Origin of the sequence: Ruegeria hyattellae (assembly GCF_041537925.1) — a bacterium.
GTDB lineage: Bacteria > Pseudomonadota > Alphaproteobacteria > Rhodobacterales > Rhodobacteraceae > Ruegeria_C.
Window position 1 is genome coordinate 57672 of record NZ_JBGOSH010000013.1, and the last position, 57223, is coordinate 114894.

General features: G+C 55.8%; 48 protein-coding genes and 9 pseudogenes (2 of these 57 only partly in view). 29 read left to right on the forward strand and 28 right to left on the reverse strand.

Features of this window, described 5'->3' with window-relative positions; all coding sequences use genetic code 11:
- A protein-coding gene (locus AB1E33_RS23255) for an ABC transporter permease (protein WP_372579627.1) crosses the window boundary here: on the forward strand, window positions 1-1508 show its 3' portion. 34 nt of this gene lie to the left of the window's left edge; 1508 of the gene's 1542 nt are visible here — the last part of the coding sequence; its start codon lies beyond the left edge, outside the window; its stop codon occupies window positions 1506-1508.
- Window positions 1505-2218, forward strand: coding sequence for an alpha/beta fold hydrolase (locus tag AB1E33_RS23260; RefSeq protein WP_372579628.1), 714 nt, complete (start codon window positions 1505-1507; stop codon window positions 2216-2218). The genes AB1E33_RS23255 and AB1E33_RS23260 overlap by 4 nt, the downstream gene beginning before the upstream one ends.
- Window positions 2219-2571: 353 nt before the next feature.
- Here the strand turns inward: AB1E33_RS23260 and AB1E33_RS23265 are convergent, their stop codons facing one another.
- The 3 genes from AB1E33_RS23265 to AB1E33_RS23275 form a co-directional block, all read right to left on the reverse strand.
- On the reverse strand, window positions 2572-3369 hold the full coding sequence (locus tag AB1E33_RS23265) for an IS5 family transposase (RefSeq protein ID WP_372579629.1): 798 nt from the start codon (window positions 3367-3369) through the stop codon (window positions 2572-2574).
- Window positions 3370-3497: 128 nt separating this feature from the next.
- Window positions 3498-3815 (reverse strand): bactofilin family protein, encoded by a 318-nt coding sequence (locus tag AB1E33_RS23270; protein ID WP_372579630.1) that lies wholly within the window; start codon window positions 3813-3815, stop codon window positions 3498-3500.
- Between the two features lie 326 nt (window positions 3816-4141).
- Window positions 4142-4318, reverse strand: a complete 177-nt coding sequence (locus AB1E33_RS23275) for a hypothetical protein (protein WP_372579631.1) — start codon at window positions 4316-4318, stop codon at window positions 4142-4144.
- A gap of 292 nt (window positions 4319-4610) precedes the next feature.
- Here AB1E33_RS23275 and AB1E33_RS23280 point away from each other — a divergent pair, with 292 nt between their 5' ends.
- The 3 genes from AB1E33_RS23280 to AB1E33_RS23290 are packed head-to-tail and all read left to right on the forward strand — an operon-like array spanning window position 4611 to window position 7718.
- Entirely contained in the window at window positions 4611-5435 is an 825-nt protein-coding gene (locus AB1E33_RS23280; protein ID WP_372579632.1) for an OsmC family protein, read from the forward strand.
- Between the two features lie 27 nt (window positions 5436-5462).
- A complete protein-coding gene (locus tag AB1E33_RS23285) occupies window positions 5463-6698 on the forward strand; it encodes an NAD(P)-binding domain-containing protein (RefSeq protein WP_372579633.1) in 1236 nt (411 codons plus the stop codon).
- A gap of 12 nt (window positions 6699-6710) precedes the next feature.
- The gene (locus tag AB1E33_RS23290) at window positions 6711-7718 is read left to right on the forward strand and encodes an NAD(P)H-dependent flavin oxidoreductase (protein WP_372579634.1); all 1008 of its coding nucleotides are present in this window, start codon (window positions 6711-6713) and stop codon (window positions 7716-7718) included.
- Here the strand turns inward: AB1E33_RS23290 and AB1E33_RS23295 are convergent.
- Window positions 7715-8416, reverse strand: a complete 702-nt coding sequence (locus tag AB1E33_RS23295) for a winged helix-turn-helix transcriptional regulator (RefSeq protein WP_074739126.1) — start codon at window positions 8414-8416, stop codon at window positions 7715-7717. The genes AB1E33_RS23290 and AB1E33_RS23295 overlap by 4 nt on opposite strands.
- A gap of 145 nt (window positions 8417-8561) precedes the next feature.
- Here AB1E33_RS23295 and AB1E33_RS23300 point away from each other — a divergent pair, with 145 nt between their 5' ends.
- The 5 genes from AB1E33_RS23300 to AB1E33_RS23320 all read left to right on the forward strand — a co-directional run bounded on the left by AB1E33_RS23300 (window position 8562) and on the right by AB1E33_RS23320 (window position 11567).
- Window positions 8562-9122 carry a carboxymuconolactone decarboxylase family protein gene (locus tag AB1E33_RS23300; RefSeq protein WP_372579635.1) on the forward strand — a complete coding sequence of 187 codons (561 nt, stop codon included), beginning with the start codon at window positions 8562-8564 and terminating at the stop codon, window positions 9120-9122.
- A 35-nt stretch (window positions 9123-9157) separates the two neighbouring features.
- Window positions 9158-9526: a DUF6632 domain-containing protein gene (locus tag AB1E33_RS23305; RefSeq protein ID WP_372579636.1), complete on the forward strand. Its 369-nt coding sequence runs from the start codon at window positions 9158-9160 to the stop codon at window positions 9524-9526.
- Window positions 9523-9759, forward strand: coding sequence for a hypothetical protein (locus AB1E33_RS23310; RefSeq protein ID WP_372579637.1), 237 nt, complete (start codon window positions 9523-9525; stop codon window positions 9757-9759). The genes AB1E33_RS23305 and AB1E33_RS23310 overlap by 4 nt, the downstream gene beginning before the upstream one ends.
- Window positions 9760-9774: 15 nt before the next feature.
- Window positions 9775-10251: a GNAT family N-acetyltransferase gene (locus tag AB1E33_RS23315; RefSeq protein ID WP_372579638.1), complete on the forward strand. Its 477-nt coding sequence runs from the start codon at window positions 9775-9777 to the stop codon at window positions 10249-10251.
- Window positions 10252-10607: 356 nt separating this feature from the next.
- Window positions 10608-11567, forward strand: coding sequence for an IS5 family transposase (locus tag AB1E33_RS23320; RefSeq protein ID WP_372579639.1), 960 nt, complete (start codon window positions 10608-10610; stop codon window positions 11565-11567).
- A 229-nt stretch (window positions 11568-11796) separates the two neighbouring features.
- On the opposite strand, the gene AB1E33_RS23325 is transcribed toward AB1E33_RS23320, so the two are convergent.
- From AB1E33_RS23325 to AB1E33_RS23350, 6 genes are all read right to left on the reverse strand, one after another.
- The gene (locus tag AB1E33_RS23325; RefSeq protein ID WP_372579640.1) at window positions 11797-13002 is read right to left on the reverse strand and encodes an alpha/beta hydrolase; all 1206 of its coding nucleotides are present in this window, start codon (window positions 13000-13002) and stop codon (window positions 11797-11799) included.
- 447 nt (window positions 13003-13449) lie between these two features.
- Window positions 13450-13974, reverse strand: a complete 525-nt coding sequence (locus AB1E33_RS23330) for a MaoC family dehydratase (RefSeq protein ID WP_372579641.1) — start codon at window positions 13972-13974, stop codon at window positions 13450-13452.
- A complete protein-coding gene (locus AB1E33_RS23335; protein WP_372579642.1) occupies window positions 13952-15118 on the reverse strand; it encodes an NAD(P)/FAD-dependent oxidoreductase in 1167 nt (388 codons plus the stop codon). Before AB1E33_RS23335 ends, AB1E33_RS23330 begins: the two co-directional genes overlap by 23 nt.
- Window positions 15119-15132: 14 nt before the next feature.
- Window positions 15133-16365 carry an NAD(P)-binding domain-containing protein gene (locus AB1E33_RS23340; RefSeq protein WP_372579643.1) on the reverse strand — a complete coding sequence of 411 codons (1233 nt, stop codon included), beginning with the start codon at window positions 16363-16365 and terminating at the stop codon, window positions 15133-15135.
- 27 nt (window positions 16366-16392) lie between these two features.
- Window positions 16393-16959: an OsmC family protein gene (locus AB1E33_RS23345; RefSeq protein ID WP_372579644.1), complete on the reverse strand. Its 567-nt coding sequence runs from the start codon at window positions 16957-16959 to the stop codon at window positions 16393-16395.
- Between the two features lie 325 nt (window positions 16960-17284).
- Window positions 17285-18838, reverse strand: coding sequence for a winged helix-turn-helix domain-containing tetratricopeptide repeat protein (locus tag AB1E33_RS23350; RefSeq protein ID WP_372579645.1), 1554 nt, complete (start codon window positions 18836-18838; stop codon window positions 17285-17287).
- 198 nt (window positions 18839-19036) lie between these two features.
- Between AB1E33_RS23350 and AB1E33_RS23355 the strand changes: the two genes are divergently transcribed.
- Window positions 19037-19378 carry a transposase gene (locus tag AB1E33_RS23355; protein WP_372579646.1) on the forward strand — a complete coding sequence of 114 codons (342 nt, stop codon included), beginning with the start codon at window positions 19037-19039 and terminating at the stop codon, window positions 19376-19378.
- Between the two features lie 47 nt (window positions 19379-19425).
- Entirely contained in the window at window positions 19426-19995 is a 570-nt protein-coding gene (locus AB1E33_RS23360; protein WP_372579647.1) for an IS5 family transposase, read from the forward strand.
- Window positions 19996-20175: 180 nt separating this feature from the next.
- Here the strand turns inward: AB1E33_RS23360 and AB1E33_RS23365 are convergent, their stop codons facing one another.
- From AB1E33_RS23365 to AB1E33_RS23380, 4 genes are read right to left on the reverse strand one after another with little or no spacing between them, the layout of a single operon-like run.
- The gene (locus AB1E33_RS23365) at window positions 20176-20820 is read right to left on the reverse strand and encodes a CDP-alcohol phosphatidyltransferase family protein (RefSeq protein WP_372579648.1); all 645 of its coding nucleotides are present in this window, start codon (window positions 20818-20820) and stop codon (window positions 20176-20178) included.
- A complete protein-coding gene (locus tag AB1E33_RS23370; protein ID WP_372579649.1) occupies window positions 20813-21181 on the reverse strand; it encodes a hypothetical protein in 369 nt (122 codons plus the stop codon). Before AB1E33_RS23370 ends, AB1E33_RS23365 begins: the two co-directional genes overlap by 8 nt.
- Complete coding sequence (locus AB1E33_RS23375) at window positions 21178-22125, reverse strand: phosphatidate cytidylyltransferase (protein ID WP_372579650.1); 948 nt, start codon at window positions 22123-22125, stop codon at window positions 21178-21180. The genes AB1E33_RS23370 and AB1E33_RS23375 overlap by 4 nt, the downstream gene beginning before the upstream one ends.
- Window positions 22122-22766 (reverse strand): lysophospholipid acyltransferase family protein, encoded by a 645-nt coding sequence (locus AB1E33_RS23380; RefSeq protein ID WP_372579651.1) that lies wholly within the window; start codon window positions 22764-22766, stop codon window positions 22122-22124. The genes AB1E33_RS23375 and AB1E33_RS23380 overlap by 4 nt, the downstream gene beginning before the upstream one ends.
- A gap of 480 nt (window positions 22767-23246) precedes the next feature.
- Between AB1E33_RS23380 and AB1E33_RS23385 the strand changes: the two genes are divergently transcribed.
- The 3 genes from AB1E33_RS23385 to pbpC are packed head-to-tail and all read left to right on the forward strand — an operon-like array spanning window position 23247 to window position 31241.
- Entirely contained in the window at window positions 23247-28652 is a 5406-nt protein-coding gene (locus tag AB1E33_RS23385; RefSeq protein ID WP_372579652.1) for an alpha-2-macroglobulin family protein, read from the forward strand.
- Window positions 28649-29212 carry a putative glycolipid-binding domain-containing protein gene (locus AB1E33_RS23390; protein ID WP_372579653.1) on the forward strand — a complete coding sequence of 188 codons (564 nt, stop codon included), beginning with the start codon at window positions 28649-28651 and terminating at the stop codon, window positions 29210-29212. Before AB1E33_RS23385 ends, AB1E33_RS23390 begins: the two co-directional genes overlap by 4 nt.
- Window positions 29205-31241 (forward strand): penicillin-binding protein 1C, encoded by a 2037-nt coding sequence (gene pbpC / locus AB1E33_RS23395; RefSeq protein WP_372579654.1) that lies wholly within the window; start codon window positions 29205-29207, stop codon window positions 31239-31241. Before AB1E33_RS23390 ends, pbpC begins: the two co-directional genes overlap by 8 nt.
- A 48-nt stretch (window positions 31242-31289) precedes the next feature.
- On the opposite strand, the pseudogene AB1E33_RS23400 reads toward pbpC, so the two are convergent.
- The 3 genes and pseudogenes from AB1E33_RS23400 to htpX all read right to left on the reverse strand — a co-directional run.
- A pseudogene (locus tag AB1E33_RS23400) lies at window positions 31290-31448 on the reverse strand (transposase); the annotation flags it as partial.
- Between the two features lie 264 nt (window positions 31449-31712).
- Window positions 31713-33575, reverse strand: coding sequence for a molecular chaperone HtpG (gene htpG, locus AB1E33_RS23405; RefSeq protein WP_372579655.1), 1863 nt, complete (start codon window positions 33573-33575; stop codon window positions 31713-31715).
- A gap of 60 nt (window positions 33576-33635) precedes the next feature.
- Complete coding sequence (htpX, locus tag AB1E33_RS23410) at window positions 33636-34547, reverse strand: zinc metalloprotease HtpX (RefSeq protein ID WP_372579724.1); 912 nt, start codon at window positions 34545-34547, stop codon at window positions 33636-33638.
- A 373-nt stretch (window positions 34548-34920) separates the two neighbouring features.
- Here htpX and AB1E33_RS23415 point away from each other — a divergent pair.
- From AB1E33_RS23415 to AB1E33_RS23430, 4 genes and pseudogenes are all read left to right on the forward strand, one after another.
- Window positions 34921-35890 (forward strand): annotated as a pseudogene (locus AB1E33_RS23415) (IS5 family transposase).
- A gap of 56 nt (window positions 35891-35946) precedes the next feature.
- Window positions 35947-36135 (forward strand): annotated as a pseudogene (locus AB1E33_RS23420) (DDE-type integrase/transposase/recombinase); the annotation flags it as partial.
- 224 nt (window positions 36136-36359) lie between these two features.
- Complete coding sequence (locus tag AB1E33_RS23425; protein ID WP_372579656.1) at window positions 36360-37733, forward strand: DUF3300 domain-containing protein; 1374 nt, start codon at window positions 36360-36362, stop codon at window positions 37731-37733.
- Window positions 37734-37737: 4 nt separating this feature from the next.
- Complete coding sequence (locus AB1E33_RS23430; RefSeq protein ID WP_372579657.1) at window positions 37738-38643, forward strand: DUF2950 family protein; 906 nt, start codon at window positions 37738-37740, stop codon at window positions 38641-38643.
- A gap of 447 nt (window positions 38644-39090) precedes the next feature.
- Here the strand turns inward: AB1E33_RS23430 and AB1E33_RS23435 are convergent, their stop codons facing one another.
- The 3 genes and pseudogenes from AB1E33_RS23435 to AB1E33_RS23445 form a co-directional block, all read right to left on the reverse strand.
- Window positions 39091-39468: a hypothetical protein gene (locus AB1E33_RS23435; protein WP_372579658.1), complete on the reverse strand. Its 378-nt coding sequence runs from the start codon at window positions 39466-39468 to the stop codon at window positions 39091-39093.
- Between the two features lie 20 nt (window positions 39469-39488).
- Window positions 39489-40349: a peptidoglycan-binding domain-containing protein gene (locus tag AB1E33_RS23440; protein ID WP_372579659.1), complete on the reverse strand. Its 861-nt coding sequence runs from the start codon at window positions 40347-40349 to the stop codon at window positions 39489-39491.
- Window positions 40350-40666: 317 nt separating this feature from the next.
- Window positions 40667-41377 (reverse strand): annotated as a pseudogene (locus AB1E33_RS23445) (IS6 family transposase).
- Here AB1E33_RS23445 and AB1E33_RS23450 point away from each other — a divergent pair.
- Window positions 41369-41611, forward strand: a pseudogene (locus tag AB1E33_RS23450) (integrase core domain-containing protein); the annotation flags it as partial. The pseudogenes AB1E33_RS23445 and AB1E33_RS23450 overlap by 9 nt on opposite strands.
- Before the next feature lie 25 nt (window positions 41612-41636).
- Here AB1E33_RS23450 and AB1E33_RS23455 read toward each other — a convergent pair.
- Entirely contained in the window at window positions 41637-41906 is a 270-nt protein-coding gene (locus AB1E33_RS23455; protein WP_372579660.1) for a helix-turn-helix transcriptional regulator, read from the reverse strand.
- A gap of 383 nt (window positions 41907-42289) precedes the next feature.
- Complete coding sequence (locus AB1E33_RS23460) at window positions 42290-42775, reverse strand: hypothetical protein (protein WP_372579661.1); 486 nt, start codon at window positions 42773-42775, stop codon at window positions 42290-42292.
- A gap of 196 nt (window positions 42776-42971) precedes the next feature.
- Here AB1E33_RS23460 and AB1E33_RS23465 point away from each other — a divergent pair, with 196 nt between their 5' ends.
- The 3 genes and pseudogenes from AB1E33_RS23465 to AB1E33_RS29615 all read left to right on the forward strand — a co-directional run.
- Window positions 42972-43220, forward strand: coding sequence for a hypothetical protein (locus tag AB1E33_RS23465; RefSeq protein ID WP_372579662.1), 249 nt, complete (start codon window positions 42972-42974; stop codon window positions 43218-43220).
- A gap of 94 nt (window positions 43221-43314) precedes the next feature.
- Window positions 43315-43527 carry a hypothetical protein gene (locus AB1E33_RS23470; protein ID WP_372579663.1) on the forward strand — a complete coding sequence of 71 codons (213 nt, stop codon included), beginning with the start codon at window positions 43315-43317 and terminating at the stop codon, window positions 43525-43527.
- A 236-nt stretch (window positions 43528-43763) separates the two neighbouring features.
- Window positions 43764-43859: pseudogene (locus tag AB1E33_RS29615) on the forward strand (IS6 family transposase); the annotation flags it as partial.
- Between the two features lie 196 nt (window positions 43860-44055).
- On the opposite strand, the gene AB1E33_RS23475 reads toward AB1E33_RS29615, so the two are convergent.
- The 3 genes from AB1E33_RS23475 to AB1E33_RS23485 form a co-directional block, all read right to left on the reverse strand.
- Entirely contained in the window at window positions 44056-44820 is a 765-nt protein-coding gene (locus AB1E33_RS23475) for a sulfotransferase-like domain-containing protein (protein ID WP_372579664.1), read from the reverse strand.
- A gap of 566 nt (window positions 44821-45386) precedes the next feature.
- Window positions 45387-46130 (reverse strand): nucleoside 2-deoxyribosyltransferase, encoded by a 744-nt coding sequence (locus tag AB1E33_RS23480; RefSeq protein WP_372579665.1) that lies wholly within the window; start codon window positions 46128-46130, stop codon window positions 45387-45389.
- Window positions 46131-46154: 24 nt separating this feature from the next.
- A complete protein-coding gene (locus AB1E33_RS23485; RefSeq protein WP_372579666.1) occupies window positions 46155-49244 on the reverse strand; it encodes an ATP-binding protein in 3090 nt (1029 codons plus the stop codon).
- A 180-nt stretch (window positions 49245-49424) separates the two neighbouring features.
- Here AB1E33_RS23485 and AB1E33_RS23490 point away from each other — a divergent pair, with 180 nt between their 5' ends.
- Complete coding sequence (locus AB1E33_RS23490; RefSeq protein WP_372579667.1) at window positions 49425-50858, forward strand: metallophosphoesterase family protein; 1434 nt, start codon at window positions 49425-49427, stop codon at window positions 50856-50858.
- 117 nt (window positions 50859-50975) lie between these two features.
- Here the strand turns inward: AB1E33_RS23490 and AB1E33_RS23495 are convergent.
- From AB1E33_RS23495 to AB1E33_RS23505, 3 genes and pseudogenes are all read right to left on the reverse strand, one after another.
- Window positions 50976-51286 (reverse strand): annotated as a pseudogene (locus AB1E33_RS23495) (DDE-type integrase/transposase/recombinase); the annotation flags it as partial.
- A 405-nt stretch (window positions 51287-51691) separates the two neighbouring features.
- A complete protein-coding gene (locus tag AB1E33_RS23500) occupies window positions 51692-51898 on the reverse strand; it encodes a hypothetical protein (protein WP_372579669.1) in 207 nt (68 codons plus the stop codon).
- Between the two features lie 382 nt (window positions 51899-52280).
- Complete coding sequence (locus AB1E33_RS23505; RefSeq protein ID WP_372579670.1) at window positions 52281-53207, reverse strand: LysR family transcriptional regulator; 927 nt, start codon at window positions 53205-53207, stop codon at window positions 52281-52283.
- A 127-nt stretch (window positions 53208-53334) separates the two neighbouring features.
- Between AB1E33_RS23505 and AB1E33_RS23510 the strand changes: the two genes are divergently transcribed.
- The 5 genes and pseudogenes from AB1E33_RS23510 to AB1E33_RS23530 all read left to right on the forward strand — a co-directional run.
- On the forward strand, window positions 53335-53979 hold the full coding sequence (locus tag AB1E33_RS23510) for a glutathione S-transferase family protein (RefSeq protein ID WP_372579671.1): 645 nt from the start codon (window positions 53335-53337) through the stop codon (window positions 53977-53979).
- Between the two features lie 36 nt (window positions 53980-54015).
- Window positions 54016-54825, forward strand: coding sequence for a CmcJ/NvfI family oxidoreductase (locus AB1E33_RS23515; RefSeq protein WP_372579672.1), 810 nt, complete (start codon window positions 54016-54018; stop codon window positions 54823-54825).
- A 101-nt stretch (window positions 54826-54926) separates the two neighbouring features.
- Window positions 54927-55697, forward strand: coding sequence for an SDR family NAD(P)-dependent oxidoreductase (locus tag AB1E33_RS23520; RefSeq protein WP_372579673.1), 771 nt, complete (start codon window positions 54927-54929; stop codon window positions 55695-55697).
- Between the two features lie 271 nt (window positions 55698-55968).
- Window positions 55969-56345: pseudogene (locus AB1E33_RS23525) on the forward strand (transposase); the annotation flags it as partial.
- Between the two features lie 413 nt (window positions 56346-56758).
- A pseudogene (locus tag AB1E33_RS23530) lies at window positions 56759-57223 on the forward strand (IS6 family transposase); it runs 219 nt beyond the window's last position.

The following is a 57223-nucleotide window of genomic DNA, read 5'->3' on the forward strand; positions in this document are numbered from 1 at the left end:
CAGAAAGCGAAGCAGCCCTGGCCTATGCCGAAGAGCGGCGCGAGAATATTCGGGCATTTGTGCGCACCAGCCCTGACTACTACATCCGAAACTTTGACAAGATTGGTGCGTCGTCCCGCTTCACGCCAACCTTCAACCTGATGGCCGGGATCTTCGGCCCGGTCTGGTTTGGCGCACGGGGGCTGTGGACCTGGGCACTGCCCTTCCTGATCATTGAAACGCTGGCCTTTGTGCAGATGGCCCGGGGAATGTTTGGAGATCTGGCCTCCGACGCCATGGCGCGGATCGCGTCGATCGAAGGCACGCTTGAGTTGCGCCGCAAGCAACTGGAAGCAGCAATTGAAGCCAATTCCGACAAGATTGATGTCTATCGCCGAACGGTCGATTCGCTGGAGGAAAACATAGGCGGTATTCGCGCCGAGGCCGAGGCAATGGCAGGAGAGGGACCAAGTATTGCCCTCACCGGCCTCGCCATTTTGCTGATCGTCAAGGGGGTGCAGGCTATCGTGGCCAACTGGGCACTTGAGGCGCGGTTCTCAGACTGGTTGTCTGACCGGTCGGTTCGTTCGGCCTTGCCGGTTCAGGAGATCGTATTCAGTGCGATTTTCATGGCCCTGATCGTGACTGCCGCGATGATGCATTACTCCTTCCCTGGACGGTTTTCCCTACTCAGCCAATTTCCAACGGATCCAAGTATCCGCCTGACCGGCATCACCTGGGTGGAAGAGTTCATCGCATGGTGTGTTCGCAATAGCGAAGTATTCTTTGAAGTTCTTACAATTGGCATCCGCGCGCTGCTGGATGCGCTTGAGGTCATCCTGGTGCAGACCCCGTGGATCGTGATCGCTAGCTTGATCGTCCTGTTGACCTGGCTGACAGCAGGCATCCGCACGGCCATCTATTCGAGTGCCTTTCTGGCTTACATGGGCCTACTTGGTTTCTGGGAAGCGGCGATGACGACACTAGCCCTGCTGGGAACAGCGGCATGTCTTTCCATTGTGATCGGCATCCCCTTGGGCATGTTTGCGGCGCGACGTCCTCGGTTCTACGCGTTTATCCAGCCAATCATGGACTTCATGCAAACCATGCCTGCCTTCGTCTTTATGGTTCCGGTGATCGCGTTCTTTGGCGTCGGTAAACCGGCGGCAGTAATCGTCACGATGATCTTTGGCGGCACACCTGTGGTGCGCCTGACCGTGCTGGGCCTGCGTGGCGTTCCGGAATCCGTGCGGGAGGCCGCCATCAGCTTTGGCGCCAACAAATGGTATCTGCTGACCAAGGTCGATCTGCCGCTTGCCGCACCGTCGATCCGGGCGGGGATCAACCAGACGATCATGTTGTCGCTGGCCATGGTGGTCGTTGCCTCGCTGATCGGGGCAAAGGGCCTTGGCGAAGACGTTCTTGAAGCCCTGCAATACGCTAATGTGGGCCAAGGCATCCTCGCGGGTTTCTCGATCCTGTTCTGCGCAATGATCCTTGATCGGATCGTGCAGGGCGCCAGAAAATGACACCGCTTGTCTTTGTCCATGGCTTCATGGGCGGCAGCAGGCAGTGGAATTTGCAGGCGCCGCTGGCGGAAGACCGAGAGCTGATCGCCATTGACCTGCCTGGCTTTGGCAAAAATGCGCACAAAGACGCGCTACGCTCCATTCCGGAGTTCGCCGAGTGGGTCCTTGCCGAAGTCGACACCGAACAATTCGACCTGCTCGGTCATTCTATGGGCGGAATGATCGCCCAAGAAATGATCCGACTTGCGCCGGACCGCATGTGCAAACTTGTTCTATATTCAACGGGCGCAGAAGGGGTCATTCCTGAACGGTTCGAACCCATTGAAACCTCTATCCAACGCGCCCATGCCGATGGAGCCAAATCAACGGCTCGCAGGATCTCTGCGACTTGGTTTTTAGACATTGAAACCGCACAGGAATTTCCAGCATGCGCCAAAATCGCGGAAGCTAGCACATTGCAGGCAATCATTGCCGGGTTGGAAGCGATGCGAAATTGGTCGGGGCTTGCTCATCTTGCAAAAATTGCATTGCCCACACTTGTGCTTTGGGGCGACCGCGACCGTACATATTCATGGTCTCAAACTGAAACCTTATGGCGCAACATACCTGATTGCCGACTCGCGGTGTTGCCTGCCTGTGCGCACGCGGTTCACCTGGAAAAACCGGTTCTGTTTAATCAGCTGGTCAGTGATTTTCTGGAAGCCAGCTGATGAGGATCCGGCACTTGCATCGCCAAAAACTGGTCAAGTAACTTCTGTTGAACGTTTGTAGTGACGGGATTGCCGCGTCCAAGTCAAACAATACCGCTGTCAAAACAAGCCTGACTCGATCAAAAAATGGCTGTCCTGGACGGTGTTGCATGGATCAGGATTGCGACGATTATGCCCCAGACCCCATCACTTTAGAAGACGCGTTCATACTCCGCACGACTGAGAGATGTCATGCGGTTGAGCGCTTTCGCGGCGATTTTCGCTTCTGATATTTGATTGTCGAGATCACCCGCTTGCAGGCGATCGCCGATAACCTGTTTCCACCTGACATTCTGGGCTTCAACCTGTGATCTCTAATTGTATCCCGTCTCAGCTTGCCAGTTCATTCTGCCATGTTCAGCGATGGCAGTGATGTGTCGATTGCGCTGTGCATTCTCGCCATGAACAGCGTTCTTCGGCGGAGGGATTATGATCTCTAGCCCAGGCCCAAACCTGTCCGCCAGGCAGTCTGCGACACCCTCGCCGTCATACGCTCCATCCGCCAAAAACCGCGCCACGCTAACGTCGATATCGGCAAGCAAATCTGGCAGTGCTGTTTCATCGCCCACATGTTCAGTGGTCAGCTCCGAAGCGGCGATATCGCCAGTTTCCAGGTCGAGTCCGATGTGGAGCTTGCGCCATGTTTTGCGCGCTTTCCTGGTGCCGTGTTTTTCTTCATGCCAACAGTTGTCGCCACGCACTTTCAGGCCCGTGCTGTCCACTATGAGTGTGATTGGCTTACTTGCATTTCGCCGGTTTTGGGCGATCCTCAGCCCCTTGCCACGTCGCGAAAGGGTCGAGAAATCTGGCACCACAAGGTCCATGCCCATCAGCCGAGCAATCGACCGCATGAAGCCCTGAGTTTGCCTGAGCGGGAGTCGAAACACGACCCGCAGAGTGAGGCAGATCTCGATTGCAATATCGGAGTAACGTGACTGGCCACCGCGTGTCATACGGCGCGGCGACGCCCAGTTCTCCCTTACATCTTCAGACACCCAGATCGTCACGTCACCTCGACGCCGGAGGCTTTCGTTGTATTCCGAGCAGTTCGTGACCCGGTACTTTGCTTTGGGAAACTTGTTGCGACGGGCATCATTGAATTTGTATGGCATCCACAGCAACTCACGGAAGGGAAAGCACCAGAGCTAATCCGGGAGTGCGATCCGTGCAACACGGTCATTCAGAACCAGGCAATCGCATTTGCCTTCGATGTAACTATGCTACTTGTCGTTGGCGTGCCCTACTGCCCGCCCACAATGTTGACTTTGCCTACAATCTTCGCGCCGCTTTCAGTTGCCATAGTCCTGGCCGATACGTCAGCCTGAACATGTGAGGTCGCCGCAATCTTCAGATCGTCACATTTCAGACGACCTTGATGCTTGCCTTCCATATCGATCTTTTTTGCCGACAGTGCACCGTCAACCGACCCGCCAACCTGAACAGTGATTGTATCAGCACTGATGTCCCCGACCACACGGCCTTTGACTTCGACGCCTCCTTGACTTGAGTTTAGATTGCCTTCAATTATCAAATCTTCTTCAACTATTGAGTTCGCCACATTGAAATCCTCTAGATGAGATGTTGGCGACCGTAGAACGAAAATCGTTCCTTGAACACCTTCCAAACAATTCAACCGTAGCGTTTCTCAAGCGCTCATTTGTTTGGTGAGACCCACCTAAAAGTCGAAGGTTCGGAAGGGTCTTCGCGAAACTTGCGATCTTTACTGATCCGGCCCAATTCTACCACCCAGCAAGTTCTCCCGTTGCCAGGGCAAGACCTGCAAAGCAGACATTTTGTTCCAATTTTCCCTCACAGGCTCTCGTGCTTTTCCGTAGAGCATCCCAGTCATTAACGCGGGGCGCATAACACGCCCCGCACCAGTCTTTAACGACCACCCGATCTACCGGGCATGTTCATCCGCTTGGCCGCGCGCGGTGGCGTTTTCATACGCAGGTCGCGTGGCGGCTTGGCTTTGGCCTTCACTGGCTCAACAGATTTTGGTGTATCCTCCACAGCAGGACGGGTGCCACCGAGGGTGGTTTTTGGTGGTTTGAAGGGCATGATGCACCTCATGGCAAAAGGAAACTGAAGTCGCGCAGATGCACGATCACGAACGCCCAAAAGGGGCTAGCGTCGTTTGTCCATTGGCGGGGGTCCTCCGCAGGAGTGTTTCGATACGCATTCTGCCCATTCAGGTCAGCGCGCGGCGGGATCAGAATCTATGCTGGTCCATTGTTAGATTCTCCTTTGAGAATATTGGGAGAGTCTCAAACTATGGAGCATGTGTCAAACCTGCTCAATGAAAGGGTGCGATTGTTGTCAGACGGTCGGGTAAAGCGGCCCAAACCGGGCTTTGAATGCTCCATCTCTTGCTGCAGTGTGGTTCTCGCATTGTTGCCATTCGGGCAAAGTGCGCCTTTTTCACTGCGATGCAGCCGAAGTCACCGAAGCAGCCTTCCATGTCACGCCTCCGAATGTTTCTTCTGCTTACTATCAAATATGTAGTGGATTGCTTTCGACCGTGAAGTATCTCGCAGAGCGGGTGTTCCCTAGAAGTCACCATATCGAGCTGCACTGGCAGCTCAACACGCTTCTAAATGGGAAAAACACAATGACCACGCAAACCCAAGACAAACCCGTTTCAAATGGTGTAAATACCGAGGCCCTGATCGGTGCACGGGGCGCATTCGCCGAGATACCGCAAGCTGCATCATTCACATTCCGCAGCACCTGTGACTGGGTCAACGGCAGCGAAAGCCGCAACACTATCAATGGCTATTACGGCCTTGGTGAAGAACACACACGCAAAGAAACTTTTTCAATTTGCTCAGACCATCCAGAAGTTTTCGCCGCCCGTGACAGCGCGCCGACACCCCCGGAAATCGCACTGTCAGCCTTGGCAAGTTGCCTGACCGGGGGCATCGCTGCTGTCGCGCAGCATCGGGGGATCCAGCTGCATGACGTTCAGTGCGTTGTCGAGGGTGACATGGATATGCGCGGGATTTTGGGTATGGATCCCGACATTCGCAATGGCTTCAGTGCAGTCCGTGTGGCCTTTACTATTGATGCGGATGCAAGCGACGATGACATTCGTGCATTGGTCGCACAGTCGCAGAAGCGATCCACTGTTTTTGATCTGATGACCAATCCGACCAACGTACATGTGGTCGTGGCCTAAGCCGCGATTGCTACAAGAGCGAGTGTCATGCGAAATATTTCGACCGTCATCATTGGCGCCGGGCAAGCCGGGCTCGCAATGAGCAAATGTCTCTCGGACCGCTCCGTCGCGCATGTTGTATTGGAGCGGGGCGAGGTGGCGCAGTCCTGGATGAAAGACCGGTGGGACAGCCTGCGGCTGCTTACGCCAAACTGGCAATCACGGTTGCCGAGCTATGGATATGCCGGACCTGATCCAGATGGGTATATGAACATGCCGCAAATCACAGGTTATCTGCGTAACTATGCCCATGCGATCAATGCCCCGGTCGAAGAGCACACTGCTGTTCATTCTGTGACGTCTCATGGGAACAACTATCTGGTTCGCACCAACAAGGGCGATTGGATTTGCGATAATGTTGTTGTCGCCAGTGGCGCTTGCGCGCGGCCCAAACTGCCTCAGTTGGCTGGCGCTGTTCCAGAAAGCATCATGCAACTGTCGCTTAGCACATATAAATCGCCTGACCAAGTTGCGAAGGGCGGTGTGCTGGTGGTTGGGGCCTCGGCCAGCGGTGTGCAAATCGCTGCCGAGCTTGGCACATCCGGGCATGCGGTGACCCTTGCCGTTGGCGAGCATATCCGCGCGCCGCGTCGCTATCGTGGGCGGGATATTCAGTGGTGGATGGATCGTAGCGGTATTCTGGATGTCCGCGTCAACGAGGTGGATGACAGTGACCGTGCCCGCCGCCTGCCATCCTTTCAACTGATTGGTGATCCCGGAATAGATTCCATTGATCTGAATGCGCTTCAGGCAATTGGGATTTCAGTTACCGGTCGACTGGCTGGCATTCAAAACGGTATGGCGCAGTTTTCCGGCTCACTTGCCAATCACTGTGCCATCTCGGATCTGAAGATCGGCCGACTTCTAAGGCATTTTGACGACTGGGCCGGCCGCATGAACATTCCCGACCTTCCCGATGCGCGACAGTTGCCCCCGACGTTATTGCCCACCCCGCTACACCTCATGTCCAATCTGAGAAACGGCGCGATACACACCATCGTTTGGGCAACGGGTTATTCCCCAGAATTCAGTTGGCTGAAGCTTCCTGTGTTCGACCAGAAAGGCATGTTGATCCACGATCAGGGCATCGTTGCACCCGGTCTTTACGTCATCGGGTTGCCCTTCATGCGGCGTCGGAAGTCGGCACTGATTGATGGCGTGGGCGGCGATGCGCAGGCCCTTTCCGATCACCTTATTGCCAATCGAAACCGCCGCGCGGCTTGAAAGAATTCAATCATGGACAAGACGATCAAAGCCCCCGCAACTTCGACGGCGTTTACAGATCTGGTCGGGGTGGATCACCCCATCGCACTGGCCCCCATGGCCGGCGCGGTGGAAAGCGACTTGGCTGCTGCCGTTGGCAATGCAGGGGGCTATCCGATCATGCCTTTCTCGTGGAGCAGCAGGGATACCATTGAGGCTGAACTGACAAGCCTGCGTGCAAAAACCGATGCTCCGTTTGCCGTAAACCTTTGCCTTGATATGCCACAAGAAGCTCGATTGGAACTTTGCCTGTCGCATCGCCCCAATGCTGTGCATTTCTTCTGGGGGGATGCAGCGCCTTTCGTGAAGGAAGTACATGCAAAAGAGGCTTTGGTGATCCAAACCGTCTCGAGCGCGATTGACGCCAAACGCGCTGTTGATGCGGGTGTAGATATTTTGGTTGCGCAGGGTTGGGAAGCCGGAGGGCATGTTCGAGGGACGGTCGCGACCCTGCCACTGATTCCGGCCGTCGTGGATGTGGCAGGATCAGTGCCCGTTTTGGCGGCCGGAGGTATCTCGGACGGGCGCGGGTTGGCGGCAACCCTTTGCTTGGGGGCCAGTGGTATTGTCGTGGGAACCCGTTTTCTGGCGACCCCAGAAAGCGCGGCGCATTCCGAATACATCGCGCAGCTTATTGCAGCCCAGCATTCAGACACACTCCACGAGACCGATCTGTACAATGTTGGATGGTCAAATGCTGCACATCGCGTGCTGCGTAACGCCGTTGCGGATCGTTGGCTTGCAGAAGGTCGCCCCGACAATTGGGCACGTCACCGGTCCGGTGAAACGGTTGCAATGCGAGGCAGCGCCCCAATCAAAGCCTATCAATCCACGACACCCCATCATTCGATGACCGGTGAGATTGACGCATTATCGATGTGGGCCGGTCAAAGCGTTGGCCTGGTGAACAGCGTTGAACCCGCTGGAACGATTGTCGACAGCATAGTGGAACACGCCCGCGCAGCACTACGATTGCCCTAACGTGCTGCCAAAATCTCTTCGGCATTCGGCAAGCTTGCGAAAATGCAATCGGAAAGCCAGCTTGTTATATTGCGTGTCAGAGCCGCCGGTCCGATGATCTCCATCTCGCCAGAGGCTTTGGCCGCTTTATAGGTCGTGTGGCCCAACCAGGCATCCGCCATCGCGCGCACCTTTGTTGTAATAAATACGTCCACGTCAAGACCGGGATCGGTGGTGCAAACATCAACATTGCCACCTTCAACCGTGATCCACCATTTCGGTTGCTCATCGAAATCCGTAAACTGGAACAACACGACCGTTCTGCTGCCGGGTAGGTTCTCGGGAACAATACTTCGTTGAAGATAAAGCATCAGAAGCTCGACGTCGTAATCCGCGTCGCTCATAAACGCCTTTGACCATTCCATGCCCCAACTTCCAAGTGCCAGCAGGATCGGCTGCAGCTGCCGGCAGCTTGCGGTTGGTAGGTATTCGTGCCCCCGACCGCCTTGAATGCGACGCTTATAGACAAGGTCATATTCCTCAAGCGTGACCAATCTGCGCGTCAAAAGTGTGGGAGAAATCGCCCCCAACCCACGCTGGAGCTCTGAGAAACGTGTGCTGCCCATTAACAGCTCGCGCACAATCAGCATGGTCCATTTTTCGCCTAAAATTTCAGTTGATTTGGCGATGGGGCACCACTGGCCATAGCTGTGCGACATCAATGTTACTCCAGAAAGTGTAGTAAGATACTCCAATCGGTATAGTGTCTTGCTCCAATCTGTAAAGCATCGCGTAGGGACGGTGTGAGGTAGGTCTCATCATAGAAAGCAGCCCAAGCACGGATCTGCAAAACAGAGAGAGCTTATGACCCCACCCATCCACTCGGCCAAGACAGCGGCCCCGCAATCACGTCCGGTATTCAACGCGATCACGCAAGCACGTGGTTTTGTACCCAATGTCTATGCCGTTTATGGCGGTCTTCCTGATGCGATGACCGGGTTTGCCGGGCTGACCGGCGCGTTTGGCAACAGCAGCTTGTCACCCGCCGAACGCGAGGTGATCCAACTTGCGGTAAGCGTGGCCAACAGGTGCCGCTACTGCGTCGCGGGTCACACAGCTTTTGCTGCTGATGCCGAGCTGAGTGACAGCCACGTTCAAGCAATGCGTGAGGGGCGCGACCCAGAAGACGATCGTCTTGTTGCTTTGGTGCGCTTTGCCCGAAAATTGACAATAGACCGTGGCCGTGGCTGCACCGAAGAATACACGGGGTTTTTGGCGGCCGGTTATCACCCGGATCAGGCTTTGGAGGTGATCATAGGCGTTGCAAATAAGACCCTAAGCAACATGACAGCCAACTTACTGGACCTGCCGCTTGACGCAGAATTTGCACCCTATGCATGGACTCCTAAGGCAGACGCTGCATGAGTCCCGAAAGCCGCGCATAGGGATTAAAGATCGCTTTGGTCCTGTTTGGGACCATCTGTTTTCTGATTTATCCACTAGCCGTTATCTGGCCTTCGGGGTGGGTCTGGCATGGTGGCGGTGGTCAGCACTATTTCCAGATGATCTGCAGTATTTACGCGGTTCTGGGGTGGTTCCTGATCCGGGCGTCCTCAGCCCCGCAAAACCATAAGAGCCTGATCGGTTTTACCATCTGGTCCAGTATCGTTCATGCCGTGATTATGGCTATTCAAGTCAGCCACAACCATATGGAGATCGGTCATTTGGTGGGCGATATCCCAGCCCTTATCATCATGGCCACGGTGCTTTGGTATCTGTCGCCACGCGCTGCAGAAGCCCCCAGAACCAGCGAAAGAACATCCAAATGATATCCGTAGTCAAACAGCGCGTCACCGTTAAAACCGCCGAGACCCCGGCTGAAATCGCCGCTGTCCAAGATATGATGCGGGCCTTGGTCGATTGGCTGTTTGTACGCCATCACGCCTACCACGACCTTGTGGCCAGCTATTTTGACCCGGATGAGTTTGAACGCAAGCTATCAGACCTGCCTGGCATGTACGGAGCCCTCGCAGGCACGCTGCTAATCACGAGCGTCGATTAGAAGTTCGCTGGTTGTGTGGGATTGCGCGCAATCGATACAGATGCCTGCGAAATGAAACGCATGTTCGTCGATCCAAAATTCCACGGGCAAGATGTAGGCTTGGCCCTTGCAACGCATCTGACCCACCGTGCTCGCGAATTAGGTTACGCAAGAATGTATCTTGATACCGGGCCAGAACAAATCGAGGTGCGAGGATTGTACCAAAGGCTCGGATTTCAGCCGATCAAACCCTACTACGATGTCAGCGACGAAATGGCGGATTGGCTAACGTTCATGGTGCTGCAATTCGACACCCAAGGGGCAGGAAAATGGGTTACCCAATATCTTCTTCGCCTCTGTCGTTTCTGCCCGCAGGTCACCTCCAAAAGGGTTACTCTGATCCACGCTGCAAGCAAAGGATCGTGGCGAGTTTCGCCATCATGCCGTACCTTCGCTTGCAGCGTGGATCGGATGAAGCGGGGCGTTTTGAGCAGAAGACGCGGTCACGTGTGACTTGGTCGTCCTTCTCTTCCAACGGTTTGCACCGGATGGCTGTTATCATCGCGCGGGCAAGGATGTTGAGCATCGGTTACGATTCCGTTGTGGCGTGTTTGAGCGTGTTCATTCATAGACTTGCGAGTGTCAGGCCGTAGATGCAAACCACAACGACAGCTAACGCCACGGCTTGGTAGGGTGCGATGGTATCACCTAGGAACGGGACGGAAAGTACCATCGTTAGGGCAGGCCAAGGTGTTGTGATCGAGCTGGCCAAGGATACGTCAATAGGGCGGACAGCGTAGAACGACTGTGTTGCACGGATCGGTCGCTCAAAGTAATCCCAGCGTTTTCTGTGACGTGAGCGACGTTCGATGCCCCACAAATTCAGTGATGCCCGTCGCAATAAGTTTCCCAAGGCAAAGTACCGGGTCACGAACTGCTCGGAATACAACGAAAGCCTCCGGCGTCGAGGTGACGTGACGATCTGGGTGTCTGATGATGTGGTGCAGAGTTTGGCATCGCCACGTCGCAAGACACGCGGCGGACAGGCGCGGTACTCTGATCTGGCAATCGAGATCTGCTTCACTCTGCGGGTCGTGTTTCGACTTCCGCTCAGGCAAACTCAGGGCTTTGTGCGGTCGCTTGCCAAGCTGATGGGCATGGCCCTTGTGGTGCCGGACTTCTCGACCTTGTCGCGGCGCGGTAAAGGGCTGAGGATCACCCCACACTGGCGAGCTGCAAGTAAGCCAATCACGCTCATTGTGGACAGCACGGGTCTGAAAGTGCATGGCGGCGACGGCTGGCATGCAGAAAAGCACCCCACCAGGAAAGCCCGCAAAACATGGCGCAAACTCCATATCGGGCTCGACCGGGAAACTGGCGATATTGTTGCCTCGAAGCTGACCACGGAACATGTGGGCGATGAAGCAGCGCTGCCAGACTTGATTGCTGGAATCGATGCCGATGTGAGCCGGTTTCTGGCAGATGGCGCCTATGACGGCCAAGGTGTGGTTGACTGCCTGGAGGACAGGTTCGGGTCTTGGATAGAGATCACTATCCCTCCACCGAAGACCGCGGTTCGCGGCGAGAATGCAAAGCGCAATCGACACATCGCTGCCATCGTTGAACACGGCCGAATGAACTGGAAAGCGGAGACGGGATACAACCAACGATCACAAGTTGAAGCCCAGATTAGCAGATGGAAACAAGTTATCGGTGAACGTCTGCAAGCGCGTGATTTCGACCGTCAGATAGCTGAAGCGCAAATCGCATCAAAGTCGCTCAACCGCATGACCGGTCTCGGTCGTGCGAAGTATGAGCGCGTCTTCTGAACCGATGGGGTAAGGGGCAAACTCGCCGCAATCCTGATCCATGCAACACGGTCCTACATCGCGTGATTTGGCTAGAACGACGGATCGCCAATGGTGCGATCCGTCGAGTAAATTGCAAAAGACGATTGAACCACTCGCACCGGGTTTGACGGGTCATTTCTTTGCCCGAAATCCAACACATCTAATTGAATTCTAATCCTTTCAACTCAACTTCAGTACTTTCTGATGCCTATTCACGCAAAAACGATTGGCAGTGCTCGACGAGCTTGTGAAACGCCGGTTCATGCTGCAACAGAATGTGGTTCTTGCTGTCGAGCGAGACAAACCTCGCGTCCGAGATACCTGTCGCAAATGCACGCCCGTTTTGTATCGGAATTTCGGCATCGTCCCGTGCGTGCAACACCAGCGTGGGCGATTTGACGTTCTCCAACAAATGCGAGACGTCGATTGCCCCAAACATATCGTGCAAGTTTCCCGCCATCTTAGGTGAAACAGATTTTCGTTGTAGCTCGTTGAACCACTCTGCCTGTTCAGGTGTGGCTTCGGGCATAAATCGGGATGTGAATAGCTGGCGGAACTCTGAATTTGGCTGCCCCCAACCAGTACGCATGAGCATACTCATAGCTATCCGCTGCCCAATGGCTTTTTCATTCTTATTGAACCGCCAACCCTGTACGAATCCGCCATAAATTATGATCTTGTCTACCTTCGTCGGCTGGCGCGTCGCAAAGTCCGCCGCCGCGGACGCGCCCTGTGAAATGCCAAGCAGCGAGAACTTGTCGAGCGCAAGATGATCGACAAGGCACTCCAGGTCTCGAACGCAGTCTTCGTAGCTGACCGAAGATACATTTCTGTCCGACATTCCGTTTCCGCGTTCATCGTATCGGATCAGGCGAACTCCCTGGCTTAGTGCCTCGATCCAATGACGCCAGACCGGGCTTTCCAGATCGTATTCCAGATGTGACATCCAGTTTGCAGTTTTCAGAAGAATCGTATCACTGTTTGGGTCGCCCAGTTCAGAGTAAGCAATCTGGATGCCGTCAAAAGACTTGAAATAGCGCACATCCTGTCGGATCGCATCATAAACAGGTTTGTCAGCCACTGACGCAGGTAGTGCGTCGGCCTCAAGGGGTGAAACAGGGTAAATAAACCTAAACCCGCGACCATGTACCGTTTTGACAATGCTCTGCGCCTTGCCAGTGTCGCCAACCGCCGCGCGAACATCGCGAATTCGGCTGCTGAGCGCCGCGTCAGACACGAACCGGCCATTCCAAACCGTATCAATCAGCTCATCTCTCGTGACCACACGATCGCGATTGCGCAGCAAGTGTGACAGCACGTCAAAAACCTGCGGTTCTACAGATACGATTTGTCCATCGCGACTGAGTTCAAACCGCTCATCGTCCAGAATGCATGTGCCGAACTTGAACCTCATCCCACCACCTTGAACAGACAATAACACTCCGTTTTCCACCGCCTGTTTGAAATGTGTACAGCAGCAGTTTAACGAGTTTACCCTGAAAATGCCGTCAACGCTATTTGCGGGCACGTTGCTTGTGAATCAATGCGAAGCGAGTGTGCTTGGTGGGTTTCGTCTCAACATGCGAGGCCGAATTTAGACCAGCTCTTATGACGTCGTTCATTGCTATCGCTTGGACGGCGCATTGCTCGGAAAGAAATTTGTATTGGAAGAGGTATCAAACCTTTGCTTCGGCGGTCCAAAGCTCAACCGTCTGTTCATCACCGCTTCGACCAACACATAAACCGTTCTGCTTCCGAAAACGGGTGCGCTCTTGTTCTAGACTTGGCATCCTCCGCTAATTCAAGTGTTTGGTGTGGTCAGGAGCGGGCAAAGTGCAAAAAGCCAGATCTCTATTTCCGATCACAACCCAGCCAGAGGCATCGTGTATGTTGTGGCGGTGCCTTCGACACATGTCTCGCCGCCGCTGTCAGTCACACGCACGTTCATTTTGCAGATCGGTTTGTCATCGCGGACAGTCACAACCACTATATGGCCCGTAATCTCTTCACCGATGCCGACGGCCTTTTTGAAATTCAGGTTTGTATTCAGGAATACCGTTCCTGGCCCAGGAAGGTCCTCGGCCACACACGCATTCAATATACCCGTGGTGACCCCGCCCTGAACAATGAGTTCTCCAAATGGGGTTTTCTTGGCCAGGTCTTCATCATAGTGAACCGGATTTCTATCCCCCGTCATTTCTGTAAAGGCATAGATATCTTCCAATCGCGTTACTTGGGACCGGTTGGCACATTGCCTCAATTTTGGTTTCCCATTAATGACCCCGATCCAGCCGTTCGTTGCAGTGCTCACTTTATCCTCCAACCCTAACAATTGATGACGAATGACAGTCAGCGCAATTTGCCTAAGCCGCTGCGTGTGCGGCAATGTTGTTATTCTCTAAAGACGCCTGCTCTCGCCTCATCGCCTCCGAAAAATCCTTGTGCAGTGATTTGATTCGCTTCAAATCCCAACGCCTCGAAGCTATTTCCTGTGTGATAGCAAACACTTCAGTGGCGTATTGGTCGCGTTCCGTCTGATAGGCTCTCGCGTCACCAGGTGCTTTGATCAGTGCCGCCGCAAGACGGTCTGCATCCAGAAAGGCATCCGTTATGCCATGCGCCGTCGCTGGATCTTTGAAATACCCAGCATCTCCAACCAGAGCCCAGCCGGGACCGGCACATTCCCTGATGTGACCAGGAGCGCCGGCAAATCGTCTTACCCAGTCCGCTACGCCTTGCTGGGCTAGCTTGGCCGCCAACGATGGCTCCCAAATCGACAACATGTTCATCGCACCTTGGTAGGGATCTTTCCCGAACCAGCGTGCAAAGCTGTTGGGTGCACTTGATGCAAACAGGCAGTGCTCGCCGCCAGTCGTCGGAATCAACCCTGCGAATGCACCCTGATCAAAATACCAGCGATAGCCTTGGTTCGGGATATCCTTCACGTAGGTATATACAGTCGAATAACGATCAATGGACCGCGCCATATAGCGAGAGCCGACCATCTCGGCCACGGACGAACAGCGCCCGTCTGCGCCGACCAGAATGTCAGTTCCCACGATCTCCGATGTACCGTCCCGCTGCCTGATGACAACACCTGCTACGCGCCCACAATTCTTCTTTATTGTGGCGATTACTCTGGTCCCCAGATGCAGCTCTGCGCCGGCACTGACCACCGCATCCGACAAGACCCCATCGAGCAACCATCGGCGCGGGGCGTAAAGACCCTTCAAAATACCCTCGGGCTTGATATCTACAGTGATCTGTTCATGCCCATAGTGAAAATGGGTCTGCCGAACCGGTGGCGTTCCCGCCTGATCGATATGTTCCAGCAAACCCCAGCTGTTCAATAGCGAGACTGCGGGACGCATCAGTTTGTGTGTTGAAAGAGTGTCGCCGATTTCGCCGTCGCGTTCGATGATCAGGACGCGTGCACCGGCCCGAGCAAGCAGCATCGCGGTGGCCAATCCGGCGCAGCGCCCACCTACAATTATTGCGTCGTATTTTAAGCGATTAAATTGATATTCCATATTCTCGATCCTATTCAGGCAACCAGCCGTTGATCTAGGTTGCAACGAAGATGAGCGGCCAACGCATGCGCGTCTTCTGAAGCGCCAGCGATGAAGGTCGACTTACGCTGGCGCAAATAAGGAAGCCCCATCACGTAGAGACCCTGCGCGACCAATCCACCATGGTGCTGCAGTCTTGCCTTGCGATCGAACACAGGCAGATTCAGCCAATTGAAATCCGGTCTGAAACCGGTTGCCCAGATTACGGACTCGAAACGCTCCTTGGCGAAGTTTAGTTGAAGTCTCGGCCGATCCGGGACCCGGGTTGCGGCGAAACGCTGCGATGGCGGAAAGAACTCTTCAAAACCCTCGCTCGCGATCCAATCGTCAATGGTTTGTAAAAGCCGATTCATTTTGAGATCAGCAGCCGCACATTTGTTTTCCAAAGACCCCGAAAACAGAGCGGTTTCATCCCGGATCATTTCCAAGCGACCCGCTATTTCCACCCCAATTTCCGTCAGGGTGTTGAGGTCTAACTGATGTTCAGCAACCAGCCCCGGCGAAGGTGTCCGGCGAACCCGGTCAATGTCATCCATCTGATCGAACGGAATTTCGCTCAGGCCGAGCGTATCAAGCCAATGCAGGATGTCGGCACGGCGGTACCGTCTTGGCAGTCGAACATGATTGCCAACGGCCAGAGTAACCTGCCGACCTGACGCCTGGATTTCCTGCGCCAGTTGGAGCCCCGAAGCTGAAGCGCCAACAACCAGCGCCTTGCCGCCGGGCAGATCATTGGGGCGCTTATAGGAAAGCGGCGTCAATTGCCTGATGTAGCGCGGCAATTCGACGGCAAATGAAGGGATCGCCGGTTGCGCGCAGGCTCCGTTGGCCATTACGACACTCTGGCATGTTATTGCCCCCTGATCCGTTTGCACGCGATACCCGTCACCAAGTGGATCAATCGCCAAAACAGTCGTTTCGGTCTGAACCGGAGTTTGATGATAATCGGCGAAGCGATGGATTTCCGATACAAGCCGAGAGACCGACATGTATGCGTCTTTGTCCGCCCCACAATAAGACATGCCTGGAAGGCCGTTCATCCAATTGGGGGTCAGTAGATGAAGGCTGTCCCACCGCTGGGTTTTCCAGCTGTTTGCGATCTGACCCCGTTCCAGAACCACGTGGTCAACCCCACGCAAACTCAATTCGCGGCTCATGGCGAGTCCGGAATGCCCGGCGCCAATTATGACGGTCGTAATATGTTTCATGACGCTCGCTCCTGAGCCGTGTCACGGTCAACTGACCGTAACTTTGACATTTCCGGGATTGGTGATGATATCGAACACAGCAGAACGCTTTTGCGATTGAGATACGACAGCTGCGATTTCGTCCTGGCTGGCGTCGGCATTGATGTCGAAATTTACCCGGACTGCGCTGAAACCGTTTCGCACATCCGCGTCCACGCCCAGGATGCCGTAGATATCCATGTCGCCCTCGACAGTTGCTTTCACGGAATGCAGCTGAATCCCACGATTTTGCGCGACAGACGCAACACCTGCGCTCAGGCAGCTTGCCAGTGCCGACAGAACGATCTCAACCGGGGTTGCGCCGTTGTCAGAGGCCGCAAACTGCGGCGGGTGGTCGGCATCGACAGTAAAGATCTTATCGTGCGCCTGTTCCTCGCCAAGACCATAAAATCCCCTAACTGTGGAACGGCTGTGAACGCCGCCCATCCATTCGCATTCCGCGCGCCATGTGAATTGCGCGGCGGCCGGCGCATCGCGCAGAACTTCGCGTGCTCCCATCAGAGCGTCGACATTCACGCCGTTGTCTACGGGGGTTTGTTGCTGTTGCATTTGCATTTCGGATCTCCATTTTCCAATCGCCCTTGCTGGGCAGCTTCTCGAAACGGGCGCCCTGAAGTGGTGGGGCGTCGTTCGATACCTATTTCTAGAAACCCACCGCCTGGGTTGCTTGGGGATCACCTCGGGATTTTGTGGAGATTTCTGGGGGAATTCTCAGAGCAGCCTTAAAACCTATAAAAAAAGATGTGTTACGGCACCTGACCCTGCAGCCGTTTACATTTAGACGGTCAAAATCTGGAGGAATAAACAGCAAGCCGATGTTATGAGTTTTCTGCGACCTCAGACCACCGACAATCGGTTTGGGTCTGCACAGGCAAGGTAGCTAGATGTGCAAACCTGCCATACGCAATCCGTTCAGGAGCAGATCCTGTACAGCGGATTTGTGGTTACTGCTTTCGCGGCTAAAATAGTTCTGCCATTCGTCAGGGGATTCCGGAAAACGCGCCATTTCACTCCTTGCGACCCGCAAAAACTCGGCCAGTGTTTCTTCGGCGTCGGACTGCCTTCCTGCATGGGCATAACACGATGCCAGCAAAGCGCGTGCGTTGTTGATTGGAAACACGATTTCCTGAAGGTCAGCAATCGCTGCATCAAATTCCTTCAATGCGAAATGTGCTTCACCTCGTATCCACGGGATCCAATTCAGTTCAAACGGATCCAACTCCCTTGCTAGTATCAGTCGGTCCAGCGCCTCTTTGGTGCGTCCGTTTTCGACCAGGAATGCAGCATGTAGGGTGATGACGGCGACATCATTGGGGTTCAAGTTCAATGCGCGCTCATATTGGCTTTGCGCTTCCGGGATACGGTGCGAATGCAGCAACGCCTCCCCGAAATGCGCGTGTGCCAAGGCATTCTCTGGGTCGATTTGAATGGCGAGGCGCCCGTGCTTAAGCGCGAGTCTCAGTGACTGATCCGGCTCCGGCGACCAGCCAGTAAAAAAGGCCATGTCGTGGATTGCACCAATTAGCATCTGAGCTCGCGAATTTTGGGGATCTTGTTCAAGGATACTGCTGAGTAAATCCAGCGCTTCAGTATGCGCTTTCTTTGATACCTGATTGTAAAAAGCCTGTGCCCGCAAAATCAACTGGCTCACGGATAGGATGTCTGATGGCTTTGACGCGGTCAATCGCTGACCCAGCGCATCAATACGCCCCACGGTCGTAGCCGCAATTCGTCTGGCGATCTGATCGATCGTATCCAGCGTATCGCTTAAATCTCCATCCGACCTGTCCGCCCAGAATTTCTTACCACCGTTACAATCCAGCAGGTGGGCGTTGATCCGAATTCGTCCGTTTAGCACCCACAGATTTCCACTCAGTACAAAATCAGCTCCAACAGAATTTCCAAACTTCCTTTCGTCCGTGTCCGATGTGTTCTGACTTTCTATTTTTCCTTCGAACGAAACACCATAGTGACGGAACTGGTAAAGCTCAGTTGCGATGGATTTCGATAAAATTTCTCCCAGCTTATCTTCGTCAGGACTACGGCTCACCGGTGTGAACTGCAGCACCGCGATTACTGGTTTGGTATTGGGTTGCTCTGCCATGCTGGAGTTTTGAGCAGGGGCTGCGTCATTGACCGGCTCGAAGAACCGAAAGCCCCGACCGTGTACTGTGCGGATGAATTTCTGTTGATGTCCATCGTCCCCCAGTGCTTTTCTGGCTGAACTTACTGCGCTTGAGACCGCAGCGTCAGAGACAAATCTTCCTTCCCAGACCGCCTCCACCAATTCGTCTCTGGAAATCACCCGGTCGGCATTTGCCACGAAGTATGCGATGAGATCGAAGACCAATGGCTCAGCGGATACCAGCACACCCGACTTGCGTAACTCTCGCACATCCAGGTCCAGAGTGATATCGTCAAAACTGTACTTCATCACGATATTCTATCGCCCAATCATTGAATGTCACACTGGCTGCGTAACGTATGTCACAGCTGGGCTGACGGCATACGTCACATCATCACCCGATACTTCCTCGCACTTGCAACAATCAACATACCAGCCATCGACCGTGTTGCACGGATCGCGCTTCAGGATTAGCTCTGTTGCTTTCCCTCCCGTGAGTTGCTGTGGATGCCATACAAATTCAATGATGCCCGTCGCGACAAGTTTCCCAAGGCTAAGTACCGGGTCACGAACTGCTCGGAATACAACGAAAGTCTCCCGCGCCGAGGTGATGTGACGATCTGGATCTCTGATGAGCTGGTGAAGAGCTGGAGATCGCCACGCCGCAAGACACGCGGCGGTCAGGCACGTTATTCTGATCTGGCAATCGAGATCTGTCTCACTCTGCGGGCCGTGTTTCGACTCCCGCTCAGGCAAACTCAGGGCTTCGTGCGGTCGATTGCCAAGCTGATGGGCATTGACCTTGCGGTGCCGGATTTTTCGACCCTGTCACGACGCGGCAAGGGCTGAGGATCAACCAAAACCGGCGAGTTGCAAGTAAGCCAATCACCCTCTTTGTGGACAGCACAGGTCTGAAAGTGCATGGCGACAACGGCTGGCATAGAGAAAAGCAAGGCACCAGGAAGGCACACAAAACATGGCGCAAACTCCACATCGGGCTCGAACCGGAAACAGGCGACATCGTTACCTCGAAGCTGACCACGGAACATGTGGGCGATGACACGGCGCTTCCAGATTTGCTCACCGACGTGGATGAAGATGTGAGCCGGTTTCTGGTGGATGGTGCCTATGATGGCCTGGGTGTGGTAGACTGTCTGGAGAACAAGTTTGGGGCCGGGATAGAGATCATTGTCCCTCCGCCAAAGAACTCAGTTCGAGGCAAGAATGCACAGCGCAATCACCACATCGATGCCATCGCCGAGCGGGGCCGGATGAACTGGCAAGTCAAATCGGGGTACAACCAGAGATCACAGGTTGAAGCGCAGATCGGTAGATGGAAACAGGTTTTCGGCGATCGCCTGCAAGCGCGTGATTTCGACCGTCAGATAGCCGAAACGAAAGTAGCAGCAAAAGCGCTCAACCGCATGACATCTCTCGGTCGTGCGGAATACGAACGCGTCTTCTGAAGAGATGGGGTATGGGGCAAATTCGCCTCAATCCTGATCTATGCAACACGGTCGGTAATGCGCACTTTTGAAGTCGATCATTGGGCAGTCCAAAACGTTGGTGCCGTCAAACCACCAGTTGGATCAAACAACACCAAGGTGCAACATCCCGACCAAAGTTTGCGACACACCCTCAAGTATCTACTCAGCGCTTTTGCAAGCGGAATTGAGCGACGCAATCACGCCCCGGCTGCGGCGAAGCATCGTTACGACCGAGCCCAAAACAATGACCCATAGGGCAAGATGCAGAACGGACCACCCCAGTATCACCGGAACAAAAATAGCAAGTATTGCGGCCACCGTCGCGACTGCCATACGCTGTGGCTTAGCCATTGGACCGCGAAAATCTGCACCCAATCCCTGGGCGCTGCCAAGTTCGCGAACGTAAGCGGTTCCAATCGCAAAAGCAGCGGCTGCCCATCCCAGATCAGGATGTCCCGTTCCCAACCCAAGCCCCACCAGGATGACCGCGTCTGCCACTCGGTCTGGCGCCTCGTTCCAGAACGGGCCGTCAGGCGCACCTCTTCCGCCCTCAACCGCAACCATTCCGTCAAAGAGATTGCACAGCAGACGGAACTGGCATCCAATTGCCGCGCAGACAAGGCACACCACGTTCAAGAAACCGCCTGTCGTGCCCGACAGCCAGAATGCCATCCCTGCCAGCGCCGCAAATACCATGGAGAACTGGGAAATGAGATTGGGCGAGATGCCGTGCTCGGCCAGTGCTTTGGCGACGCGTGCGGCGAGTTTCGAATTTCGACTGGCGATAGGGCGACGTTCAGACATGGCGGCTCAATGCAATTGTGTAGAGGAACGCGTAAAGCGTCGAAACGGTGAGAGGAACCGAGATCGTTGCAAGCAGTGCCGGCGTTCCTGCAAGCCTGTGGATCCCTGTCAGTAAAACTAGGGAGACCAGAAAGGCCACGAGAGGTGGCAATACCATGCGCAGCCATCCTGCTGTGCGAAGGAAGATGCCCTCAATTATTCGCTTTAGAAAAAGCGTTATCGAGGCGGTCAAAAGTCCCTGAACAATACCTGCCACAAGCGGAGCTGGCATCTCATGCGCGCGATTGGCAAAAAAGGCCCATCCTCCCATCAGCACAAAGCCACCGACTCCGTGAACGGCTTTGCTTTGCAAGAGGCTCATGCGGTCGACCAGAAGTAGCGCACGACGTGAAAGAAAATCGGGGCCGAAAACACAACCGAGTCGAGCCGATCAATAAAGCCGCCGTGTCCGGCAATGAGGTGACCCCAATCCTTGACGCCCTTGTCGCGCTTGATGGCTGACATCACCAGACCGCCAAAGAAACCCATGATTGCAATCAGCAAGGACACGAGGAAGGCCTGCCAAAAAGCAAATGGCGTCATCCACCAAAGTAACGCGCCAAGAATGCTGGCAGACAAGACACCGCCCAGAAACCCTTCCCAGGTTTTTGATGGCGACAACACCGGTGCGATCTTGTGACGCCCAAAAAGCTTACCGAAGACGTACTGCAGAACATCAGATCCTTGGACAACCACAACAAGGAACGCAATCAGCAAGATCGACTTGCCTTCATATCCGGGGATTTGCAGGGTGAGCAGGGCCGGAACGTGACTGGCCGCAAAAACGCAGATCATCAGGCCCCATTGCGTTTCCGAAACACGGGTCAGAAAGTTCTCTGTCTCACCTCGCAGTGCAGAAATGATCGGCAGGAGCAAAAACGCGTAAACGGGTATGAATATCGAATAGAGACCGTACCAGTCGATCCAGATCAGATAGTACTGAAAGGGCAATACAACGAAAAAGGCGGTGGCCAAGGCGTAGTGATCAGCGCGGGACTTTGCCGTCAGCGTCAGGAATTCGCGCATCGCGGCAAATGAGAGCAACCCAAACAGAATCACCGCCCCGGCACGCCCAAAGAGCATTGCGATAGCCAATAGCGCTACCATCGCCCACCAGGCGTTTATGCGTGCAACAAGGTTTTCGATCACGGGGTCCGTGTCGTCCGGGCCCACGCGTTTCTTCAAAGTGGACGCAACAAACGATGCAAGGATCAGCACACAAAGCACACCACCCAAAAGAAGAATGAACTCGAATGGCGCGCTCATGCGGCGTCTCCGCTATCTTTCAGGGCAAGAAGAGCCGTATGACTTCGTTCCAGAAATCCGTCTTTGTCTTCGTCTGCCTCCAAGCGCAAGGGTTCGCCAAAGCGCACAGTGCAAATCAACGGGATCGGAAAGATTTCGCCTTTGGGCATGACCCGATTGAGATTCTCGATCCACACCGGAACCAAATCCACATTGGGTCTTTGCGATGCCAAGTGATAGAGGCCTGTCTTGAAAGGTAAAAGTGGGTCATCCCCAATGTTTCGGGTGCCTTCCGGAAAAAGGATCAACGAGCTTCCACCATCCAGCGCTTCAGCCATTTGGGCAATCGGATCGTCTTCACGCGACTCGGGGTTACGATCTATCAAAACCGCATTGAACACGTCGCGACCGATAAAGGTCTTCAGTTTTGAGGTCAGCCAATAGTCACTTCCCGCCACTGGCCGGGTCCGCCGACGGATGTTCGGCGGCAAGACCGCCCAGATCAAAACGAAATCACCGTTACTGGTATGATTTGCAAAATACACCCGTTTGGATGGGACAGGTTCAACGCCATCCCAAATTGCCCGAACAGCGGTCACCAAACGTGCGAATAGCACAATCGCATTGGCCGTAACGTTGGCAAAAACTGAGTTGGCGGTCATTCTTGGTCCTGAGGATGCTGGGTGACAAGCCAAGACTGCCAAATCTACCCAAAAAGTAAAACCTATGTGCATCAGGTTTTTGATAACACGCTGGCTATCATGACGGCCCAGAGCGGTCACACGGCGCACTGTCGTCATGCTGCGGTTGCGGCCCGCATTACGGGCGTTCGTAGTCGGCACAAATTCCAAGGACCCAGCGACGGTGTCGTTGGGTCCTTGCTATCAAAAACGGTAGTGCATCGACGATAGCACGCGACTGCCGACATTCAGCCAGACCTGGCTGCGTAACGAAGTACACAGGATACGTGTGGCTTTGTGGGCAGGCCGCTTGTTCAGAGATGTTTCCGTGTCGAGTTTGCTTGGCCACAACCGAGAAGATTCAACGAAACGGTGAAGAACTGTTTAGACGTCACGCATTCGAGCTAACCGTTGCAAAGGCTGAAAGGCTCGTGCGACCCTGCGCACAAACAGGAGGTCATCATGCACCGCTTTGTATTTTTCTTAACTGCATTGATTTTGTCATTTCCGGGAATCGGCCCACAACCGGCTTATTCGGAGACCAGCGCCTTTCGCTATGTCGTTTCCCGCGATACCGATTTCTATGGCTCAGATTTGGATGCTCTGTTCGACACCGATCTGAACTCTTGTGTGCGGGCTTGTTCGGCCAACGCGCGCTGCACTGCATTTACCTTCAACTCTCGTTCGGATGCCTGTTTTCCGAAGACGGGTGTCGAAAAGACTGAACCCTATGTGGGGGCCATCTCAGCGCGTAAGGTTGCGACCGATGCTGGCGTGCTGGAGTTGTCACGCACCCGTGCGGGCGAGTTGGAGTTTTTGCAAATCGCCGACTTTGATCTCGCTCGGGCACAGTCGCGTGACCTTGGCCTGCTCTTTCCGGCTGGCGAGCTGACACTGGAGAGTGTGCTGCAGGCGCTGTCTGCGGCAGAGAATGGTGAACAGGCATTGCGTTGGACCGGGCGCGCTGTGTCGCTTGGCGATCGGTCGGATCTTTGGGTCGACTATGGGCGCCTGATTATGGTCGGCAAGGATCGAAACCAGCGCTTGTCGGCGCTGAGCGCGGCGATCAATGGCTATCTGCGCGCCGATACGCCGCCGGAGCAGGCCAATGCGCTGACCCGGATGGCAGCGGCACTGGAATGGAATGACCGGGGACGGGATATGGTCTCAGCACTTCGTTTAGCCTCGGAATTCCAGCCGCGCGAAGATATTCTGGCGGCGCTGGATACCGCTATTGGCAAATATGGCTTCCGCATCACCGACAGCCAGGTCGACAGCAATGCAGCCACCCCGAGAATCTGTGCACAGTTCTCCGAGCCGCTGGTCAAGGCGGGAACCGACTATGAAACCTATGTCCGGCTTCCCGACTCGCAACTGGTGGTGCATGCCGAGGAGCGAGCTCTGTGCGTGGACGGCGTTGCGCATGGCGAACGCTACCGGATTACCTTTCGCAAGGGTCTGCCCGCAGCCTCGGGTGAGGTGCTGAGCAAAGATGTCGAACTGACTCACTATGTGCGCGACCGCGCGCCCTCGGTCCGGTTTCCGGGGCGCAGCTATGTCTTGCCTAAGGCCGCTAACGCTGCGCTGCCGGTAGAGACCGTGAACCTGACCGAGCTGAACCTGCAACTGCGTCGGGTAAGCGACCGCAACCTGCTGCGTACGGTTCAGGACGGGTTCTTTGGCCGTCCGCTCAGCCGCTGGCAGGACCAGCAATTCTCGGAAGAGATCGCCGAGGAGGTCTGGACCGGAACCGCTCAGGTTGAAACCGAACTCAATCGCGATATGACGGCGCGTCTGCCCATGGCCGAGGCGTTCGCTGACCAACCGCCGGGGATCTACGCGCTGACCGCTCGCGCGCCGGGCGCCGATCCCTATGACGATCCGGGCGCGACGCAGTGGTTTGTCCTGTCGGACCTCGGGATCAGATCTAAAACGGGGACGGATGGCCTGCATGTCACCGTTCTGGGTCTGACTGACGCGCAACCACGCGCAGGAGTCGAGATCTCGCTGATCTCGCAGGCCAATGCTGTGATCGCCACCGCGCAGACCGACGATCAGGGTTATGCCAGGTTCGAGCCCGGCCTGTCCCGCGGACGCGGCGCTGCCGCTCCTGCATTGATTCTGGCGGCGCAGGGCGAGACCGATTTCAACTTTCTGTCGCTGACCGATCCGGCATTTGACCTGTCCGATCGCGGGGTCGAGGGGCGCGCGCCCGCCGGACCGGTCGACGTGTTTCTGACTACGGATCGCGGGGCCTATCGTGCGGGAGAGACCATCCATGTAACCGCTCTGGCGCGGGATGGCACTGCGCAGGCCATCAATGGCCTGCCGCTGACGGCCATTCTTAGCCGCCCCGACGGGGTGGAATACCGCCGTATCGTTTCGGATCGCGGGATGTCCGGCGGGCATGTCTTTGCCCTGACGGTCAGCGCGGATGTACCGCGCGGCACCTGGCGGATTGACGTAAAATCTGACCCCAAGGGCGCGGCGCTGGCCAGTCAAACGGTCCTGGTCGAGGATTTTCTACCCGAGCGCATCGCTTTCGACCTGTCGCTGCCGGATGCACCGCTGCGCCCTGGCGACAGCCCGCCGCTGCGGATCGACGCGAAATACCTGTTTGGTGCGCCCGGCTCGGACCTGAGTATAGATGGGCAGGTTACGCTGCGCGCAGCCGAAACGGTGGCCGGATATGACGGGTACCGGTTCGGCCGCTACGATGCCGAAACCCGGGTTCAGGCCAGCCAGTTCGGTGATGCGCGCACGGATGCGCAGGGCCAGGCGACGCTGCCGGTCGAGATCCCTCTGTCGCAGATCGAGGGCAAACCGCATGAGGCAACGGTCACCGCGCGCTTGGCCGATAGTTCAGGCCGTCCCGTCGAGCGGCAACTGGTGGTACCCGTCCTGCCGCAAGCCCCAGTCATCGGAATCAGGCCGCAGTTCGACGGCGTCGTCAGCGAGGGAACCGAGGCGACATTTCAGGTGGTCGGTCTGTCCCCGGACCTGATCCCCGCGCCGATGCGCGTGCGCTGGACACTGAACCGCATCGAGACAAGCTATCAGTGGTACCAGCTCTACGGCAACTGGAACTGGGAGCCGACAACCCGCCGCACCCGGATCGCCTCGGGCGAGGCGGATCTGGGTGCCGAGCCGCTGACGCTGGCGCAGCCGGTGGATTGGGGGCGCTATGAATTGGTCGTTGAGCGACTGGACGGTGCCTATGCCGCAGCCGCGCTGGATTTCCGCGCGGGCTGGTATGGGGCCGAGGACAGCTCGACCACGCCCGACCGGCTGGAGATGTCGCTGGATCGCGAAGATTACCGGGTCGGAGACACCGCGCAGCTGCGGCTGGTACCGCGTATGTCGGGTATCGCGCAGATCGAGGTTCTGTCTGATCGGGTCATCGCCCGCCAGACCCTGCCGGTCGAGGCGGGCGAGACAGTGATTCCCCTGACCATCACCGCGGATTGGGGCACTGGCGCCTATGTGACGGCCACGGTCATCCGGCCCATGGATGTTGCGACGGGCCACAATCCGGCGCGCGCTATGGGCGTGGCCCATGCAACGGTCGACCCTGCGGAGCGGGCGCTGGATGTCGGGATTGAAGCCCCCGACACCGTCACCCCGCGAAACACGCAAAAAGTTCTTATTAGGGTCAAAAATGTGCCTGCTGACGAAACCGTCTGGCTGACCGTTGCGTCGGTTGACGTGGGCATTCTAAACCTCACCGGCTTCGACAGCCCCGACCCGCAGGGTCACTATTTTGGCCAACGCCGTCTGGGCGTTGACCTGCGCGATGTCTATGGCCGTCTGATCGATGGTATGAACGGCACTCTGGGCACCGTGCGGTCCGGCGGGGATGCGGGTGCGGGGATGCGGATGCAATCGCCACCGCCAACCCAGGATCTGATGGCCGTGTTCAGCGGGCCAGTGCAATTAGGCGCCGATGGCACGGCAGAGATCGACGTGCTCCTGCCCGCCTTCAACGGCACCGTCCGGATGATGGCGGTGGCCTGGTCCGAGACTGCCGTCGGGCAGGCCGAAGCCGAGATGATCGTGCGCGATCCCGTTGTCGTCACCGCAAGCCTGCCGCGCTTTCTGGCACCGGGTGACGAAAGCCGCCTGCGGTTGGAACTGGTGCATGCCAGCGGACCGGCGGGCGAGATGCCGTTGTCGGTCACAAGCTCCGGCGGGCTGGACATCGGCCCGGTTCCGGACACCGTGACGCTTGCCGAAGGCGGCAAGGCTCATTTGGATATCCCACTGCGCGCCGAGGTGCCGGGCGACCCGGTGATTGCGGTCACGCTAACCCCGCCGGGCGGCAAGCCGCTGACACAAGACCTCCGGATGCCGATCCGCGCGAATGACCCAGTTGTGTCTCTGACACGGCGGTTTTCGCTGGGAACCGGGGATAAGTTCCTGTTCTCATCGGATGTGTTTGCGGACATGAAGCCGGGCAGCGCCAAAGCCATGCTGTCAGCAGGACCCATCGCGAAATTCGACGCCGCTGGCCTAATGGCGCGTCTGGACCGCTATCCCTATGGCTGCACCGAACAGGTGACCAGCCAGGCAATGCCGCTGCTCTATCTTTCATCGGTCGCACAGGCCTCGGGTCTGGGAGACGGCCCGGCGATGGACACCCGGATCGCCGCCTCTGTCGAGCGCGTTCTGACCCGGCAATCCGCGAATGGTGCTTTTGGTCTATGGCGAGCAGAAAGCGGGGATTTCTGGTTGGATGCCTATGTCAGTGATTTCCTGTCGCGTGCCCGAGCAGAGGGCCACGCGGTACCGGACCGGGCTTTTGCCCAGGCCATGGATAACCTGCGCAACCGCATCAACTACGCCCCCGATTTCGACAAGGGCGGCGAGGATATCGCCTATGCTCTGTTGGTGCTCGCCCGCGAAGGCGCCGCGTCGATGGGCGATCTGCGCTACTATGCGGATGCAAAGGGCGACGCCTTTGCAACCCCGCTGGCGGCAGCGCAGATGGGCGCTGCGCTGGCAGCCTATGGCAACCAGACCCGCGCCGATGCGATGTTTGCCCGGGCAGCAGGAATGCTGAGCCGCCGGACCAGCAACGAACCCACGATCTGGCGCGCCGATTACGGCACGGAATTGCGCGATACGGCTGCGGTACTGGCGCTGGCCAGCGAGGCCGGCAGCGCAGCGGTTGACCGCGACGCGTTGATCCGCCGGGTGACGGCACCGAATGACCGGCCATCGACACAGGAAGCCAGCTGGTCGCTGTTGGCTGCGCATGCGCTGATCGCGACGCCCGAAAGCGCCGGGCTAAGGGTCAATGGCGCACCGGTTGACGGACCATTCGTACAGGTGCTCGAGGACGGCGCCAGCGAGCCGATCAATATTACCACTGCCGATGGTCAAAGCACCGACATCACGCTGACGGTCACCGGTGTTCCGCGCGTTCCGCCAGAGGCGGGCGGGACTGGTTACGCGATCACCCGCGCTTATTATGCGATGGACGGCACTCCGATCGAGGGCAACGATTTTGCCGTCGGAGATCGTGTCGTGACAGTGTTGACTGTCACACCGTCAGAGACCGGCGGCGCGCGGCTGATGGTTGATGACCCGCTGCCTGCCGGAATTGAGATCGACAATCCCAGCCTGTTGCGCTCGGGTGATGTTCGGGCGCTGGATTGGCTTTCGTTGTCCGACGCCAGCCATACCGAGTTCCGCAGCGACCGGTTTCTGGCAGCAGTCGATCTGAGTGGAGGCGCTTCGGTCACGCTGGCTTATGTCGCGCGCGCGGTGAGCCCCGGAACCTTCCACCATCCGGCGGCCTCGGTCGAGGACATGTATCGCCCCAGTTACCGTGCGCGGACCCGAACGGGGCAGGTTATGGTTCGATGACGGGCCGTGTGGCAATCGCCACGGCGCATTGGCGGCGGCTGGATCGGGAAGGGACCGACCGCTGCACGCTGTCGCGGCTCGACTACGGCTGGATGCTGGTCGGACAGGCGATCTGGCACGAGGACGGGCGTGACTCAGCGCTGACCTATGATCTGCGCTGCGATCCGGACCGGAGCAGCCTGTCGGCGGATGTGACGGGTACTGCGGTCGGTAGAGAGCTGGCGCTCAGAATAAGACGCTCCGGGGGCGGCTGGATGCTGAACGAGGTGTTGCAACCGGAAACGCTTGGGTGCGATGATCTGAATCTGAACATTACACCAGCCACCAATATTTTGCCCTTGCGACGGGTCTCGCTGGACACCGATGCGGATGCGCCGGTCCGTGCAGCATGGTTGTCCCTGGCGCTGGACCACCTAGCGCCGCTGGATCAAACCTATCACCGCCTCGCAGGTGGTCGCGTGTTGTACGCATCACCGCAATATCAAGCTGAATTGCATATTCACGAAACCGGGTTCGTGACCCACTATCCCGATCTCTGGGAAGGGTGGGTTGATGTCTAGACTGGCAGGCTTGCTCTTGGGATTGGCTATCGGTCTGTTTTTGACCGCGCTTGCACGCGACGGGTTCGACGCTTGGGTTGACGGCACGGTCCTGCCCCCGGTTCTGGCTGAAACCTCGGTCGAAATCCGCGACCGGAACGGTGAGTTGCTGCGCGTCTACCCGGTTGATGACGGGATCTGGCGGTTGCGGCCCGGTGACGTAGACCCGGGTTTCTTAGCGATGCTGATGCGCTACGAAGACAAGCGTTTCCACTCTCACCCTGGCGTCGATCTGCTGGCGCTGATGCGCGCTGCTGGGCAAGCGCTGCGCAACGGGAAAACGGTCTCGGGCGGCTCGACATTGACCATGCAGGTGGCGCGGCTGATTGAGGACGGCCCGACGGGACGGTGGAGCGGCAAGCTGCGCCAGATGCGTGTTGCGCTGGCTCTGGAACGGCAATTGAGCAAGAGCGAGATCCTGTCGCTATACCTCACCCATGCCCCCTATGGAGCCAATCTGGAAGGGATCCGGGCCGCAAGCCTTGCGTGGTTCGGAAAGGAGCCCCGCCGCCTGACACCCGCCGAGGCGGCCCTGTTGGTTGCGCTGCCGCAATCGCCCGAGGCGCGGAGACCGGATCGCCATCCGGTGGCTGCGCTTGCCGCCCGTGACAGGGTGTTGCACCGCGTTGCCGGGCAGGGCGTTCTGGGGACGCCCGAGATGCAGGCCGCCCTTACAGACAAGCTGCCCGCCCGGATGCGCCTATTCCCCCGGCTTGCGCCGCATCTTGCCGACCGGGTGCGCGCTGTCGAACCGGGTCTTGCGGAACATGACCTGACGCTTGATCGCGACCTGCAGGCACGGCTTGAGCCGTTGCTTTTAAGCGCCGCGCGCCGCGCCGGGCCGCACCTGTCTGCGGCGATGATCGTCGCCGATCACCAGAGCGGCGAGATTCTGGCCTCAATCGGCTCGGCTGGGTACAAAGATGACCGGCAAGGGTTTGTGGACATGACCACAGCCCTGCGGTCGCCGGGATCGACACTCAAACCGTTGATCTACGGGTTGGCCTTTGACCAGGGGCTGGCCCATCCCGAGACGCTGATCCATGACGGGCCGGTGATGTTTGGGCGCTATGCGCCGCGCAATTTCGACGGGATCTATCGCGGCGATGTACGGGTGCGCGAGGCGCTGCAGATGTCACTGAACATTCCGGTCGTGCGGTTGACCCATGAACTGGGACCGGGAAGAATCTTGGAGGCGCTGCGGCGCACCGGCGCCGCACCCCGCCTGCAGGGATCGTCACCCGGTTTGGCGGTCGCCCTGGGCGGGATCGGTCTGAGCCTCAATGATCTGGCTCAGCTTTATGCTTCGATCGCCGCGGGCGGTGCCGGACCGGTTCTGCATCACCGTCTTTCCGAGTCGGGTAACGAGCTACCACGGGTCATTTCGGCGGTCTCTGCCTGGCAGATCGGCGATATTCTGGCAGGACTTGCTCCGCCGCCCGGCGCCCCCGCGGGTGTACTGGCCTATAAGACCGGGACATCCTACGGACATCGCGATACCTGGGCCATCGGCTATGACGGGCGTCATGTGATCGGCGTCTGGATAGGACGGGCCGATGGCACACCGGTCCCCGGCGCGTTTGGCGGAGCGCTGGCGGCGCCATTACTGTTCGAAGCTTTCGGATTTCTGAAACCCGCATTCGACGCACGTCCTGCGCCGCCGCCATCGGCTCTGATCGTTGGGGCTGCCCAACTGCCCCCACCCCTGCAACGGTTCCGTCCGCGTAGCGCGGCGTTCGACATTCCGGCAGACGCACCCCAACTTCTGTTTCCCCCCGACGGCGCACGACTGACTACGGATGGAGCACGGCTCACCGTCAAACTGCGCGGAGGCGTCGCTCCCTATGCAGTGCTGTCAAACGAGCGGCCGCTGGTAACAGGAATGCGAAACAGGGAGTTTGAGATCCCCAATCCCGGCAAGGGATACACGGCACTCGTGGTGGTTGACGCCAAGGGTCATTCCGACCGGATCTCGATCAGAATAGACTAGATAGAAATCCGTCCGCTAAGTGTGGAACGTCGCGATCCATTGACTCAATGCGGAGACAAGCAGTTTCAGCGACCTTTCGGTACGGCGATATGGGATATTGACAGCCAACGCTTTCTATCGGCGGCACAGCGTAGAGAAATCGGGACCGAGCCAATCAATCCCGGCTAACCGCAAAAGGTTGGCGACCATTCCGGCAGAGCTTAAAGGGATCGATGAAACCAGTTCGGAAAAAGACATCAATCTGTGGGCGCGGCTTTCAGAGGCAGAATGATCTGCTTGTAACGTGAACAAACCTAAAGAGACAAAAAAGTTGGCCCGACCGTTGCACTTTTTCTGGGTCCTCGAGTGAGTTAAATCGGAAATAGTTTGGCCCAATGCCGCCATCCAATTTGCGTCTAGGGCGCTGCAGAGCAGCCTTCCATTCCTGCTGTTCTCTGCAAGCGCTAAAAAATGATCTTCGGGGTGTCCCCTCTAGGAGGCAAAGGCTCGCGCCAGGACGGTGCCCATGCGCCGTGCGAATGCTGGCGGGTCGGTTGGCGCTTCGCCTTCGACGATGCGGGCTTGATCCAACAGGAGGTGGGCGGCGTCTTTCAGAAGGTCATCACCACTTACATCCGGTCCATTGGCGCGTTCTGCAAGCTTGGTGATGATGAAATGGTTTGGGTTCAGTTCCAGGACGCGTGGGGCGCCTTGCTGCAACCGCCCATGGCGCTTCAAAAGGCGCTCAAGGTTAACGTCCATATCCCCGTCATCAGCAATGAGACAAACAGGGCTGTCTGTCAGACGTTTCGACGGGCGCACGTCTTTGACCGCCTCTCCCAGTTCGGCCTTGATCGCGCCGATCAGGGCAGAAAGATCAACCTCTTCGGGCTCTTCTTCTGTTTGTGTTTCATCTGCTTTGATCTCGTCGAGATCCGCGGTCCCACGGGTGATGGATTTGAACGGATGGCCGTCGAACTCGGTGATGTGTTGCAACCAGAACTCGTCTACGTGGTCGGACAGGAGTAGCACCTCGACCCCCTTGGCTTTGTAACCCTCCAGATGGGGCGACAGGGCCAGTTTGGCAGCGTCCTCGCCCGCGATGTAGAAGATCGCCTCTTGTCCCTCTTTCATCCGGATCACGTAATCGCCAAGGCTTGTAAGTTCGCCCGAACCGGTGGAGGCGAAGCGGCAAATCTCCAAAATCCGGTCGCGGAGCGCGGCGTCTTCAACCAAGCCTTCCTTGAGCGCAGCGCCGAAATTTCCCCAGAACTTTTCGTACTCCTCCGGCGCTTTGCTGGCCTTTTTCTTCAGCTCGGTCAGCACCTTTTTGGTGATAGAGGTCTTGATCTTGGTCAGTTTCGGGTCGGTCTGCAGCATTTCACGCGAGACGTTGAGCGACAGGTCCTGGCTATCTACAACCCCGCGAAGAAAGCGCAGATAGGCGGGAATCAGATCTATTGTTGTCTCGGAAATGAAAACCCGGTTGACGTAGAGCTTTACGTGGCTCTTGCGCTCAGGCTCGAAGAGATCGAACGGCTGGGAGCTAGGCACAAACAGCAGGCTCGTGTGATTGAGCGTGCCTTCCACGCGGTTGTGCATCACGTGCCACGGCGCATCAAAAGCATGGGAGCTGAGCCGGTAGAACTCGGTATACTGATCCTCCGAGATGTCCTTTGTAGGGCGGGTCCAGAGCGCTTCGGCTACGTTCAGCGTCTCCTCACCCAGTTTGACAGGGAAGCTGATATGCTCGGAGTAAGTCTTGATAATATGCCGGATGCGGGGATCTTCGGCGAACTCGTTGGCGTCTTTCTTAAAGTGCAACGTGACTGTGGTCCCGTTGGTCGCGCGCTCTGTCGGTTCGATGGAAAACTCGCCCTTGCCGTTAGAGGACCAAAGCCAGGCCTCGCTCTCGCCTGCCTTGCGCGTCACGACGTCGACCCTAGATGCCACCATGAAAGCCGAGTAAAAGCCGACCCCGAATTGGCCGATTAGGCCGGGCTTGTCTTTGTCGTCAGCCTTTAACGCTTCAATGAAAGCTCCGGTACCAGACTTGGCGATGGTGCCCAGGGTCTCAAGCAGGTCAGCGTGGTTCATGCCGATGCCGTTGTCTGAGATCGACAGCGTCTTGGCCTTGGCATCAATCTCAAGGGTGATCGCAAAATCCTCGGAGGGTGCGAGCGTAGAGTCGGTGAGCGCTGCATAGCGCAGCTTGTCGCAGGCATCGGACGCGTTGGAGACCAGCTCACGCAAAAATACCTCACGGTTGGAATAGAGCGAGCCCGCGACAATATCCAAAAGCTGACCCACTTCGGTCTGGAAGGAAAACGTTTCTTTCTCAAGAGTCTCTGTCATGGCTTGTAGCTCCAATTTCCGATCGCTGCGCAAACTAGTAATTTATCACGCCTGTTTCAACTATCCCCAAGGGCCACCTCTAGACGGTTGGACGCCGCTTCTCTGCGGCCTGGCACCGCCCAACGCCCGAAGCTTGGCGATTCGCTTATCTAACGGCGGGTGCGTGGCAAAAAGGCTGTCCACCGCCTGCATATGAAGCGGGTTGACGATGAACATATGTGCTGTCGCAGGGTTGCGCTCGGCTGCTATGTTGTCGATCCGGCCAGAGAGCTGGCCCAAACGGGCGAGTGCAGACGCCAACCACTCGGGATTGCCACAGATCACAGCCCCCTCAGCGTCTGCCTCATACTCGCGCACTCGGCTGATCGCCATCTGCACCATGCCTGCGGCCAGGGGTGCAAGGATCATCATGGCGATTGTACCTATAATACCCAAGGGCCGGTCTCGCCCGCCGCCAAAGAACAAAGCGAAATTAGCCAGCATCGATACCGCCCCGGCCAGGGTTGCGGTGATGGTCATCGTGAGCGTATCGCGGTTCTTGATGTGTGCGAGCTCATGGGCGACGACACCCGCCACCTCTTCACGGCTCATGTTCTTCATCAGGCCGCGTGTGACAGCGACGGCGGCATTCTCCGGGTTACGCCCGGTAGCGAAGGCGTTGGGCTGCTCTGTTTCCATGATGTAGAGCGCGGGCATGGGCATACCGGCCTTCCGGGCCATCGCCTCTGTAATCTGCCACAGCTCCGGTGCCGAGCGCGCATCAACGCGCCGCGCATTATGCATACGCAGGACGGCTTTGTCCGAATTCCAATAGGAGAAGAAGTTCATCGCAAAGGCGACACCGAGCGCGATGATAAGACCCGCCTCGCCGCCCAGCATGAGTCCGATGAAACCCACAAAAGCCGTCATCGCGGCCATGAGAACAAATGTACGCACCAACCGATTTGGCCTCCAAAACCTGCTGCCGCGCATATAGGATGTACTGATTGCGACGACAATAACCGGATAGGCCTGCACATGTTTCGGCGCGAAGCAGGCTTATCAAACTCAATAGCAGCGCGAGGAACAAAGTGTCCGCTGCAGAGTCCTTGCAGCGAGCGCGCGCTGTGTAGGTTTTAATACGACCGCCATGAGCTCGCAGCCTGCATGCGGCGGGTCACCATGGATCCGGCTCGTCACAAAACCGTTGTGGTCGGCCCTTACCTGCCATTGAATAAAGGACACAGTTGCTGCGGTGCGACCCGTCAGACCGGCCGTTCGCTGTGACTGCAAAATCAGGGCGTTGTTGCACAGATCGCAGTCTGGCTGATACCAGAGCATTTGTTCACCAGTTTGGAAGCCCCTGATGCCGCACAAGTACAATGATGCCAGCCGGCACAAGTTTACCAAGAAGCGATATCGTGTGACGAACTGGTCAGAATACAAAGAGAGCCTGCGGCAGCGGGGCGATCTGGATTACTGACGACGCGCTGAAACAATGGCGAGCGCCGCGCCGGTCGACGCCGGGAGGTCAGTCGAAATACTCAGACTTAGCCATCGCAACTTGCCTGATTATGCGCACGATTTACAAACTGCCGCTTCGCCAGACGCAAGGGCTGATGCGCAGCATTGCACGACGGATGGGGGTGGAAGTTCCGGTGCCGGATTTCTCGACGCTGTCACGACGTACTCAGGGCCTGAAACTGCCCGAAAAGCCGCGGATTGAAAATACTGAACCGATCCATCTGACCGTGGACAGTACCGGTTTGAAAATCTTCGGCGAAGGTGAGTGGCAACAAAACAAGCATGAAACCAAGCCCAAACGTAAATCGTGGCGCAAGCTGCATCTGGGTCTGGACCTTGCAAGCGGAGAGGTCGTTTGCGCGGAACCGACGCTGGACGACGTTGGTGATCCAACCGCCTTACCACGGCTTCTGGACCAAATTGACGATCCGGTTTCGCGTTTCCTTGCTGACGGAGCCTATGATGGCGCTCCAACAAATGAGCTGCTCGCGGCGCATTTCGGTGACGGCGTCGAAATTGTCATCCCACCTCCAAGAAATGCCGTTCTTACCTCGAAATCGCCTGATGATCCCTCACCCCGAGACAAGCATATCTCCCAGATACAAGCCCACGGCCGATTGGCCTGGCAAGCCAACAGCGGCTACAATCAGTGTAGCCGGGCAGAAGCACAAATCGGGCGCTGGAAAGCTGTGATTGGGCCGAATCTGAGATCTCGGACCTTCGACAACCAGAAAACAGAGGCCAGGATCGGGGTGCAAGCTCTTAACAGAATGACCGAACTTGGTCGCGCTAAGTTCGAGTGTGTCGGCTGAGCTAATTCATGGGTAAGGGCAATCTGCGCTTGTTCGCTGGTCCCTGCAACAACGCCTACCTAAATAACATCGTCGAACAAGATCATCGTTTCATCAAGAGACGTACGCGGCCAATGCTAGGGTTCAAGGCCTTCGCTTCAGCGGCGGCAACGCTCGACGGAATCGATGTGGCGCACATGATCCGCAAAGGCCAGTTGTCGCCCGGAATCTGTCCGTTTCGTCAATTCTCCGAGTTGGCAATCTGAACTTGAAGCTATCGCATAGCTTTTTGACAGGCCCAAAACTTTGCAACAGAACCCGTGCGTAGGCTTTCAACTGTTTATGGCTGCCGACCTGTCTCGCGCGAGCCTGACGTGCGTCAATGGTGAATGGTCTGCAACAGAATCTGCATTGAGCCCTCGGAATTTCGTTTCGCAGACAGCGACTTGCACGGTAGCCTGTTATTATCGACTCGGCGGGAGAGGCCTCTATGTACCGAAAGACTTCAGTTTCAGCCCTGGTGTTCGTGGCGGTCTCAGCATTGCCAGCTGTGGCTCAGGAACAACTTGCAGCATCCGAAACGCCTTCATCAAACGAACCCAACACCGAACAGGCAAGTACGGATAATTTGCTCTCCGATCCGCAACTTGTGGAGTTGATGGCGCCAGTCGCCCTCTATCCCGACACGCTGTTGATGCAGATTCTGGTGGCTGCGACCTACCCGCTGCAGATCGTCAAGGCGGATCAGGCGGTCGACAGGGTGGCTGATCTTGCGGAGGAGGACCGCAAGGCCGCCATCGAGGCGGAGAGCTTTGATCCAAGCGTCGAAGTGCTAGCCGTCGCTTTCCCCGATGTTCTACAACGGATGGCTGACAATATTGACTGGACCGAGACCGTTGGCGACGCGATGCTGGCACAGAGCGACGACGTTTTGGAGACTGTGCAGGTTCTGCGGCGGGAGGCGGTTGAGACCGGCGCATTGACTGACACGCCCGAGCAAGAAGTCTCGGTGGAATCATCTGTTTCGTCGAGCGGAGATCCGGCTGAAACCGTGGTGGTTCAGCCCACCGACCCGGAAGTCGTCTACGTGCCGCAGTACGATTCAAACGTCGTGTACGACACCAGCAGCTACGGGGTTGGCGATGCGTTGCTGACCGGTGCGCTGATCTTTGGCACAGTCGCGCTGATCGACGAAATCTTTGACGATGACGACGATTGGTATGGGTACTGGGGCTGTCGCAATTGCGGAGGCTGGAACGGCCAGCCGATCATCCGCAATCCCGACATTGACTTTGACATCGACGGCAACGTGAACATCGGCAACGAAATCAATATCGATCGCGACAATATCAAGAACGAGATTGGCGATCGTCCTGGTGGCTGGCAGCCAGATCCGGGACGCCAGGAAGAGGCGCGCGAAAAGCTGGCCAATCGCGGCGAGGCCGGCGCCCGGCCGATTCCAACTCCGAAGGATAGCCGTGGTGACGACCTGCGCCAGCAACTTTCGGGAAAAGCAGGCATCGAAGACATCAGCCGGCCCGGGAACGAAGGCGGAATTCGGGACGCCGCGGTGGCCGCCGGTGCAGTTGGCGGTGCGATGGCTGGGCGCGAAGCTTTGAAGCGCACCGACGCCAGCAAGGACATTCCCGTCAACCGGCCCAGCAAAGCGCAGGCACCAGCCAAACGGCCGGATACCAGGAAATCGGCTCAGAAAACTGCAGCGAAGAAAACCGCTGCCAAGCCGAATGCCAAACGATCTGCGTCCAGCGGGAGAAAACCGGCTCTTAAGAAATCTTCAGGCGGCCACAAGACCAAAGCAGCGTCGAAACGCGGAAGAGCAAGTCACAAGAAAGCCCGGAGGTAATCTCATGAACCGTATTGCACACTCCGCCTTCGCTTGTGTTGTTGCCACCGCCCTGCCACTGGCCGCGCTTGCACAGGACGCCCCTGCATATCCATCGCCTCAGGAGGCGCTGGACACGCTTATGAGCGCGCTCAACTCAAACTCTCCCGAACAGGTGGTCGGGGCGCTTGGGCCGGAATCCTCCACTGTTGTACTCGGCACCGCTCCCAACGACCGCGAGTTTGACTGGGGGGAAATCTATGACGATTATCTTGACGGCTATCGCTTCGTGCCTCGGGCGGATGGCCATGTGGGCTTCGAGCTTGGCAAGGACGATTGGCCCTTTCCGATCGACGTGGTCCGGAGCGACGCTGGCTGGATCTTCGACATCGAGGAAGGGCGCAACGAGATCATGGCCCGGCAGGTCGGTCTGAACGAACTCGACGTGATCGACGCAATGGAGGCCTATGTGGAAATTCAGCGCGAATTCCGTCAGGTTGACCACGATGGCGACGGGTTGCTGGAGTTTGCCGCCCATGTGATTTCCTCGGCGGGCGCGCATGACGGGCTCTACTGGCCCGGTAGTGACAGTCCGGTCGGCGATCTGGTTGCCCGAGCCAGCATGGATGGCTTCGCCGAAGAAGGCAGCGATAGCGCCGCCGACCCATACCTTGGCTATTACTTTCGCATCCTCGACGCGCAGGGACCCCAGGCGCCTGGAGGTGAGATGAGCTATCTCGTTAATGGCAACATGCTCGCAGGCCATGCGCTGCTTGCGGTTCCAGCAGTTTATGGCGAAAGCGGAGTGCACAGCTTTCTGGTGAGCGAAAACGGCCTGGTTTACGAAGCTGACCTGGGCGAGGAGAGTCTTGCGACGGCGGCCAGCCTCACCAGCTACAATCCGGACGACGAGTGGGAGCCGGTGGAGTGAACTAGCATCTGTATTCGACCGTGAGGATACCCCCGCTCAACGCCAACGCAATGCGCCAGAATGGTGCGTAGCCTCAGACAAATCTCAATAGCGAGATCCGAATAGCGGGCCAGACCCCCAACGCGATTTTCGGCGCTGCACCGCCCAATTTGTGGTCGCGTCATCGGCGACCCAAATCGTCAAGTCACCGCGCCGGCGGAGACTTGCATTGTACTCAGACCAGTTCGTCACACGGTATTTTGCTTTGGGAAATATGTTGAGGAAGGCGTCATTGAATTTGTAGGGCATCCATCGTCGCTCGCGCCAGAGAAGACGCCGGAACAACCGCGTCAATCAGGTCCGTGCGACAAGGTCATTTGCAATGACTCCGGTTTGAGTATTTTGGATGATCGAAATGAGCAGTTTTTAAACTTTGCGACAGTTCCTCGCCGCATCATGTCTTAACCGCTAGAACTGGTCATCCGGATGCCATGATATGACATGGATGGCACGCCAGTCTTCTTGCTCGGACTGCGAAAACCAAACTGTCAGATTCTCATCCGGCGACAGAGACCATGTAGACTCACGTATATCCGGAGGGTTTTCCGCCCTCTGGGTATCATTGAACAAATTGGTTAACTCAATCCGGAACTCCGAGACAACCGTGCCCAGTTCGAACCGCTCTTCCTGGATAGGTTCGCCCAGCTTTTGCCTCACGTCATCGAAGGACTTGCCAAGCAATCCCGTGGTCATACTGCCCGTCTCCATTTGCTTATCTCCTTTCGGGTCGCCCGACGCACAGCCTGCTGGCGTTAGAACAGCAGCGCCAGCCGAGATGGCCACCATCAATAGTATTCTCAACCGTATCAATTTACGCTCTTCACCGCGAAGGTGGTATTCGAGATCATCTTGTTGAGTTGTTCTACCAAGTGCTTTGCGTGCCGCTTCTTTACTTGGTTGCCAAGATTCATGATTGATTTCTTGTGATGGTTGAAAGCGTTCGATTTCTTGTACTCGTCAGGCTGACCAATGGCATGGCCGAACTCGTGTGCTGCCACATCCATCTTTACCCCGTCGCCGGCCCCCTTGTTCGCAGGCTGGAGATCTTCGGTATCGAGCGTGATTTCCTGTTTACCCCAGTTCACCTTGGAGGTGTTGGAGCCCCCCTTTGGAATCTTCATGGCGAAGACTGTCCAGTGTTTGCCCTTCTTGCGCGGGTCGACATCGAAGAAGACTGTAAATTTTTTGCCCGCAAAATACTTTGCGAAATCCGATGTGCCGGATACATCCAGAACAAACTTGCCGCCCCAGGACTTGCGAATGATTTTTTCGGTTTCGATGTGGAAATCTTTTTTTTCCTTTGACGTCCACTTCGAGACTTTGCCTTTCGTCTTATAGACATAGTCCCAGTTTTGCCGGACCCATATCTGCTGCTTAGAACCGGTCAATTCAAAGTCCATACGTTTAGTTTTGAGCTTGTGGTCCATCTTCGCAGGCTTAGCGGGGCCAGACAGGGCCGCTTTAAGGGCGGCCAGCGTGTTCTTACCTGCCAGCCCGTCAACCTTCAGCGGCGGCGTCGCTTTCTGAAAAGCCTTCACGGCCGCCTCGGTGAGCGGGCCAAATATGCCATCGACTGCCAGTTTTGGTTTTGCCTTCGCCTTGTTTAAGTCGGTCTGAAGGGTTTTGACGTCTTTCCCTGTCGATCCCTTCTTGAGTAATCCCGCCATTAGTGATCCCTAACACATTCTCTAAAAATACTCGGTCTTTCGTCTATGTAAGCCTCCTCGAATGCGGATGGCAAAATACATAGTGTGGAAGTCGAAACTCGAAGAAAATTGCTCAATTTCAAGTAACTTGGACTGCAAGGGATTATCACATATATTGACGTTTTTTTCAATACAGCGCCTCCTGCAATGCGGTTTGTACTGCTTGAAACGATCGTCGGGTGGCTACAGGGATCTGTCTCGGTGACCGACCAAAAAGGTCCGCAGATGGTATTGCCAAATTGTTGGCGGCAAGTTGTGATCCATTCGAAGAGCTCGTTTCATGCCACCATTTCAGCGGTGTAGTCGGTCCAGAGGCTGACCGCATCGGAGCGGGCGTGGCGGTATGACGTTGCGGAGAGTTGATAGCGTCGGGGGCGAAAAAATGAGGTTGATCTGGTCATGCGCGGATAGGAACCTCTGAGCCTGCCGGCGAGATTTGAACAGGTCCATTGTTTTCTCTCGTTTGCGAGATGGACGGTGCGAGACTTCGATCGCGTTGTTTAGGCCTTTGCGGGCCCGGTGATCAGCGACCGGAGCCCGTGTTTTGACCTGCTTGATATAGCTGCGCAATTTGTCAGTTATGACCACCCTCGGCTTGCCAATCTGCGAAACCAGTTCTTGGAGAAAGCGTTTTGCTGCTTTGGCATTGCGGCGTATTTGCACGAGAAGTTCGAGAACGTCTCCATTCTTGTCGATTGTGCGCCACAACCAATGCTTCTTGCCACGGATCGTGATCACGACTTTAACCATGCGCCACTTGTTGTTCGGCCGCGGTCGATCCCGGTGAATGCATTCCGCGAAGTGCCGACAAAACGATTGATCCACAGCCGGATCGCTTCCAGGCTGACAATCACTCCCCGTACAGCCTATAGCTCTTCAACGTCAGCCGTGCTCAGGGCCAACCGGTGGTACGCCCAGACAGCGAACGCTATGATCTCGCGAGGGTAGCGGAAGCTCTTCAGGCCCGGCAAATCCCCGAGAACGGCCAGGTCGAATGTATGAACCGCACGATCAAGGATGCCACTGTGAAACAGTATCACAATGAGAGCCATGAACAACTGCGGCATCACCTCGCTGACTTCCTTGATGCCTACAAATACGCCCGCCGCTTGAAGACGCTCAGTTGGCTGACGCCTTACGAGTACATCTGCAAGATCTGGACTTCAGATCCGGATAGATTCATCGTGGATCCAATCCACCAGATGCCGGGACTGAACACCTAGTCAGCTTGCCCGCTTCGGGTATCGACTAATCTGGTATTTCCACACCGATCCCAGCTGTCACCATCCGGCGGATCAGAGCAGCCTGATTCTTCACACCAACTTTTTCAAAGATGCGCATCATGTGGGTCCGTACGGTTGCCAGCGTAGCCCCGAGGCGGGTCGCGGCAGCGGCGCGGCCATCGGCCTGCATCAGTTCCAGCGCAACCGCAGCCTCGGCTGGGGTCAGACCGAATTCCTCGCCGAGTGCGAGTGCCGACTTTCGGCGCTGCCGCATCGGATCAGACAGGATAAGCATGGCCGCTGGCTGCGGAAATCTGAGGAGTTCGGGACCCAATTCCACTGCAGGGAATGAGAATGGGATGACCTCGATAAGCAGAGTTGTTCCATCCGCACCAAGGACCTGAATATGTCCACCGCGGATCGAAGCCGTCGCCTGCTCGCAGCAAGACCCGGTAAGTCGTAGAAGGTGGTTAGTATCCTGCGCAGTAGGCAGTACGATTTCGCCCCGATCAATGCGAAGCGCACTATTGTCGGATATGATTTGGCGCGCGCAGTCATCCGCCACAATCAAACCCAATTTCAGGTCAGCAAGCAGCACGCCTGATTTTGACGTTAACCGTCCCAGTTCGCGCTCGAGCTCAAGCTTGCGCAGCGCGCAACGTATCTCAACCGATCGAATTACATGCGGAACCAATATAGCAAAGGTTTCGGCAAGATCGGTACCTTTGTCGTCGTGTCGTCGTGTCGCCGGGCCGGCTGGATGCCGATGCTGGCCCCGGCGCCTTCTTCACAAATCAGATTGGCGGCGAGGCGTTCGGCGGAATGACCGGACCGCCGCCAGAATTCGTTATGAAATTCTGACGACAAAAAGCGGTCCCGCCCGGTAAAATCGAGGCTTGTGATCATGCCGACCGGAGTGGGTTTTGTGGTTTCCAGTGTCGGGTCCTTTTGCCACCAATGCCTTTGGTAATCGGCGATAATCTCGGGGTCAGACCGGGGCGCAACCACTGCGTTGAAATCGAGGCGCGGCATCGACAGTACCATCCACGCAGTTTCGGCTCGTGCTAGGTTGGCTATCTCATTGAGCGCAGGGCCCCAGTCGGCGCCGGCTTTCGCGGCGTCATATATGCAGCCAATAACTTGCGACGTATCCTTTTGGCCCATCGCTTCGTCCTCATAGCCGTTGCTCGAAAAGTAGCACAATCGGGACCGAATTACCATTTTCCAAGCCTTTATCAGACAAACGTCTGATGCCCAGGGCGATCGGAAACGCTATGTTTTGTGGTCTCATTGGCATCTTGGCGGCGCATATTCTACCGCCACGGCAAGAGAAATTGTTTATTATTTTATGGAGAACAAGATGGCTTCCATCGACAAACGCATTGACATTAAGAAATTCGACAAAGCAACGATCAAAGAAATTTCCACTGACATCGTTCGCGCCTTAACGGAAGTAGCCGAGGCTGATCCCGACGCAGAGGGCAAGTTCCACCTAAAGATCGGACATATTAAGGTCGGCTTTAGCAGGTCCGGACACGGGAAAATCATAATCGGTGGTGGTGGCGACGACGAACCCGAAACGCCGGAAACGCCAGACGAGCGGGGCTGACCAAAAAGGTGTTGCGGGCCGTTTGAGCCCGTAGCCCAGCTCACCCGCATTTTCCCAAAATCATTCTTCAAAGTTCATTTTGGCAGAGGTTACTATGACCAAGAGTATCAATCAGCGAATAGATGCCAGGCAACTTGACAACGTGTCAATCGACCTCGTCAGCAGCGAAATCGTTCGTGCCCTGACCGAGACTGGTGAAGATGCACCTGATGCGAAGTTCCGGTTTCATCTCAGGATAGGTCGGCGGCGGCACAAAAAAAAAGCGGCTGATATGTCAGGGTCATCATCAGCGATGACGAAGATGTAGAAGAACCAGACACGCCGGACGGGAGGGCTAGGTCCACTGCAGTTCCCTCTACGCCTCGATTGCCATGGTGGAGCGTTACTTGCGGCAACACACGCCCCCTCAAGTATGGGCCGCCACACCAAACCGTGCCGCCTGAGGAAGAAAGAAGGCCAGGATCTGTTGTGATTTTTTGATTATTGACGCGCTCGAATGCAGACGGTGAATGGTCGCAGGTGTATTCAGTCGAGAGCCAGTTCATGATTTCTTTCTAAGGTGCACAATATCCGAAGGACATGACCCTGTTTGCAGTGTTCTTCTACGTTTGATACGGCGTGTCCTGCCATGATCTGGAATAGAGCATGCGAGAGCGAGGCGTTTCGGTGGACCACACTACGCTGAACCGTCAATCACAATGATTGTCCGATGCTTGTTCTGGATTTTGTCCAAATATGCAGGTTCGGGCCAGTCAGGCCAACGCACACCAATAACTTGGCAATACCTCCCATATCAGTGGAACGGTGATCCCCGCAACAACTCCCATTCTGACCGTCAGCAGCTGAGCTTTTTTTCTATCAGCTCGTGGTAATGGGGGATGTGGTAGTTGAGATAGTCAAGCAATTGCGGTGCCGCCTTTGCCTGTGCTTCGAACTGTGCCGCCTGACGCTGCTGTTCGCCTTCATCAATCGGACGGATGTTTGTCGCCTGGATCACGTCGCCATGCCAGCCTTCAACCTGACGCCAATCGCGTGGCACTTCGCTTTGCCAGTCAAAGGCGTGATCTGCTGCACTCAGCCCCCATTGCCACCACAGTGCGCCCATCACCCCACGAGGATCGGCGCGCACATCCTCGGCTGAAACAACCGGTGGGGCCTGTCCGGTTGCCGCAACGATCCCCTCATACAGCCATCGTTGTGCGTCGAGCCCGATCTCATTGCATGTCACTCCCGGGTCTAGCCGGTGATAGGACGCAATCGAGGCCATCGGATCGCGCAGCAGAAACCCATGGGTCAGTCGTTTGAGAAAGTCCTCGTCCTCGAGCATCTGAGGCAACACATAATAGGCCATGTCCTTGAAAAAGACCGGGCAGGATTCGGCGCGGGACAGCAGCATGTCGCGAATGTCTTCGTACCGCGTCGGGTGGCCATCCTGCACATCGAAATGCGGCATCACGCGCATTTTGCGATGGACGTAATAGTCATACATGAAAGGCTCATGGGCACAGTCCATATCCCGTCGTTCCCGCATGATCCGTTCAATTGCGGTGGACATGGATCGCGGATGAGACCAGAGCACGATGATAGGATGGGCTGTCACGGGTAAACCTCAGTGATTATTCGGCTGTTTTCTGGATCATAAGGCGCTTGGTCAAGAACTTCCGCAGCAGCCTTTGGCCCTGAGCATCTTCAACGCTTCGTTTCCATCAATGACCCAATAGCTAATCAGTTCCAGCTGCCACGACACGAAATGACATCAACTGATTTTCGAGAAATGCGGTCTCTTGCTGCGCAAACCTGGCGCGAAATCACACAGGTCTCAGCAGCTTAACCTCAAGATCGGTGGAATTCGTTAGCCTGTGCCAGTTAAGTTTACGGTGCCCATGAACCCAATCGAACGGCGCCGCACCTTCGTGCTCTTGACAAGTCTGGCGCGCCTTCTCCATGTCTGTGCCGGGTCGGAAGTTCCCCGCCCTAATGAAATCGAGTGCCTCAAGAAGCAACACCTAAGACATACGCCTTACACCTTGTCATTTGTGGTCGCCGCAATTGGTTTCGGCTGTAGTTAGAATCTCATTGAGATCACAGATGACCACGCTTGTGGTTCTTTTTCAGTATGCACTTGTCCGACAAAGCATCGGCCAAAACCCGCCTTCTATTTGATCGCTAAAGCGTACCCATTCTATGTCTACCATCAGGACCAAGAAAGCTTGTGTGATCGGAGCCGAATGCTGCTTGGAAGGCTCTGTCAGTTTTGGCCCATTCCAAGAGTGCTTTCGCCTCTTTCAGTGCATCCGGTCCTGTGGGCGCCGCAGCGATCGCTGCGAGGATTTGTCGGAGCTTTGAGTTTTTGTCGGCAACACTCGCCCCGACCTCCAAAATAAGACCAACAACAGGCGGCGGGGTGTAGACGTAGTCCGCCCCTTGCTGAGCTTCAATTCGGGCCTGAAGCGCAGGAACAATGTCGACTGTGTCATGCACGTAAGTCCAACTGGTTGACAGCCCTTCAATCATTGGATTGTCAGTTCCGGCTAGCATTGTGATTGGTGTCGTCTTGTAAATTACAATCGGCTTGCCCGCGGCGTAGGCAATCGAAGACTCAACGAGACTGCCACCGTCAGGCACACGCCCATCCATGTTAAAAACCAAGCACGTGCATCGGCCAATCAATTGGTAAATGTCGAGCGAATATGTGACTTTTCGAACTATCGAGAGCGCGATTTGCCCTACTTGCGATGAAATTTGCGGATCAAGAAGAAGAGCCATCAACTTGCCAACTTCCAGACCATCACGCTGCGGCAGGTAGGTAGTGAAACCTCCCGCCTCAAGCACGGCAGCGATATTCTGCTGCTCCCAAAGGTCTCCGACACTGAACATTGGACCAGAGCAATACGCGATCTGTTCTGACATTTGGCTTAACTCCTCAAATTGAATTTAAGAATTGATGGCAGTTATTATCGAAGACGCCTTCTGCACATCCGGTGTATCAGTGCCGGGTTCAAGGGCGCTTAAAACCGACGAAACCTCATTGCGAGTGCTTTCATCGTCGGCATCCAGCACTTCGGTTAAAGATAGTAAGGCGCGTAGTTCCAGTGAGCGAGCTTGGTTGGTGCGCGCCAAACTGACTGCTTCGCGAAGGCTCTCAACGGCGGTGTTGCGATCGCCCATCGAGGCCTGGATCAACCCCGATAACCGCTTCAACTCTGCATCCCAGAAGTGTTGACCGAGCATGGCCGACAATTGCGTGCCTGTCTTCAACACGCCAAGTGCGATCTCCGGGTTACCCTGATCGGACTGAGCGGTAGCCATAATTGAAAAGCCCAGCCCAACGGCCGATTGGCTTCCGCTCTTCGCGAGAATGGCAAGCCCGGCTTCGATATCGTGCAGGCGTTTCGCGGGCGGATCGACCTTTTGGCCCGCACGCAGTAGCAGACACAGCCCCTGCCAGAATGGTATCCCGAGGTCTGAACAGAAAGCCACCGTTTCATCTGCATTCTCGTAGGCAATCTCCTCCTCCCCACGGTAATGATGAACAAGCGCCAGGTAAGACCGTGCAGCAGCCAAGCTGAGGGCCGATTCGAGCCCCTCTGCAAGTGCCACCCCCTGGCGCGCACGCTTGAGCCCCGTCTGGGCAGCCCCCAACCACCAATGAGACGCTGCAGCGGCACCATAAGCTACGACACCTTGGTCCGTTCCGACACCATAAGTGACATTCGCAAAATCTTCGGGTAGATAGAGCGACACGGCAGTCTCCGCATGCTCAAGCGCGTCAGCCACATCACCCAATTGGAACTTCGCGTTTGCCAATGAGGAATGGGCACGCAGCAATCCAATTCGATGATTGGCCGGCTCAGACCACGATAGGATCTGAAATGCGAAATCGCAGGCTTTTCCGCAGTCGCCTTTTCCGATCCAGTAAGCCGCCAGACCATTGAGCGCTGAAGATCTTTCATCGTAGTCATTAAGTGCTTCTGCAATGGTCAGGGCGCGCTCCCAAATCGGTACAATTTCGTCCGACCCGAAACCCCGCACTCCCATAAGCGCATTGCCAAGCAGTATCTGCAAAGAAAGCTCGGACGTGTCTCGTTCCTGAGATTCAGTTGAACCCTCCAGCGCGGCAAGAGCACGTCGGTACAGTGTCGCGGCATCTTCGACCGCCGCCTGCTTGGCAGCTATTCGCCCAGCTCTTTTGAACCACTCGGCGGCAGGCATAAACTGCTCAGATTCAAGCAGATGGTGAGCAACCACTGACGGATTCATCTCACCTAACCGCTCGAATTGGTTCATCAGCCGATCCGCTGTCAAAGAGTGAATTTGCTTGCGCCTCTGACGTAACAAAGTTCCATAAGCACCATCGCGCGTCAAAGCGTGGCGAAAGAAATAACTTCCTGGCTGGCGGTCATGCTTTCGAATTAGGTCAGCTTCCAGCAAGTGGTTGAGCGTCGCATCCAGACTTTCATCTTCAAGTTGGGAAACCGCAGCGAGAATGCTGTAATCAAAAGCCTGCCCCAGTACCGCGGCGACCTGTGCGGTGCCCTTGACGTCGCCCGGAAGTCGATCAAGCTGCTGCATGACGAGACCGTCAACTGAATTTGGGATGGACGTGTCATCAAGGCGGTCGTCACGTATCGCTTGACGAGTCAATTCCTCAAGAAAGAGTGGGATACCTTGAGCCCGCTCGATCAGCCGCTGAATCTCGCCCGTGCTCAGGTTTCGCGTTTCGTCGATCGAATGAATCAAGCTTTGTGCGTCTTCTACAGACAGGTTCTGCAGCTCGATAGAACTGCCGAGTTGTTTCTTACCTATACCGTCGATCGCGGTTCTCGAAGTTAGAATGCACAGCAGTTTTGTAGGAGAAGTTCGTTCCAGCATCAAGTTCAACAGGTCAATCGTGGTCGCATCGCTCCAATGTAAATCTTCACAGACCAGCACCACTGGACGTTGACTAGCCAAATACTCAATCCAGCAGGCCAGGGTTGCAAGCGTCAGCTTTCGCAGACTTTCAGGGCTCTCGGTGGACAGCAGCGACCTTTCGGGTACGCCAATCCCCAATAGACTGGCTATCACCGGAAACGCTTTAGGGGATTTGTTTTCCCAAGTTGCCAAACCATCTCTCAACCGGCTTGCAGCTTCCTTGGGATCTTGGGGATGAGATATTCCAAGCCTTTTTAATGTCAAATCAATAATAGGATGTAGGGCTGCTCCGGTCTGAAGAACGTCACAATTGGCTTCAAGCCAGATATGCTGTGAGCCTGCCAAGCTTGCCCGAAATCTATTGATCAAAGAGCTTTTGCCCAACCCGGGTTCTCCAAAAACACCCACGCTGGCCCTCACTCCCTTTAAGACGGCCTCATATTCTGAGGATAGATGTGAAAGTTCCGAGCTTCGACCAACCAATTCTATTGATGAACGCGCTGCGGTTCGATTCCCGGGTGACGGTAGACGAACCTGATGAAGTACCAATTTCTCTTCAAGACCCTTCAACTCGACGGGTGGTTGTGGCTTGGAAGGATATTTACCTTTTAGAAGCTGTAGTGCCGGATCGCTGGCAAAGATCGCACCGGGTTTGGCGGCTGATTGAATTCGGGCCGCAACATTGACGGTTTCACCAAGAAGGATTTCGCCAAAACCCTTACTGCTTTGGCCCACAATCACGGTCCCCGTGTGGATACCCACACGTGCTTTTAAAGGAACCGAGAGTCTAGACCCACCGATTTTCTCCAGTCCGTCCAGCAATTCAAACGCCGCACGAACGGCACGCTCTGCATCATTTTCCTGTGCCTGTGGATACCCAAAATAAACAAGAAGCCCGTCGCCCAGGTAATGTGCGATCCTCCCTCCAAATCTTTCAAATGTCTGGCTTCCGAATTTTTGAAAGGCCAGCATCAGACCAGCAAAATCTTCCGAGTCCATCTTTGTGCTGAGTTCGGTGGAGCCCACGACATCAACAAAAGTTAGCACGAGCCGCCGCCTCTCGCCATCAATCCAAGAGTCACTATGGGTGCCAGCGGAGGTCTTCGCCATAAGGTGGCCTTCGCGCAAAACTTAAAATTCTCTACCGGAAGCATTCCAGAGACGCTGTCAGCAAACACGGAAAGTTGCCGCAAGGTCAAGTTTTGTGATACATAAGACGGATAGTCAGACCACGCGCCGATGCATTGAAGTAAAGCTTGGCGTGTAGATAATATTTGTATTGGATACGTAATGGGCGACATTAGATACGTCTGTCTTTCTGACATGCATTTTGGTGCTGACAACAGTATTCTTACCCGGTTGAGTTCCACGGATGGCAGTGTGGATCCGTTGCACCCAAGTGACGTTTTGCTCCATCTGGTCAATTGCCTGCGCAATCTTGTCAACGGAAATTCAGGTGACCGATTGCCAACTCTTGTTCTGAATGGCGACATCCTTGATTTAGCATTCAGTACTGAAAACGTGGCTGCGATGGCCTTTCGGCACTTTCTCGAATTGACCATGCCAGAGGATCCAGCCGCGAGACTTTTTGACCCCGAAATCGTGTTCATTCCGGGAAACCATGACCATCATCTGTGGGAAACATGCCGAGAGCGGCAATATGCGGATTCCCTGAGTGGCGCCGATTGGAGCTCACCTTTGCCACGTCCGCCACACATTATGCCTATGCGTAATCCAAATGGCGTCCCGAGCTACTTTATGGATGCAATCGTGCGAAGCCTTCCCTGGCTTGAGAAGGTTAGTGTTAAGACGGTTTATCCAAATCTTGCCATTGGATCTCCCGACAAGCTCATTGTTGTAAGCCACGGCCACTTCATAGAAAACGCTTACCTGATGGTTAGTGAATTTGCGGATCTTCTTTACCCGGAAACACCACCGCGAACGACAATGGAAGCCTGGGAAGCCCAAAACTTCGCTTGGATAGATTTCGTATGGTCGGTGCTGGGCAGGTCCGGTAGCATCGGTGTCGACGAAGAGAAGGTTTATAATACCGAAAACAGCCCGAAGGCCATAGGAGCATTGTTGGGGGGTGCCGCGCGCAACCTGGTTTTGAAAAAGGGTGGCGCGACCGGCAAAACGCTTGCCAAAGGTGTCGGCGAACTGGTCGGAACTGTCGTCACCGACTATTTTGAACGCGGGCAAAGCGACACATTGCTGAGCGACGATGGCGCAGGGGTTAGACGTTTCATGCGAGTCCCTGTGCAAAATCAAATCAAGTCAGAGTTTGGCAGTGCATTACCGGCGAATGTGACGCTGGTTTTTGGTCATACCCACAAACCATTCGAAGCGGTTATGAAGTTGAAGGATTTTTTTACTCCTGACTTTGCTGCTTATAACAGTGGCGGCTGGGTTGTGGACAGCCCAGAAGTAAAGCCGCTTATCGGTGGGGCTGTGCTACTGATTGATGAGGATGCCAATCTTGCGTCTTTGAGAATGTACAATGAGCGCCACGCTCCATCAGAATACTGCGTTTCGGTTCAGGTCGCGGAAAGCCCTGCGGCCGCTGTGAATAACTCGCTTTTTGAGCATCTATCAAAAACTGTTGATCCCAAAAAATGGCCATGGGCGGCCTTTTCCAAAGCCGCTGCCTCCGCAGTAAAACAGCACAACAAACGTTTGTCAGACTTTCTAGAAAGCTCCAGCAGCGAAGCAACACTTCAATAGACAGGCGTTTTCCTAGGCGGTGTTGGCAAAAGCGATTCACATCGCTCTGCAGGGTAATGTCACGTTAACTTCCGGTCGACCAGGGAATGCTGATGCTCGGGTTTCAAGCGGCTTGGTGGCGGCATTCCAAGCGTCAAATGCCTCGAAGCGGTGATAACGGGTTGTTAATGCGGAGCGACGACGTTCCGGGACGCAGAAGCAATTTCGAACAGCTGAACGGGTGGTTGCGATCCGCTGCAACGTCCTGGAGATCGATATCCTTGCATCGCTCGTTGCCGCTTTCGGAATGGGAGATGGCTATTTTCCGCACGGTTGTTGAGACCCTTGTGCGACCAATCATCCAAACCCGGCGCGATCTCCTGTTTGGCGGCGCCATTGGATCGCAGTTTATCCGTCATGATCCGCTTAGGCCAAGTATTCCAAGACTTCTCAGCTTCCTCGGCAAGGGTCGCTTTGGGATTGGCCTCCAGAAATACATCAAGTGCGGCGACTGCTTGGTCCATTTGGCCTAGGCAAGCGTGGGTCGCGACTAGCAGTCTTTGGGCACCGCCATAAATCTTGGACATTCGCTCAAACGCTGCCAAGGCTTCCTCACAGCGCCGAAGTTCCCACAAAGCCCAAGCGCGTTGCCAATGAATCCAGGACGCTCCAGCCTTCCTATAACAGACGCCAGGGCCGGTTTTCTGTTCGAGCGATGGGGTGCTCTCGTATTCGAGTGCATATGCAGTTTTCGTTCAGGCCACGAGGTCTGGTGTTTTGATTGATGAAGCCGATCATGAACCAAAGAATGCATGCTGGCTTTGCGCAACTGCTCATACGCAACGAGCTAAATGTTAAACAAAGACAAGTTTGAGGCGCTGACCGGATGTCGCAAATACTGAAAGCACTTCCACCCGAAATTGACATCTACTTTTCCCAAAGCGGTCTTTTTTGGGATCAGCATGAATGGCAGCAAGGTTGCGCACCGACGACCCCAACGCGGCAAGCAAAACAGGGTCTGTCCGGGCCAGAAGTGCTTGACGTTCGGGTAAGAATTGCATGATGCGATCCACCTTTTTCGGCGGTTCCGGCCGCCGAAAGAGTCGAAGGTTCGAGACGTCCCACAAGGACCTGGCGTCTCTCATTTGCCGTCTGTCGCATACGAATGAGTAATACCCGAAATGGCCTGGCGCGCTGCACGGCTGGAGATAGTTGGTGGAGATCCGCGCGGGGCGCGCGGCTCGCATGTTCCGAGAGGTAGGGTAGGGCACACGGGCTTAGGCAAGGCGTAGGAGCGCTGATGGTACTTGCCCGAGCACCGCAAGTCCGACAGCGGCATCGTTGCATCTCAACCAGCAAAGAAGATGCCAAAGCCCTGTGGGTCTCGCTGAATCTGTGATCTGGGGATCGTTCCATAATGATCGAAGCGCTTTGTTTTAGCGGTCATGGGCCACTGCTGTCATTATCAAGGTTCTTCAAGGCTCTATTGATCATTCCGCGCAGCCACTGGTTCGCCGGATCCGCGTCAAGCCTGGCGGGCCAGACCGCCTCCAACTGAAAACCTTCGACAGGAACCGGCGTCTCAAACTGCCGGAGCTCTCTTCGCATCACCGCCATTAACCTTTGGGGCAACACGGCTATCAGATCTGACTCCTCGAGAAGTGCGCCGACAACAGAAAAGCCGGGCACGACCAATCCAATTGTACGTTTTCGGCCAACTAGCTCAAGGGCTCGATCGGTCGGCCCAGCCGCATCGCCTCGAAATGGTGCGACCAGCATGTGCGGAAAAGCGCAAAACTCGTCGAGAGTAACTGGCACGTCTGACATGGGATGGTCCTTGCGCATCACACCGACATATTTTTCCCTGAACAGTACCTGCGACGGAAGCGCAGTTGGTGCGAACTCGGGTACAGTTAAAGCAAGGTCGATGTTTTCATTCTTCATTTTCACTTCCAGTGTCCCTAGCTCGACGGGCCGAACGATCAACCGCAGCGCCGGAGCTTCGATGCTGATCAGTTTCAGCAGTGGTGGCAGGAGCAACGCAATTGCATAATCGGAAGCTGCGACCGTTAATTCGCCTTCATAATTTGCGGGGTCGAATTGCGGTGCGGTGACGACCGCTTCAAGCGTCTTCAAGGCAGCCCGAACAGCTGGAATAATCGCTTGGGCCCGGGGCGTTGGCGTGATGCCTCCGGCCTCCCGGACAAACAACGGATCGCCAAACAGGTCGCGCATACGTGCAAGCTGCCCGCTCATCCCCTGTTGCGTCAAACCAATGCGCTGCGCCGCACGGGTCACACTGCGTTCGACGAACAGGGCCTCAAAACCAAGCAGAAGGCGAGCATCCAACCGTGCAATATCGGAGACCATTGTAATCCACACCTGCCTAATCTGTTTGCTCGATATAGTCAGTTTACCTAAGGTCAGCCTGCAAAGCTAATCGGGTCCAGGAGACCCGTACCCATACGTCACCCGAAATGGCGACAAGGAGGGATAATTGGAACTGTTTGCTGACCCAATCACGATAAATTGCCGAAAAGTCCTGGCGGGATTGAACTTGATGAACATTGAGTACTCGCTCAAAAAAATCGACTTTTTTGAAGGTGAACAAAAAAGTGATTCCTATCTCGCTATAAACCCGAACGCCAAGCTGCCAGCCATGCGGGATGAGGGCCTCGTCATATGGGAATCCAACTCAATACTACAATACGCGGCTGACAAGCACGGCAAGAATGGCGCCTATCCCACTGACCTCAAAGCGCGAGCCGATGTGAACCGCTGGCTGTTTTGGGAATGTGGCTCTTGGTTTCCCAGCTGTTACATTTTCATGGTGGAAAATTGTGTGAAGCCGCTCCTTGGCGGCGCACCTGACATTGAAATACTTGCGGGTGAAGACGAAAATTTCCACATGCTTGCCGGCGTTTTGAATGCGCGGCTCAGGGACTCTCCGTATATCTGTGGCGATGCGCCGACATTGGCCGACGTGGCTGTTGCGGCGCCAATGCATCTGTATGGCTGGCAAAAACTGCCGCTGGGGCGGTATGCCAATATCGAACGCTGGATGACCGAACGGATCGAGCCTTCCACTTGGTGGAAGCAGACGCATGTCGGTGAAGGGTTTTCACTCGTCGCCGCGGAATAAACCGCCATCAGTTACCCAGAAAGGGTCTTAATCGCCGTGTCCAATGTGCATGCCGAATTGAATTACTCCGTCGATAACGGACGCCAGATCGAATATTACTTCTATGAGCCGGATCCAGACCAAGCGCTGAACCCGCCAGGAACCGAATCACATGTTATGCAGATTCGGGACGGATGGCCGCTTGCCGAGACGTTTTCTCTCGACCGTGAGGGTTTCGAAATCAAGCCATTTGCGGGCGGCTTTATGGATTATGGCGATGAGGAGGCTATTGAAACAGTTTTTTACCCTCAGGTTGTCGACTTTGTGAAACAGCATACCGGTGCGCGCCGGGTCGAGGTTTTTGACAGAACCATCCGCCGACGGCTTCCTGCCGATCTCAGCCAGCAGACTGAAGAGAAGCGTCCGGCAGTCCTGCTGGTCCATAGCGATTATACTGTGGATTCCGGTCCGGCACGTGTTCGGGATATCCTGCCGGACGAAGCCGAAAACCTTCTGGGAGGACGTGTCGCTTTCTACAATGTCTGGAAGCCGCTCTTCGAGACAGTTGAGGAATTGCCGCTCGCGTGTTGCGACGCCCAGACCTCGACTGAAGCAGACATGTTGCTGATGAATCTGAGATACAGGGAAAGAACCGGCGAAATCTATGTCATGCGCCACTCGCCAGATCACAAATGGTGGTATTTCCCGCGGATGACGCCGTCTCAGGCCCTGTTGTTAAAAACCTATGACAGCAAAACAGACGGGCGCGCTCGCTTTATGGGGCACTCGGCGTTTGAGGATCCAAGTTCGCCGCCAAACGCCCTGAAGCGCCAGAGCATCGAGCTGCGCACCATGGCATTTTTCTGACCTTTGGTTTTCGCGGAGGTTTGACAATCGGATCGGGAAGCCCGGCGTCTGTTGGTGCTTCATTCCCAGAAAAATAATCAACAACGGAGAGGGTATTCTTGATGAAACGGTTTGAAAACAAGACGGTGCTTGTAACTGGTGCGGCGAGCGGTATCGGAAAGGTGACGTCAGAGCAATTTGCGCTGGAAGGTGCTCAGGTCATCGCGACAGATATCAATCTCGAGGGCCTCGAAGAGGCGTTTTCGGACGCAAAAGGCCGGGGATTGAAAATAGACACACGTCACCATGACGTGACGGATAAGGCGGCCTGGGACCGGACGGTCGACGACATTGTCGCCAATCACGGCCATCTCGACGTCATGTTCAGCAACGCGGGAAGCGCCGACTTCGAGCTTTGCGAGAATACAACGGAAGAACAGTGGCGGTTCGTGAACGCACTCAATGTCGACAGCGTCTTTTATGGGATGCAGTCCTGTATTCGGGTCATGAAGGAAAGAGGCGGTGTCATCGTCAACAACTCTTCCATCGCAGGCATAATCGGCGAACCACTTTTGGCCGCCTACTGTGCCACCAAGGGCGCAGTGCGTCTAATGACCAAGGCCGTGGCAATCGATTGCGCGCGCCAAGGGTATCCAATTCGCATCAATTCCATTCATCCCGGGTGGACAGATACGGCGTTGGTGCAGGGATTGGTTGCCGGATTGGGCGAAGCAGGTGAGGCCTTTGCCGCCAAAACGGTCGGAAACGTCCCCATGGCCAGGCTCGGGAAACCAATTGAAATTGCCCGCCCGGTACTTTTTCTGGCCAGCGACGATGCCTCTTTCATTACCGGCGCGGAACTCGTCGTCGATGGCGGATACACGGCAGCATAACCCGATTGATCGGGTCGCCAAGAACCTTGGTAAGGTCACGCCAAAAGCTCGACTAAGATCGTTATTATCGAAGCTTGACCATGTGCTATTCTGATTGCGATGAGAAGGAGCGATGGTGCCCGTTGCGGTTCTTTAGAGCATCCATGTAAACAGGACGGAGGGACGACCAGCGGGCGAAGCTCCGTTCCTGGTAGTTCTCAGCTATTAGGGTCAGGATGCATCGATTTTCGCTGCGCTGCGTGATTCACGGCTCGGAAAACGGAGCGGTGACATGAGTGTCCTTTATTGGCTGACCGACGAGCAGATGGCAAAGCTCGCGCCTTTTTTCCCGAAGTCGCAGGGTAAGCCTCGGGTTGATGAAAGACGGGTATTGAGCGGGATTATCTTCATCAATCGCATTGGGTTGCGCTGGCGAGACGCCCCGGAAGCCTACGGGCCGCACAATACGCTCTTCAGCCGGTGGAAGCGTTGGTGCGTGAAAGACATCTTCGCACGGATTATGGTCGGCCTGGCCGCCGAGCACGGCGAATAGAAGACGGTCCTGATCGACGCGACCTATCTCAAGGCAAACTGTTCCGCGACCAGTATGGCCGCAAAAAAGGGGGCCGTGGCCGCCTGATCAGTCGAACCAAGGGCGGCATGAATACGACCGTTTTGCATGGATCAGGATTCAGGTGGATTTGCCCCTTACCCTAGCCTAGCTTAACCCGGCCCAGGTGTTCCTTCCTTTTCTGATCGCAGCCCAACGTTGGCGGTCTGCTGCGCTGCTTTTCCCCGGCGGTCGGGGGCGCGACGAGCTGTTCTGAGGCATCTTCCGGCCCCGAGCGGCGCAGGAGAGATCCGTCCAAGCGCGGCTCACATTATTTATTTTACACCTTTAAGGAGAAAAGCGGCTTTCACCCGCAAGCGGGCGAACCTTCCGTTTTTCCGCTGGATCGGGCCTAGTTGATCGCTCGCCACATCTCTTTGGGGTAGTGTCGCAAACATTTGATTGTCGTTGCGTCTGTCATCAGCGTGGTCCAAATGACGCGCTTTCGGAAGCTAATATCAGGATTGAGGAGTTGATCGGGTTCAAAGGCGCGCAGTACCTGAAATCCGTGATCCTATACGCCGTGTGTTTCTACGTTCGCTTTCCCGTTTCGTATCGCGACCTCGAAGAGATCATGGCGGAACGCGGCGTCGATTTGGATCATGCAACGCTCAACCGCTGGGTCGAGAAATATGCGGGCACTATCGTTGCTGAAGCGCATCGTTGAAAGGCACCAACGGGTTGTTTGTGGCGGATAGGTGAAACTTATGTGAAGGTCAAAGGCCGTTGGACCTATCTGTACCGCGCGATCGACAAGGAAGGCAAAACCCTTGATTTCACGCCGTCAGAGCACCGCGACGAAGCCGCAGCAGCTGCGTTTTTCGTGAAAGCCATCGGCAATAATGGCTGGCCGGACAAGGCCGTAATTGACAAAAGTGGATCGAACACAGCTGGCCTGTTCAGCATGAATTGCCTACTCGTGATGTGCGGCTGGTGT

What these genes read in the sequence shown, in the direction of transcription:
- htpX (WP_372579724.1), bottom strand. Translation starts at nt 34,547, where the DNA reads ATGCGCGGCAGCAGGTTTTGGAGGCCAAATCGGTTGGTGCGTACATTT.
- AB1E33_RS23355 (WP_372579646.1), top strand. Translation starts at nt 19,037, where the DNA reads ATGCCATACAAATTCAATGATGCCCGTCGCGACAAGTTTCCCAAGGCT.
- AB1E33_RS23290 (WP_372579634.1), top strand. Translation starts at nt 6,711, where the DNA reads ATGGACAAGACGATCAAAGCCCCCGCAACTTCGACGGCGTTTACAGAT.
- AB1E33_RS23370 (WP_372579649.1), bottom strand. Translation starts at nt 21,181, where the DNA reads ATGAGCCTCTTGCAAAGCAAAGCCGTTCACGGAGTCGGTGGCTTTGTG.
- AB1E33_RS23425 (WP_372579656.1), top strand. Translation starts at nt 36,360, where the DNA reads ATGTACCGAAAGACTTCAGTTTCAGCCCTGGTGTTCGTGGCGGTCTCA.
- AB1E33_RS23520 (WP_372579673.1), top strand. Translation starts at nt 54,927, where the DNA reads ATGAAACGGTTTGAAAACAAGACGGTGCTTGTAACTGGTGCGGCGAGC.
- AB1E33_RS23365 (WP_372579648.1), bottom strand. Translation starts at nt 20,820, where the DNA reads ATGTCTGAACGTCGCCCTATCGCCAGTCGAAATTCGAAACTCGCCGCA.
- AB1E33_RS23435 (WP_372579658.1), bottom strand. Translation starts at nt 39,468, where the DNA reads ATGGTGGCCATCTCGGCTGGCGCTGCTGTTCTAACGCCAGCAGGCTGT.
- AB1E33_RS23310 (WP_372579637.1), top strand. Translation starts at nt 9,523, where the DNA reads ATGATATCCGTAGTCAAACAGCGCGTCACCGTTAAAACCGCCGAGACC.
- AB1E33_RS23430 (WP_372579657.1), top strand. Translation starts at nt 37,738, where the DNA reads ATGAACCGTATTGCACACTCCGCCTTCGCTTGTGTTGTTGCCACCGCC.
- AB1E33_RS23490 (WP_372579667.1), top strand. Translation starts at nt 49,425, where the DNA reads ATGGGCGACATTAGATACGTCTGTCTTTCTGACATGCATTTTGGTGCT.
- htpG (WP_372579655.1), bottom strand. Translation starts at nt 33,575, where the DNA reads ATGACAGAGACTCTTGAGAAAGAAACGTTTTCCTTCCAGACCGAAGTG.
- pbpC (WP_372579654.1), top strand. Translation starts at nt 29,205, where the DNA reads ATGTCTAGACTGGCAGGCTTGCTCTTGGGATTGGCTATCGGTCTGTTT.
- AB1E33_RS23320 (WP_372579639.1), top strand. Translation starts at nt 10,608, where the DNA reads ATGCCCCACAAATTCAGTGATGCCCGTCGCAATAAGTTTCCCAAGGCA.
- AB1E33_RS23455 (WP_372579660.1), bottom strand. Translation starts at nt 41,906, where the DNA reads ATGCTTATCCTGTCTGATCCGATGCGGCAGCGCCGAAAGTCGGCACTC.
- AB1E33_RS23285 (WP_372579633.1), top strand. Translation starts at nt 5,463, where the DNA reads ATGCGAAATATTTCGACCGTCATCATTGGCGCCGGGCAAGCCGGGCTC.
- AB1E33_RS23265 (WP_372579629.1), bottom strand. Translation starts at nt 3,369, where the DNA reads ATGCCATACAAATTCAATGATGCCCGTCGCAACAAGTTTCCCAAAGCA.
- AB1E33_RS23460 (WP_372579661.1), bottom strand. Translation starts at nt 42,775, where the DNA reads ATGGGCCAAAAGGATACGTCGCAAGTTATTGGCTGCATATATGACGCC.
- AB1E33_RS23505 (WP_372579670.1), bottom strand. Translation starts at nt 53,207, where the DNA reads ATGGTCTCCGATATTGCACGGTTGGATGCTCGCCTTCTGCTTGGTTTT.
- AB1E33_RS23345 (WP_372579644.1), bottom strand. Translation starts at nt 16,959, where the DNA reads ATGCAAATGCAACAGCAACAAACCCCCGTAGACAACGGCGTGAATGTC.
- AB1E33_RS23335 (WP_372579642.1), bottom strand. Translation starts at nt 15,118, where the DNA reads ATGGAATATCAATTTAATCGCTTAAAATACGACGCAATAATTGTAGGT.
- AB1E33_RS23480 (WP_372579665.1), bottom strand. Translation starts at nt 46,130, where the DNA reads ATGTCAGAACAGATCGCGTATTGCTCTGGTCCAATGTTCAGTGTCGGA.
- AB1E33_RS23300 (WP_372579635.1), top strand. Translation starts at nt 8,562, where the DNA reads ATGACCCCACCCATCCACTCGGCCAAGACAGCGGCCCCGCAATCACGT.
- AB1E33_RS23275 (WP_372579631.1), bottom strand. Translation starts at nt 4,318, where the DNA reads ATGCCCTTCAAACCACCAAAAACCACCCTCGGTGGCACCCGTCCTGCT.
- AB1E33_RS23375 (WP_372579650.1), bottom strand. Translation starts at nt 22,125, where the DNA reads ATGAGCGCGCCATTCGAGTTCATTCTTCTTTTGGGTGGTGTGCTTTGT.
- AB1E33_RS23500 (WP_372579669.1), bottom strand. Translation starts at nt 51,898, where the DNA reads ATGCAATTCTTACCCGAACGTCAAGCACTTCTGGCCCGGACAGACCCT.
- AB1E33_RS23465 (WP_372579662.1), top strand. Translation starts at nt 42,972, where the DNA reads ATGGCTTCCATCGACAAACGCATTGACATTAAGAAATTCGACAAAGCA.
- AB1E33_RS23470 (WP_372579663.1), top strand. Translation starts at nt 43,315, where the DNA reads ATGACCAAGAGTATCAATCAGCGAATAGATGCCAGGCAACTTGACAAC.
- AB1E33_RS23485 (WP_372579666.1), bottom strand. Translation starts at nt 49,244, where the DNA reads ATGGCGAAGACCTCCGCTGGCACCCATAGTGACTCTTGGATTGATGGC.
- AB1E33_RS23260 (WP_372579628.1), top strand. Translation starts at nt 1,505, where the DNA reads ATGACACCGCTTGTCTTTGTCCATGGCTTCATGGGCGGCAGCAGGCAG.
- AB1E33_RS23350 (WP_372579645.1), bottom strand. Translation starts at nt 18,838, where the DNA reads ATGAAGTACAGTTTTGACGATATCACTCTGGACCTGGATGTGCGAGAG.
- AB1E33_RS23390 (WP_372579653.1), top strand. Translation starts at nt 28,649, where the DNA reads ATGACGGGCCGTGTGGCAATCGCCACGGCGCATTGGCGGCGGCTGGAT.
- AB1E33_RS23295 (WP_074739126.1), bottom strand. Translation starts at nt 8,416, where the DNA reads ATGTCGCACAGCTATGGCCAGTGGTGCCCCATCGCCAAATCAACTGAA.
- AB1E33_RS23380 (WP_372579651.1), bottom strand. Translation starts at nt 22,766, where the DNA reads ATGACCGCCAACTCAGTTTTTGCCAACGTTACGGCCAATGCGATTGTG.
- AB1E33_RS23440 (WP_372579659.1), bottom strand. Translation starts at nt 40,349, where the DNA reads ATGGCGGGATTACTCAAGAAGGGATCGACAGGGAAAGACGTCAAAACC.
- AB1E33_RS23385 (WP_372579652.1), top strand. Translation starts at nt 23,247, where the DNA reads ATGCACCGCTTTGTATTTTTCTTAACTGCATTGATTTTGTCATTTCCG.
- AB1E33_RS23325 (WP_372579640.1), bottom strand. Translation starts at nt 13,002, where the DNA reads ATGAGGTTCAAGTTCGGCACATGCATTCTGGACGATGAGCGGTTTGAA.
- AB1E33_RS23340 (WP_372579643.1), bottom strand. Translation starts at nt 16,365, where the DNA reads ATGAAACATATTACGACCGTCATAATTGGCGCCGGGCATTCCGGACTC.